Origin of the sequence: Pseudoduganella albidiflava, assembly GCF_004322755.1 — a bacterium.
GTDB lineage: Bacteria > Pseudomonadota > Gammaproteobacteria > Burkholderiales > Burkholderiaceae_D > Rugamonas > Rugamonas albidiflava.
This window is the reverse complement of the sequence record NZ_CP036401.1, coordinates 4,015,323-4,072,993: the sequence shown is the minus strand read 5'-3', so window position 1 is coordinate 4,072,993 and position 57,671 is coordinate 4,015,323. Positions and strand designations below refer to the sequence as shown.

The following is a 57,671-nucleotide window of genomic DNA, read 5'->3' as shown; positions in this document are numbered from 1 at the left end:
GCTGGCCCGCCGCGGCGGCCGGCTCTACCATGCCTGGTTCCAGTCCATGAGAGAGCCGGCATGTCCCACCACTCCAGCCACCGCCGTCACTTCGCCCTGTCGCTGCTCGCCGCGCCGTTCCTCGCATTGCCGGCGTGCGCGACCCTTGGCGACGCCAGGCGCTTCCCGATCACCGGCTTCGGCGCCGTCGCCGACGATCGCACCGTCAACACCGCCGCGATCCAGCAAGCCATCGACCACGCCGCGGGGCAGGGTGGCGGCACGGTAGTGGTGCCGGCCGGCGTGTTCGTCAGCGGCGCGCTGTTCCTGAAGCCGGGCGTGCACCTGCACCTGGAGCAGGGCGCCGTGCTGAAATGCTCGACGGACCTGAGCCATTTCCCGGCGCGGCGCACGCGCATCGAAGGGCACTTCGCGCCGAACTTCAATCCGGCCCTGATCAATGCCAGCGGCTGCGATGGCCTGAAGATCACCGGCAAGGGCACGCTCGATGGCGCCGGCCGGCCCATCTGGGACCTGTTCTGGAAACTGCGCAACGCGGCGCCCGACCCGCACAACTTTGCCAACATCAGCGTGCCGCGCGCCCGCCTGGCCCTGATCGAACGTTCGCGCAACGTGACCGTCGAAGGCGTCACGTTCAAGGATTCGCAATTCTGGAACCTGCACCTGTACCGCTGCCAGGACGTGACGGTGCGGGGCGCGCGCTTCGAGGTGCCGGACGACTACAAGCAGGCGCCCAGCACCGATGGCATCGACCTGGACAGCTGTCAGCGAGTAACGGTCGACGGCTGCTATTTCTCGGTGACGGACGACTGCATCGCCGCCAAGGGCTCGAAGGGCCCGCACGCGCTGCAGGACCAGGACAGCCCGCCCGTCGAGCATATCCGCGTGCGCAACTGCGAATTCCGCCGCGGCCATGGCGTGATGACGCTGGGCAGCGAAGCCACGCTGGTGCACGACGTGCTGGTCGAGAACTGCAAGGTGGGCCCCGGCGTGTCCAACGTGGCTGTGCTGAAGCTGCGCGCCGACACGCCGCAGCATTACGAAAACATCCACTTCCGCGGCCTGACGCTCGATTCCAGCCGCGGCCTGATCGTCGCGATCCGGCCATGGACGCAGTACTTCGACCTGAAAGGCGCCCCGCCGCCGAAGTCGGTGGTGCGCAACATCAGCCTGGTGGACATCAAGGGGCGCTTCGGCGCCTTCGGCAAGATCGCGCCGAACCCGGGCCAGACCGAAATCGCCGGCATCCTGCTGAAGGATATCGACGTGCAGCTGGACAAGGCCTCGCTCGGCGCGACGGGTACCGCCGCCCTGCAAGCGGACAAAGCCTCGCTCGACGCGACGGGCACCGCCGGCCTCCAGCTGGAGAACGTGCGGGTCAACGGCCAGCCGGTCATGCTGTAGCCGGCGCCGGCGGGCCGCGCCAGCGCGGTAAGGAACACTGTTGTATCGGCGTCGCACGGCGCCGAAAAATGCGTGGACAGAAGGGCACGTTTCGGCGACTTGCGCCTTGATAGGGGCTATTATTGCCGCACGGCTACATTCTCCCGGCATTTCCGCCACCCTTACCGACCCATCACATGAACCAACGTCCTACCTGGAGCCGTGCGCTCCTGCCCGTGCTTTGCCTCGCCGCGTGCGCAGGCGCCGCGCAGGCATCCGCCACCGATACCGACAGCGGCATCGAGACCGAGACCGGCACTGGAACCAGCGTGCAGGCGGCGCAATGGACCGCCACCGCCGGCGTCGTGTCGCAGTACGTCTCGCGCGGCATCCGCCAGACCTGGGGCAAGCCGGCCGTGCAGGGCGGCGTCGACTACGTGCGCGCGGATGGCTGGTCGGCCGGCACCTGGGCATCCACGGTGAGCGGCCGCTTCATGGAAGAAGGGCGCGTCGAGTGGGACCTGTATGGCGGCTACAGCGGCAGCGCGGGCGCCATCGGCTACAGCGTGATGGCCTATTTCTATGAATACCCGGGGGCCCGCATGAGCGCCACCGGCGACAAGTTCGACTATGCCGAGCTGGCGCTGGGCGTGACCTGGCGGGCCGCGTATGCCAAGTACTATCGCACCGTCAGCCCCATGTTCTTCGGGATTCCCGATTCCCGTGGCACCGTCTACCTCGACGTGGGCGCCAATCCGGCGCTGGGCGAAGGCTGGACGCTGAACCTGCACGCCGGCGATGGCCGCGTGGCCGGCGCCGGCAACGACATCTGGAACTGGAGCGACGCCAAGGTGGGTGTCACCAGGGACCTGGGCGGCGGCTGGAGCGCTTCCGTGGCGCTGACGCGCGCCTGGGGCCGGACCGATATCTACAAGACCTACACCACCGGCATGCCCGATGCGGCCGGCAACATCCGCCACGCGAACGTGGCCAAGGCAACCGCCATCGTCGGCGTGAGCCGCACCTTCTGACGGAGCGCAGCATGAAGCTATTTCGCAACTTGTCCCTGAATGCCCGCATCGGCATCGCCGCCAGCGGCCTGCTGGTGGCCAGCCTGGCGCTGGTCGCCGGCGTCACCGGTGTCCGCAACAGCAACAGCGCGGAAGCAGCCGCCATGCAGCTCGCGCATACCTCCGCCGCCGCCGCCGCGGCCACGCTGGCGGGACGCATCGAGACCAATTTCGCCGCCACGTCGACGCTGGCCGGAACGGTCGGCGCCACGCTCGGCGCCGGCCGCCACATGTCGCGCGACCAGGTGGACGACGCCGTCCAGGCCGTGCTGCGCAATGCGGAAGACCTGATGGGGTCTTCCGTGACGATGGAACCGAATGCCCTCGATGGCAGGGATGCCGAATTCGCCGGGCAAAAACCCCGTTTCGACGCCTCCGGCCGCTATATGCCGTACTACACGCGCAAGGCCGATGGCGGCATCCATGTCGAACCGATCACCTTCAGCAGTGCCCCCGGGGCGAACGACTGGTATGACGTGCCGATGAAGACCGGCAAGCGCATGCTCACCGAACCGGTGGCCTATCCGGTCAACGGCAAGGATGTGCTGATGGCGTCGCTGATGGCGCCGGTGCTGGTCGGCGGGCAGGTCAAGGGTGTCGTCAGCGGCGACCTGTTGCTGACGAAGCTCGGTGAAATTCTGGCCGGCATGCGGACGGTGGAACAGGGCAGGCTGGCGCTGGTGTCGAACCAGGGCCTGTACGCCAGCCATCCGGACATCGCGCGCAACGGCAAGAAGGCCGACGACATGCCGGCGGCGGCGCTGGCGGCGGTGCGCGCCGGCCAGCCGTACGAATATGAAGTGGACGGCACCGTCAACCTGGTGCAGCCGCTGCGCCTGGCCGGCGGCGTGGCGCCGTGGGCCGTGCGCCTGGCGTTCCCGAAAAGCGTGGCCACCGCGCCGGCGCGCGAGCTGATGATGTACACGGTGATCGCCTCCGCGCTGTGCGCCGCCATCGCGGCCGCCGTGATGCTGTTTACGCTGCGCCGCCTGACCCGCCCGCTGCGCGAACTGGCCCGCACCATGACGCAGCTGGCCGGCGGCAACGCCGACCTGACCAGGCGCCTGGCCGTGACGGGCAACGACGAGCTGGCGGTGATCGGCAACGGCTTTAACGCGTTCGTGGCGAAGATCGAAGCAGTGCTGGCGCGCGTGCGCGACAGTTCGGCCAGCGTGGCCACGGCCAGCGCCGAGATCAGCCTCGGCAACTCCGACCTGTCGGCACGCACCGAACAGCAGGCCAGCGCGCTGGAGGAAACCGCGGCCTCGATGGAAGAACTGACCAGCACCGTGCGGCAGAATTCGGACAATGCCGCGCAGGCGCGCGAGCTGGCCGCCAACGCGTCCGGCGTGGCCGTGCGCGGTGGCGCCGTGGTGGCCGAAGTGGTCGAGACGATGGCGGCGATCAATGCCTCGTCGCACAAGGTGGTCGACATCATCTCCGTCATCGACGGCATCGCGTTCCAGACCAATATCCTGGCCCTGAACGCGGCCGTCGAGGCGGCCCGCGCGGGCGAGCAGGGCCGCGGCTTCGCCGTGGTGGCCAGCGAGGTGCGCAACCTGGCCCAGCGCAGCGCCAGCGCGGCCAAGGAAATCAAGGCGCTGATCGGCGAATCGGTCGCCCAGGTGGAACGCGGCAGCGCGCTCGTGCAAGGCGCCGGCGCCACGATGGACGAGGTGGTGACGAGCGTGCGCGGCGTGGCCGGCATCATCGCCGAAATCGCGGCCGCCAGCGTGGAGCAGAGCGGCGGCATCGGCCAGGTCACGCAGGCGGTCGGCCAGATGGATGGCGTGACGCAGCAGAACGCCGCCCTGGTCGAGGAAGCCGCCGCCGCGGCCGAAAGCCTGCAGCAGCAGGCCGCCACGCTGGTCGCGCTGGTTGGGGAGTTCCGCATCGGCAACTGATTGTGGACGGGGGACCGCGCATGAAGGAAAATACCGCCGACATGCGCAACCAGGAGAAATCATCGTTCCACTATCGGAAATGCCACGCGGGCCCGCCTCGTACGACGGCGGCGCACACCATGCGGCCGGCGTGACCGGCAAGCCGGGTGCGATGTCCGTCAGATCCGCCTCGGCGAAGTAGGCCGGGATGCGCATGGCGGTCCTTCGCTCCAGTATTCTCCCGTGGCTGCTGGCCCTGGCGACGGCATCGGCGCCGGCATCCGCACCGGCCGGGCCGCGCCAGCCCGAATCACGGGTAGCCAATGAGGCAGCCAATGAGGCGGCCCGGCGCTCGTCCCAAGACGTGGCCGCGCCTGCGCCCGCACGCGCCACGCTCCAGAACACGAGCTGGACCCGCAAGGATGGCGCGCCCGCCAATGTGTTTTCCATGGCCCAGGATGGCAACGGCCTGCTGTGGTTTGCCGCTACCGACGGCCTGTACAGCTTCGACGGCGCACGTTTCCTCCGCCAGCGCGCGGTGTATGGCCATCCCCTGCATGCGCAGGCAACCACCGCGGTGACGGCGGTGGGCGAAACGATCTGGGTCGGCTACCAGTTCGGCGGCATCAGCCGCTTCGAGCATGGCGCGGTGCGGCACTACACGGGCAAGAACGGACCGCAGGGCGCGATCTACCATTTCATCCAGCTCCCCGACGGCAGCCTGTGGGCCACCGGCTCGCGCGGCCTGCACCGCTTCGACGGCGAAGACTGGCGACTCGTCACGCCGGCCGACGGCCTGTCGGAAGGCCTGGTCATGTTCCATACCGTGCTGCCCGACGGCAGCATGCTGGTCTACGCCCCCGATGGGATCTACAGGAGCGCGCGCAAGGCCGGCTCCGGCGGGTACACGTTCACCAGGGTGCTGGACGAACCCGGCGTGGATGGGGGCGACCTGTGGAAAGATGGCCAGGTGCTGATCAACAGCCGTGCGCACGGCCTGCGGCTGTTCGATCCCGCCAGCGGCAGGCTGGCGCCATTCCAGCTGCGCAATGGCGGCTTGCCGATGCATACGTATACCGTCGACCATCGCGGCCGACTGTGGGTCAACACGGGCGATGCACTCCAGCTGCTGGATGAAGCGCGCAGGCCGCTGCAGCAGTTCATGCCGGCCAACGGTTTCTCGGGCAAGACCATGACCACGGCGCTGACCGACCGTGAAGGCAACCTGTGGTTCGCCACCGAGAACGGCGTCGATCGCGTGCGCGAACCGCGGCTGGCGACGATCGCGCTGCCCACGGGGCTGACCGGTCCTCCCGGGGTCGTCGCGGGCGATGATGGCGCGGTATGGGTCATCAACTTCCATCATGAGAATGCGTTCAGGGTACCCACCTTCATCGTCGATGCCGATGGCACGCGCCGTGACACCGGCATCCACCGGGTCAGCGCGACACACAGCCAGGCCGACGGCACTCTCTGGTTCGCCGGCGACGGCGGGCTGTGGCGCGTGCGCAAGGGCGAAACGACGCGGGTCGCGCTGCCAGGCGAGCTGGCTGGCCGGACCGTCCAGGCCATTACCACTGGACCGGACGGCGACCTCTGGCTATCCGTGGTGGGCAAGGGCATCCATGCCTTGCGGCGCGGCGCGTGGAGCGCCGGCGGCGGCCACCCCGAATTGGCGATGCCGACCGCGATTTCACTGAGCGCCGACCGGGCCGGGCGAATCTGGCTCGGCTACCCGGATAACCGGATCGCCATGCTGGAGAACGGCGTGGTGCGGCAGTTCGACGGCAAGGACGGTCTCGCCGTCGGCAATACCCTGGCGATGGTGCAGGGGCGCGACCGGTTCTGGATCGGCGGCGACCGTGGCCTGGCCTGGTTCGATGGCAAGCGTTTCGCCGCCCTCGGCGAACGCGGACGGGGATCCTTCTATGGCGTCTCGGGCATCGTCGAGCGTGGCAATGGCGAACTGTGGCTGCACGACACCAGCGGCCTGGCGCGCCTGGATGCGCCGGCGCTTGCCGCCGCGGCCGGCCAGCGCCTGCCCGACGTCGCCGCCGAGCGCTTCGACCACCTCGATGGCCACCGGGGCATGCCCGCCCAGATCAGGCCCTTGCCTTCGCTGGTCCAGGCCACCGATGGCCGCCTGTGGTATGCGACGTCCAGCAGCGTGGGATATATCGATCCCGCCGCGATTCCCCGCAACCCGCGCCCGCCGACGGTACTGATCGGCGCCGTCCGCACGGACGAACGCGCCTATCCGGCCGGCGCGGCACTGGCACTGCCGGCGCGCGTGCCGCGGCTGGAGATCGACTTCACCGCCACGGCGCTGTCGATGCCCGAGCGGGTGCGTTTCCGCTATCGCCTGGTCGGCCAGGACGGCGCCTGGCGCGATGCCGGCGGCCTGCGCCAGGCGGTCTATACGAACCTCGCACCGGGCGCCTACACGTTCGAAGTGATTGCCGCCAACGAGGACGGCGTGTGGAGCCCGCGCCCGGCGAGCGTGGCCCTGTCCATCGAGGCCGCGTTTACGCAAACCCTGTGGTTCAAGCTGGCCTGCGCGCTCGCCGCGGTGGCGGCGATCTGGCTGCTGCACCGCTGGCGCCTGGCCCGGGTCGCCGCGCGGCTGCACAACGACCTGAAAGTGCGCATGCTCGAACGCGAGCGGATCGCCCGCACCCTGCACGACACCTTCCTGCAGAGCGTGCAGTCGCTGGTCCTGCGCATGCATGTGCTGATGCACAAGCTGCCGGACCAGAGTGCCGTGCGGGCGGAAGCGGAGGAGGTGCTGGCGCGCGCCGAGCGCGTGATGGACGAAGGCCGCGACCGGGTCCGGCAGTTGCGGGGACCTGCCGTGCGCGAGGGAAGCCTGGCACAGGCGTTGACGGAGGCGGGGCGCGAGTTCGCGGCATCGGGCGGCACCGGCTTCGTCGCGCAGGTCGATGGGCGCCCGCCGGAACTGGCACCCGAGGTCGAGGACGAGTTGTTCACCATCGGCCGCGAAGCGCTCGCCAACGCCTTTCGCCACGCCGCCGCCGCCAAGGTCGCCTTGCAGCTCGACTACCGCGGCGGCATGTTGCGCCTGGCCGTCATCGACGACGGTTGCGGCATCCCGCGCGACATCCTTGCGCGCGGCGCGCGGGCAGGGCACTGGGGCTTGCCCGGCATGCGCGAACGGGCCCACCTGGCCGGCGCCTCCCTGGAGATCGACAGCACGCCGCGCGGCACCACGGTCCGCGTCACCATGCCGCTGGCGGCCGGCACGCCGGCGCGCGACCTGCATACCGCCTGACAGGAGGGTCCGACCATGCATACCACTTGCCACTGGTCTTGAAGCGGTATCACTGCTAGCATGTCCCAACGATAACGAAGGGGACAGGCATGCAGCAGATGAGCATCGACAACCTCGGCGCGCCGGTGCGCCATTCGACACGGGAGGTGGTGGCCGGCATGCTGTTCGTGGGGCTGCTGTTCTTCATCCTCGGCTTCGTCACCTGGCTCAATGGCTCGCTCGTGCCGTTCCTGAAGATCGTCTGCGACCTGAACAACTTCCAGGCCTTGTGGGTGACCTTCGCCTTCTACATCGCCTACACGGTGATGGCGCTGCCGTCCGCCGCGGTGCTGCGCCGCACCGGCTACAAGCGGGGCATGACGCTGGGCCTGGGCATCATGGGCGTGGGCGCGCTGCTGTTCATCCCGGCCGCGCACAGCACGCGCTATGAACTGTTCCTGGCCGCGCTGTTCACGCTGGCCACCGGCATGACGCTGATGCAGACGGCCATCAATCCCTACATCGTCTGCCTCGGCCCGCGCGACAGCGCCGCCATGCGCATCAGCATCATGGGACTGTTCAACAAGGGCGCCGGCGTGGTGGTGCCGCTGATCTTCACGTCGCTGATGCTGGCCGACATCGACCGGTTTTCCCATACCGCCATGGCCACGCTGGAGCCGGCCGCGCGCGAGGCGATGCGCGCCGCGCTGGCGCAGCGGCTGGTGTTCCCGTATGCGTGCATGGCGGCGCTGCTGTTCGCGATCATGGTCTTTATTCATTTCTCCAGCCTGCGCGATATCGCCCCCGAGGAAGATGAACCGGCCGCGCCGGCGGAGGGGGCGGCGCGGCCCGGGCAGGTGGAGGCAAAGGGCGGCGTGCTGCAATTCCCCCAGCTGGTACTGGGCGCGCTGGCGCTGTTCGCCTACGTGGGCGTGGAAGTCATCGCCGGCGACACCATCGGCCTGTACGGCCATGAGCTGGGCGTCGCCAACTTCGGCGTGCTGACGTCGTACACGATGGTGTGCATGGTGCTCGGCTACCTGGTCGGCGTGGTGGCGATCCCGCGCTGGCTGTCGCAGCAGCGCGCGCTGCTGCTGTCGGCGGTGGCCGGCATCGTGTTCACGATCGGCGTGGTCACCGGCTCCACCCAGTCCGGCGGCATCGCCGAAGCGCTGCTCGGCTGGGCCGGCATCGCGCCGGTGCCGGATACCGTGATGTGCCTGGCACTGCTGGGCATGGCCAATGCGATGGTATGGCCGGCCATCTGGCCGCTGGCGCTGCAGGGCCTGGGGCGCCATACCGCCAGCGGCTCGGCGGTGCTGATCATGGCCATCTGCGGCGGCGCGGTGCTGCCGCTGCTGTATGGCTACCTGTCCGACCTGGCCACGCCGCGTGCCGGCTACTGGCTGCTGCTGCCGTGCTATCTGCTGATCCTGTGGTATGCCGCGAGCGGCCACAAGCTGCGCAGCTGGCGCTGAACCGAACAACAATGCACCGGGAGACACGCTTGGGTAATCGAACGAAGGCCTGGGGCAGCGCCCTGGCCGCGCCGCACTGGCTGGCGATGCTGGCAATGCTGGCATCCTCATCTGCAACCTCATCTGTAACCTCATCTGCAACCTCGTCGGCAACCGTGGCGGCAGCGCCCGCACAGGCCGCGTCCGCGGCGGCGCCGGACAGCGCGGCCAGTGCCGCCAGGCTGCAGGTGCGCTGGGAACTGCAGCGCAACGTGTTCACGGAACAGGCGCCACGCGGGCGCACGCAGGCGCGGCTGATCGTCACCAACAACGACAGCCGGCCGTTGCCGGCGCGCGGCTGGACGCTGTACTTCAACAGCATGGATGCGCTGGAGACCGGCGCCGTGGGCGGCGGCCTGGTGCTGGAACAGGTCGCCGGCGGCTACTTCCGCCTGCTGCCCGGCGACGGCTTTGCCGGCCTGGCGCCGGGCCAGTCGCTGGAAGTCGGCCTGCTGTACCCGTACCGCATCGTCAAGCTGGACAAGGCGCCGACCGGGCCGTACCTCGTGTACGACACCGCGCCCGATGTGGGCTTGCCCATTGCCGACTACGCGCTGTTGCCGGTCACGCGGCCGGAGCAGGTCAGTACGGGCAACGACAATACCACCGGAACCACCGGCCCTAAACCGCTGGTCACGCCGGCCGACACGTATCGCCGCAATGCCCGTGCCGACCTGCTGCCCGTGGCCGCCGTGCCGCCGGTGCTGCCGACGCCGTTGCACATGCAGCCCGGCACCGGCAAGCTGCGCCTGGCGGGCAAGCCGGCCGTGAGCGCGCCGGCCGCGCTGCGCGGCGAGGCGGCGCTGGCGCGCGATCTGTTCGGCGCGGGCGGCGCTCCCCTGAAACTCGCTTTAGGCAAGGTGGAAGGGCAGGCATCGCCCGAAGCCTACCGCCTGGTCATCGATGCCAGGGACGGCATCGCCATCACCGGCAACAGCCCGGCCGGCGTGTTCTACGGCCTGCAGACGCTGCGCGACCTGATGCCGCTGCCCGGCACCGCCGATCCGGCATTGCCCGAAGTGGCGATCACGGATGCGCCGCGCTTCGGCCACCGCGGCCTCATGCTGGACGTGGCGCGCAATTTCCACGGCAAGGCCACGGTGTTCAAGTGGCTCGACCTGATGGCGCGCTACAAGCTCAATACCCTGCATTTCCACTTGACGGACGACGAGGGCTGGCGCCTGGAAATCGCCGGCCTGCCGGAACTGACGGCGATCGGCGCGGTGCGCGGCCACAGCACGAAACCGGGCGTGCGGCTGCAGCCGGCCTACGGCTCCGGCCCCGATCCGCGCGATGCGGCCGGCAGCGGGCACTTCAGCCGCGCCGACTACCTCGACATCCTGCGCTATGCGAAAGCGCGGCACATCGACGTGATCCCGGAAATCGAGATGCCCGGCCATGCGCGTGCCGCCGTGCAGGCGATGGAAGCGCGCTACCACCGGCTGAAGGCGGCGGGCGGCAAGGATGCGGCGAAATACCTGCTGCACGACTTCGATGACCGCTCCGTCTACAAGTCGCCGCAGCTGTACAACGACCACGTCATCAATCCCGGGCTGGAATCGAGCTACACCTTCATCGCCCACGTGGTGGCGGAAGTCGTCAAGCTGCACCGCGCGGCCGGCGTGCCGCTGCGCACGATCCACATGGGCGGCGACGAACTGCCCGACGGGGCGTGGGAAAAGTCGCCCGCCAGCCTGGCGCTGATGCGCCGGGAAAAGCTGGAGACCAGCGCCGACCTGTGGGACTACTTCTACGACCGTGTCGACGGCATCCTGAAGCGGCACGGGCTGTTCGCCTCCGGCTGGGAGGAAATGGCCGCGCGCAAGACCACGCTGGCCGGGCGCCACAAGCTGATCCCGAATCCCCGGTTCACGCAACGGGGCTTTTCCGCCTATGTCTGGAACAACAAGGAGGGTGCCGAGGACCTGGCATACCGCCTGGCCAACGCCGGCTACGATATCGTGCTGGCGCCGGTGACGAAGATGTACATGGACATGGCGCATAACCAGAATCCCGAGGAGCCCGGCGTCAACTGGGGCGCCTATGTGGAACTGGACGACGTGCATGACTTCATCCCCTTCGATTACCTGAAGAACGCGCCGGACAAGGCGCGCATCGGCAAGGATGGCTTGACGGACTACGGCAGGCGGCGCGTGCGCGGCATGGAGGCTACGCTGTTCACGGAAACGGTGCGCGACCCGGCGCGCATCGATTACCTCGTAATGCCGCGCCTGCTGGCGGTGGCCGAGCGGGCCTGGGCGCCGGATCCGGCGTGGGCCACCGAGGCCGATCCGGCGCGGGCCGCGGCGTTGCACCGCGGCGCGTGGTCCGGCTTCGTCAATGCGCTGGGCCAGCGCGTGCTGCCGCGCCTCGACCTGGAACGGGCCGGCGTCGACTACCGCATCGCGCCGCCCGGCCTGCTGGTCGAGGATGGCCGGGTGCTTGCCAACCACGTGCTGCCCGGGCTGGCGCTGCGCTACACGAGCGACGGCAGTACGCCGACCGCCGCCAGCCGGCTTGTGACCGGGCCGATCGCCGAACGGGGCCTCATCAAGGTGGCCGCGTTCGACCGGAACGGCCGGCCGGGGCTGGTGGCCAGCGTGGAAAACCGCTGACCGCCAGCCGGACGATCCTCAGCGGGGTGGAGGCACCGTGATGCCGGCCTCGGTCTGCACCACCGTCTTCATCGTGCCGTCCGGGTTGTACTGCAGGTGTTCGACGGTGACGGCGCGCCGGCCGATGGCGCCGTTCATGTCGCCGATCGCCAGCGTGGCGTTGTGCAGGAACAGGTACCAGTTGTCCTTGAACTGCACGATGCCGGGATGGATCGTGAAGCTGTACTTGCCCGAGCCGGTGAGCAGGCCGCGGTGGGTCCACGGCCCCTCGATGCTGGGCGCCGTCGAGTAGGAAACATGCTCGTCGCGCTGCGTGGTGCGGTCCAGTGACGCATACGTCAGGTAGTACATCTTGCCACGCTTGTGCAGCCACGGGCCTTCCTCGAAATGGGGCGGCGTGATTTCGCGGATCGGGCCGTCGATCTCGGTCATGTTGGGCTTGAGCTTGGCGATATAGCACTGCCGGTTGCCCCAGGCCAGCCAGGTGGTGCCGTCGTCGTCGGTGAACACGGTGGGATCGATGTCTTCCCAGCTGTGCGTGCCCTTCGGCGTCATCGCGTTGGTGACGAGGGCCGAGCCGCGCGCATCGCGGAAGGGGCCGGTCGGCTTGTCCGACACCGCCACGGCGATGGCCTTGCCGGGATGCGTGCCATCGTGCTCGACGGCCGCATAGAAGTAGAACTTGCCGTTCTTTTCAATCGCCTGCGATGCCCAGGCATCCGCCTTGGCCCACTTGAAGTCCTTGACGTGCATGATGGGACCGTGATCGGTCCAGGTCTTCATGTCCTTCGTCGAATACACCAGCCATTCGCGCATGTTGAACATCTCGTCGCGCTGCGCCTCGTCGTGGCCCACGTACAGGTACAGCGTGTCGCCGACCACGAGCGGCGCGGGATCGGCCGTGAACTTGTCGCGGATGATCGGGTTCGACCCGGGCGCGGCGTTGGCTTGCGTGTTCTTCGCCTGGGCCGGCTTTGCTTGCGTCGTGTTCCCCTGCGCCGCCGCCGGCGCGGCCAATGCCGCCGCGCACACGGCAACGGCGGCCAGGCGCAGTGCCCGGCCGGATTCGCGTTTCGTGACTGCTTTCATGGTGTCTCCTTTTTGCTTTCTGGTTTTTACTTTGCTGCCTGCTTGACGACGTTCGCCTGCACGTACGGACCGACCACGACGCCGACGAAGCCCTTGGCCTTTTGAGTGGACAGGAACGTCACGTCCACCCCCGTCTTCAGCGTCTTCAGTTGCCCGCCCTTGTCTTTGCCATTCCTGTAGCGGTAGGCCGACTGGCCGCCGCGCATTTCCATGGCCAGTTCCACGCGCCCGTCCGGTGCCGGCGCCGTGCCGAGCAGCGTCTCCTTGCCGCCTTCGGATTTGTACAGCGCCACCACGCGCTTGCCATCCACCCGCGCCAGGCCCAGGAACATCCATGCGCCGTCGTTCTGCATCGCCAGCAGGCCGGCGCGGTCGCCATCGTGCTGCGGGGCGTAGTCGACGACCGTCGACACGGTGGCGTCATGGTGCTGCTGGCGCCGGCCGATGAAGCCCGGCACGCCGGCCAGGTCGCCCAGCGGCTGGCCCGCGTGCAGCACCAGCGCGCCACCTTTCAGATCGTACACGCTGGCGCGCGGCGTGCGCAGGCCCATCCAGCCCGGCGACAGCGGCCCGTCGAATTCGTCGACATAGGCGAAGTCGCCGTTCATCGGCACGGCGGGCGCGGGCTGCGCCGGCAGGTTTGGTTTCGCATGCGTGTAGGGAATCGGCTTGCCCTGTTCCAGGATCATCGGCCAGCCATCCTTCCACGTGACCGGCAGCAGGAACGTGTCGCGGCCGATGTTGTAGAAGTTGCCGGGGTAGGGGCGCGTGGCCAGGAACGCGGCCCACCATTCGCCGTTCTGCGTCTGCACGAACTTGGCGTGGCCGGCCGTCGTTACCGGATTCGGGCGCTGCGGGTCCAGGTCGCGCTGGGTCAGGATCGGGTTCACCGGTCCCGGCACGTACGGGCCCATCACGTCCTTCGAACGGAATACCACTTCGGAGTGGTTGTCGGCGGTGCCGCCCTCGGCGCAGATCAGGTAGTACCAGCCGTCTTTCCTGAAGATGTGCGGCGCCTCGATCCAGATCGGATTCTTTTTCGGGTCCACGCCGCCGTCGACCAGCACCTTCGGCTTGCCGATGCGCTGCAGCGAAGCGGGGTCCAGTTCGGTGATCCAGATGGCGCGGTGGCCGTCGTAGCGGGGCGTGCCTTCGGGGGCGTCGTTGTGGACCACGTACATCTTCTCGCCATCCCGGAAGATCGACGGGTCGATGCCGTTCAGCCCCTGCACGGTAACGGGTTTCGACCACGGTCCGGCCGGATTGGTGGCCGTGACGATGAAGTTGCCCACGCCGCCGGGGCAGCTGGCGCACGTGGTGATGATGTAGTAGCGGCCGTCGTGGTACGAGATGTCCGGGGCGAAGATGCCCTGCGAGCCGCGCACGCCGGTGAAGTCGATCTGGCCGGGGCGGTCCAGCGCATTGCCGACCTGCGTCCACGTGACCAGGTCCTTCGAATGCATCACCGGCAGGCCGGGGAAGTTCGTGAACGACGACGCCACCATGTAGTAGTCGTCGCCGGCGCGCACGATCGACGGGTCCGGGTAGTAGCCGGCCAGGACCGGATTGACGAATTCGCCCGGCTGCGGCCTGGCCCGTTCCTGTGTTTGCCCGGCGTAGCTGAAGCGCTCGAAACGCGCGCTGGCGGCGGGATTGTCCGCGCCGTGCGCCGAACCGGCCAGGAGAAGCGCTGCAAGGGATGCTGTTGGAAGTCTCATCGATGTAAAACCTGAAAAAAAACGCGGCCCCGTGATGGCAGGGCCGCCAACTCGCCGGAGCGAGACCATGAATCGTTACACTGAAACTGAAACTGAAACTGAAACTGAAACGTGAAACTAGAACGCCGTGCGCAGCGACATCGTGTAGCTGCGGCCCGGCTTGTACTCGTCGTAGATCGCGTTGCTGAACTGCGTGTAGGTCTGGCTGATCGCGTTGTTCAGGTTCCAGGCCGACAGCGTCACGTCGGTGTTGTAGGCGAAATTGAACATGCGCTTCAGGTTCATGCTCAGCGACAGGTCGACCTGCTTGCGTTCCGTCGTGTAGGCATAGGCGCCGCCCGGCACGGTGATACCCGTGCTGGTGTTGACCACGTGCGCGGCGGTGTGCTGGCGCGACACGCGGGCCGACAGGCCGTTGCGCTCGTAGTACAGCGTGAAGTTGTTGGTACGTGGCGGCACGCCGGCCACCGGCGGCGCATCCGCTGCCTCGTCCGTCTGCTTGGTGTAGGTGAAGTTGCCGGTAAAGCCGAAGCCTTTCACGGGCAGCATGTCCAGCGGCTGCTGCCACGTCAGTTCCACCCCACGCACCTTCAGCTTGGTGTCGATGTTGTAGGGTTCCGTGACCTCGACCAGGTGGTTTGCCCGGCCGCCGCTGGCGGTGACGGCCTGCTGCTGCGCATCCGTCAGGCCGATTTCGCCATACAGCGCATCGAGCTCGGCCAGCGTGTACTGCAGCACGCGCCGGCCGGGGCGGCTGGTGATGTCCTTGGCGAAGGCGCTGGCCGCCACGTAGGCCTCGCGGCTGAAGTAGTACTCGACGCCGGCATCGAGGTTGTTGGCGGCGAACGGTTTCAGGTTCGGGTTGGTGAGGTTGCCCTGGCGTGCGCCCTGGTCGCCGATCGACAGGCGGGTCTGGCGCAGATCGGCCGGGTTGGCGCGCGTCAGCGACTTCGAGCCGGACAGCCGGAAGATCGTGTTCGGCGTGATGTTGTAGGCCAGCGTGGCCGACGGCAGCGTGTTGCTGTAGCGCGTGGTTTCATACGCCCACGAGTCCAGGTTGGGATACAGGCCGCCGTTCTGCAGGCCGGCGTTGCGCGGGTCCGCCACGAACGACAGGTCGCCGATGGTCTGCCTGGTGCGCGCGTGCCGCAGGCCGGCGTTGTAGCGCAGCGTACGGCCGAAAACCTCGGCGCGGCCATTGATCTCGGCGAAGGCCGACGTCACCACCTCGCGGATATAGCCGCCGCTGCCGCTGTTGAAGCCCCGGTAGATATTGTCGCGGAAGAATTGGTAATCCGTGTCCTTGGCGAACTTGGGCCAGTCGACGGTGATGAAGCCGTGGTTGCTGGGGTGCGCGTACTGGGGCACGGCGGCATTCGGCACCACCGATCCCAGGTAAGCCAGCGGCGCGCCGCCCGCCGTGACGCCGGTACCGTAGCCGGGGTAGGCCGTGGCGGCATCGGCGATCGCCCCGGGCGTGCTGCGGCCATCGCAGCCGGGGGTGCGAAGCTGGGTGTTCGGCGCGAACAGGCGTGCGTTGACGTTGTTGCCGCAGGCGACGTTCATCCACGCGTCGGCCACGCTGTAGCCGCGGTAGCGGCGCTCGATGTCGTCCCATGCGCCGCCCACCTTCAGCGCGAAGTCGCTGTCGCCCCAGTTCACGTTCAGGCGCGAACCCTTGGTGGTGTTGGTGCGCTCGTACAGGTCCATGCGCAGCCCGGACAAGCCCTGGCCGGCCTGGTACCAGCCGAAGTTGGCGGCGTCGTTCACGTCCAGGTTGCCCGTGTAGGTCGGCGTCTGCCCCGCCGTCGTGTTGTCGTACGTGATGACGGAGTTGGCCGACGGGGTGGCCAGCAGCACGGTCGGCATGTCGCGCCAGAACGTGCTCTTGGTGTAGTTGACGTGGCCGTCGATCGTCCACTTGTCCGCCGGGCGCCATTCGAAGCCGGGGTTGAAGCTGCGGAACACGGTCTTCTCTTCCATCGGCCGGAATTCCAGCGACCAGAACGTGTTGGCGAAGGTGCCCTTGGTGATCACGCAGCCCACGGTGCAGTCGCTGCGGTCGAATTCCAGCCCGATCGGGATCGGCGTGTTGGCGCGGGTGCCCACGTTCATGCCTTCGGACAGCATGCTGTTTTCCTTTTGCGCGAACAGCGTGTCCAGGTAGATATCCCACTGGTCGTTCGGCTGCCACTGCACGCTGATGACTTCACCGGCGCGCTTGCGTTCGCCCTGGTAGACGATGTGGCGGCCCAGGCGGCCCATCAGGCCATTGTCGATCTGCTGGAGCGTGGCGCCGGGGTTCAGCGCCAGCAGCATGTTGCGGTCGATTTGCTTGCCCGGCACCAGCAGCGATTGCGCGTACGAGGGCAGGGAGGCCAGCGGCAGGCCGGACGGCACCGTGTCCGGGGTCGACTGCGAGCCGCCGCCGGTGCTGTTCGGCTTGTCCGCGGCGGTGGCCTGGAAGCCTTTCAATTGCAGGTTCCGCATGTCCACGGTCTGGAATGCGTCGGTCTTGTACTTGGTGTTCCCCCAGGCCACGCCGCCGAGGATGCCGAAGCGGCCGAAGGTGCTGTTTTTCCATGTGTTGCTGATCAGGGCCGAGCCGGTATTGCCCCATTTGCCGTCCTGGTCGCGGTAATTGCCCGACAGCGTGAAGGCCGAGCGCAATCCCGCCTTGTCGAACGGGCGCACGCTGCGCATGTTGACGGTGCCGGCGATGCCGCCTTCGATCACGCTGGCCTGCTGGCTCTTGTAGACGGTGGCGCTGCGGAACAGTTCCGAGGGCAGGAAATCCATGTCCACTTCGCGGTTGGCGCTGATGTTGCCGCCCCAGCTGCCGGCCGACGCCGACGCCATCGGCGCGCCATTGAGCAGCACGCGGGTGAATGCCGGGCCCATGCCGCGGATCGAGATGTTCATGCCTTCGCCGTCGATCGACGCACGGGTGACCTGCACGCCGGGGACGCGCGACAGCGCGTCGGCGATGTTCGGATCGGGGAACTTGCCCATGTCCTCGGAGAACACGGTATCGGACAGGCCGATGTTGTCGCGCTTTTCGGCGGCCGACAGGCCCAGGGAGCTGCGGTAGCCGCTGACGGTCACCGTCGGCACGATCGGGGCCGCCGGGCTGCCCGCCACGCTTTGCGCGGCTGCGCTGGCAGTGGTGCCGGCCGTGGTGGCGGCGGCGGTGGTGCTAGCGGTGGCGCTGGTGCTGGCGGTGCCTTCCGCAGCAAGCGGACCCGGCAACGTGCCAGCCTGCGACTGGGCATACACACTGCCGACGATGGTCGAGATAACGCTCAGCACGAGCGCGTCGCGGCCCAAGCGGCGCCGGGCGGCGCCTGCAACTTTTTTGTTCATCCATGTCTCCGTTATTGTCTGCCTCGAGGGCGCTGTCGGCCGGTGCTACCGTGCCGCATGTTTTTACTGGATTTTCTATTGCTGGATTAACAACATCTGTGTCCGATAGTGCTGGTGTTCTTGTTTTGTCCTTTCGTTTCAGGTAGGCGGGGTGATAGCGTTGATCAAAAATGATATGCGCAACCATCAATCATGCGGGTGAGCATTTCGCCGCCGCAGCAGGGTACTTTCAGCGCACTGAAATATTTGCTGGCCGTGGGAGCGAATCTAGACCTTGTTTTATCGCTAATCCAATAACTTATATCGCCGAATCGATATCGAAATCGATATCATCCAACCTGATTCGCTCGTATCGTGACGTAAGTCCCTGGATTGAAATGAATAGCGCAATCATCACTTTTGGTAGCGCTTCCAATTTCTTTTCGCGCGACGAGTGTGAGATGACGTGTTTTTGCAACATCGTGCATGCTGTAAGCTCATGCTTTTGCCCCAATATCATTGCAAGCCACCCATGCTGATCAACTGCGTCGCCTACCAGGAAGGCAAGAAACTGACCGATGTCCCCGTGGTGGACATCAGCGAGTACCTGAAAGAACCCGAGACCTTCGTGTGGGTCGCCCTGCGCGATCCGGACGTCGATGAAATCGCCGTCATGCAGGATGAGTTCAGCCTGCACGAACTGGCCATCGAAGACGCCGCGCGCGGCCACCAGCGGCCCAAGATGGAAGAGTACGGAGCGAGCATCTTCGTCGTGGTGCACATCGTGGAAATGGATGGCGACGAGTTGACGATCGGCCAGCTGGCCGTGTTCGCGGGGCCGAACTATGTGCTGTCGGTGCGGCGCGATTCGCACCAGGATTTCCTCGGCGTGCGCGCCCGGGCCGAGCGCGAACCGCACCAGCTGAACAAGGGCGCTGGCTTCGTGCTGTATGCGCTGGTCGATGCCGTGGTCGACCGCTACTTCCCCATCGTCGACATGCTCGAATCGGAACTCGAATCGATCGAGGACCACATCTTCAGCCAGAAGGACGAGCAGCGCGCCAACGTCGAGCGCCTGTATGCGCTCAAGCGCAAGGCACTGGTGCTGCGCCACGCCGTGATGCCGCTGATGGATGCGGTGGGCAGGCTGCATGGGGGGCGGGTGCCGGCCGTGGTGGCGGAAACGCAGGACTACTTCCGCGACGTGCACGACCACCTGTTCCGCATCGCCGGCCGGCTCGACGCGGTGCGCGACACCATCAACACGGCGATCCAGGTGACGCTGTCGATGGTGGCCATCGAAGAAAACGACATCAGCAAGAAGCTGGCGGCGTATGCGGCGATCTTCGCCGCGTTTACGGCCTTTGCCGGTGTGTGGGGCATGAATTTCGAGTACATGCCGGAGCTGAAATGGAAGTACGGCTACCCGTTCGCGCTGTGCACGATGGCCGTCGTGTGCGGCTACCTGTTCCGGCGCTTCAGGAAGGCCGGCTGGCTGTGATCGGACGGTAGCGTACCCATTTATCCAGAAAAAACCCTTTATGATGTAAGGAAATATTTACTATTTGTCATAAATCCGTCATACTTCGAACCCTCCAAGCAATGCTCCAGACGCAGCACTGATAACGCTAGCAGCACCGGTCATCGGAGCAGGTAGCCGTTCGGAAGATCCCCGCAGGCGCGACTCTCCACACCTCGTGTGGCCGCGCCGGGTCGCTCGCTGAGGAGGTCGAAGATGAGAACAATGGTATTGGAAGTGGTAGTAGCCGACGCGCCGGTGGACGAGGCGTGCCGGCGTGTCATGCAAAAACTGGTGGCGGCGGGCTGTGTGCAGGCCGACGTGCCATATTCCCTGGAACCCTTCCAGGTGGCGGAGCCGGACCTGCGCTACCTGTTGAACCACGGCGAAGTCTACGAGCCCGGCACCTCGCTGGTGATGCCGGTGCTGCGCTCGGTCTCGGTGGAAAAGAAGGGCGCCGACGTGGGCAAGGTCGCCTTTGTGCTGGCGGTCAATTTAAGCTGAACTAAGCTGAGCTGAGCTGGGCCTGCGTGAGCCGAATTGCGCTGAGCCGAATTGCACTCAACCGCAACGTGCTTTGTGCGGCCCCTTACTGGCATATCAATCCTTCGACGCAAACCCGAACCAGGCCGGTCCGTTCAGGCCGCCGCGCGGCCGATGTCGGTCACGTGCTGGTGGATAGCGTTCTTTTCCAGCATGTGCAGCGGCAGGCTCACGAAGATGCCCATGCGCGCGCGGATCTGGTGGAACGCCTGGTGGTAAGCGGCACGCCTGTGCTCTTCGGTACCCGTTGCCGCCGCGGGATCCTCGACATCCCAGTGCGCCGTGATCGGATGGCCCGGCCAGTACGGGCAAGCCTCGCCGGCGGCATCGTCGCAGACGGTGAAGATGAAATCCATCTCAGGCGCGCCCGGCTCGGCGAATTCGTCCCAGCTCTTGCTGCGCAGCTGGTCGAGCGGATAGCCGGTCGGCCGGATCTGCTCGAGTGCCAGCGGATCGACGCTGCCGGCCGGGTGGCTGCCCGCGGAAAAGCCGCGGAAGCGGCCGTTGCCCATCGTCGCGACGAGCGCTTCGGCCATGATGCTGCGCACCGCATTGCCGGTGCAGAGGAACAGAACGTTATAAACCTTTTCTTCCATCGGGATTCCTTCGGGATTGCGCTGCGCGGCAACGGGCGGTGCTCCGCCTCGTCATGCCGGCAACCGGATTGCCAAAGGTAACCCGCGATCTTGACCGCCTGATGACATGCGCCACGCCAGCCCGCAGTTTGGCGGGGCCACTCTGGCGGCGTCAGATGCGCAGGGCGGGGTAGCGACGGAAGATGCGCCGGTACCACGGCAGCTGCCAGAACAGGCAGCCGGCCGCGCGCAGCGCCTCGCGCTCGGGCATGCCGGCCGCGATCAGGCTGTCCGCGGCGCGCAGGTGGGCGACCAGCCGCAGCCCGTCGCGCAGCAGCCAGGCCGCCGCGGCCGATACCATGCCGAGCGCGATCCACGCCATGCCGCCCGCGGCGGCGAGTTCGAGTCCGATCCGGTCCATGCTGGGCTGCCTTGTCGGTGGGGAGCAACCATGCCAGCGTAGGCGACGAATATGACGGCCGGATGACATGGCGGCGGCGCCCCGGCATCCGGTGTGCTCTGCTGATAGCGTTCGCCACAGATGAATCAAGTCCGGCGTTCAGGAAAGCGGCGTTAAATCACTTCAATGCTGGCTGGGTCTGGAACGGCCTGTGGCACCTGGCGTGGGAGAGGGCAGATGTTGTCGATTCGTTGCTGCCGTGCCAGCGCTGCCACGTTCCTGTCGGCGACGACTGCCCAGCAACTTGTCCTGGTAGCAACGAGAGAGTACATTGGTCGTACCGACCGGCCGCTTTCGGCCAGAAGCAGCCGTTTGTGAGACAGTTTGTGAGAATCAAGAAAGAGAAGATGGCTCCGTATCAGTACGTTATTTCGTTAAGGATTTGGCATCCGCATATGGCACACGAAGAGCTTACTAAGCACGCTGGGCGCTCGCCCAAATACAGTTGGTCGGCAGGAACTCCTCGATACTCAAGGAAGGGAGTGCCGCTAGGTGGCAACCACAAGACTTCCTACTGGTCAACCGAACTCACACCGGTAACCATGCTTTCTGAACCCATCGAGGTAGAGGAAGCACTAGAGTTTCAAACCGAGCACTTTTCAAAGAAAGCTCAGTTCTTCAGTCGGGTTCGCGCGGAAGGGGGAAAGGCAGAATTCTTTGTCGGACTATTCAGTGATGAAAATATTGTTGTCGATATTCAGCCCTCGCTCATGGGAAGGCTCTCACACCTGAGTCTGGGTCTTTGCCTTGATTACTACCCTTGGAAAAGGGATGAGAGTCCGGAATCAACTTGATGTAGCTGGGAACGTCCGCAATGGGGCGTTAGCAGTCGTTGCCTCGACTAACTTTATTGATAGCGCCGCAGGCCCCTTTCCGATCGGGCATACCCCGACGAACTACCACGCCGTATTCGCCGCCGGCGGCGCCTTGCGTCTTACTTCACCATGCCGAGCTGCTTGAACATGTTGATGTCTTCCAGGTGCCAGTTGTCAGTGATCTTGCCGTCGACGACCTGGTAAAGGTCCATGGCCTGGAAATCGATCTTCTGGCCTTTGCCTTGCACCTTGCCCATTTTGCCCGTGAACGTGCCCGTGAAATGCAGGCGCACGACGACACGGTTGCCGGCGGCGACGACTTCCTCCAAGTCGGCGCGCAGGTCCGGCACGGCGGCGCGAAACGCCTGCGACGCCTTGATCGGACCTTGCGGGCCTTGCGGACGGCCCGCCGGCAGCGTGCGGTCTGTGAAATTCGGGGCCAGCGCGGCCTCGGCGAATTCTGGCTTGCCGGTGTTCCAGAACGCGGCATAGCGGCGGGCGGCCAGGATGTTAGCGGCGGTGGCCGGGGTCTCGCCGTTGATCACGCGGGGCGTCGGCAAGTCGGCGTCCGTGGCGGCGTGGGCGGCGGGCACTGCCAGGGAGCAAACGGCTATGGCGGCGAGCAGGGAAAAGCAATGCGGACGGAAGCGGAAAATAGTCATGGGTCGATCCTTCAGCTGTGGATGAAATGGCGGGCGCCATCCGCATGATAGCGCTATCAAACGACGTGATCAATGATCCGTGAGGAACGCCGCGTGCCGGTTGCGCGGCAGGCGGCTGGTGCCCGTGATCTTCCGCCAGACGACCATTCGGGGCATCGCCGTAGCACCGCGCACTTCGTTCGACCGAATGACCCGTTCCTCGACAAGCACGGCATCAAGCATGTCATCGACAAGGTCTATGCATTCGACGAAGCCGAGCAAGCCTACGAGCATCTGGCGCGTGGACCATTCGGCAAAGTGGTGATCAAGGTTGCCGATCAATCTCGACCGCTAGCCTGCCAGAAGCAGGCCCTGCGGAAGAAAAGGCTAACGATAAGGACGCTGTGATTGAACGTCTGCAATGGGGTGGAAGCAGACTTTCGCTTAGCGCACGTGTCCACCAGGCTGTCGCAAACCTCATGTTGCAAGCTGCCGATCGAGACCGGTACTCCGAGCAACTGTAGCAAACATCAGCTGCGCAAATAATCGGGCAAAGCGGCCCGCCTCATAGGGGAACGTGCGGCAAACCATATCGTCTGTCTACATCCGGCCCGTGCTTCACGCTTCACACCTCACACCTCACACCTCACACTTCCCACTGCATCTTGACGGTCAGCGAGCCATTGACGGCATTCCCCTCGCTGGCGCGGTCCCGAGAGTAGCCGACCGACAGCGAACGGCCATGCCGCCACAGGTGCCGGTACAGCAGCGAGCGGTGCGAGCCCCGATCGGCCGACGGCGCCAGGCCGGACACGCCATCATCGCGCCGCGACGACGAGGTGTTCTGCGCCAGCAGGCGCAGCGAATCGCTGGCGGTGAAGTGCAGCATGCCGAGCCAGCGCCAGCCGTTGTCGGCGAAGGCGGGGCGGCCCTGCGTGCCGTCGATCCATGCCCGGTTGAGGCGCACATCCGATTCGATCGCCCAGGCGCGCCCGGCCGGGGCCAGCGGGAATGGAAAGCGGAAGCCCGCATCGACGACGACGTTGCCGCCATGCCCCACCCGGTCGGCGTCCACGTCGAGCTGCCGGCCCAGCGTGACCTCGGCCTTCAGCACCGGCATCCACGGCAGCGGCGACGACGCGAAGCCGAAGTGCAGGGCGCGCGTATCGTGCAGCTGGCCGCCGCGGCGTGCGCGCTGCCGGTCGAAGCCCAGGTTGGCCCACAGGTCCGTCTGGCGGCCGGTGCGGAACCAGATGCCCGGCTGGATTTTGCGTTCGACGATCTCGTTGGCCGGCTGCTCCAGCGTGGCATCGGACAGCGTGCGGATCTCGTGCAGGCCGAGATGCGCCTCGAACTCGTACAGTTTCAGCGGCGCGGCGCCGAACGGCACCTCGTGCTCGCCGAGGCGGCGATTCAGATTGATGTCGGTCTTGACGACGCCGGCCTGCGGCACGAAACCGTTGTCGTTGACGAAGCCGGGCCCGATGGCTTCGACCTTTGCCTCGTTCCACCAGTTGTCGTTGATCTGCACCAGCCGGCCCTGCGCGTAGCTGCCGTGCCGCACCGGCACCCTGGCGGTGCGGGCGTGCGGCTCCTCGACAAAGCCGGCGCTGTTTTGCGAATGCATCAGCAGCCACGACGCCTGGTGGCCGTTGCCGCGCCACTGGCCATCGAAGCCGGCCACCTCGTTGCTGCCGCCATCGCCATAGCCGCGCTGCGACACGAAAGCGCCCAGCAGCATGCCGTCGCGATGCCAGCGCGCCCGCGCCATGCTGGCCAGCGTGCGCCGCGTCTGCGTATACTCGGCCGTTTCATACACGCGCCCGCGCATCACCACGCCGCCTTCCTCGTCGCGCAGGCTCATCGCCGTCGCATCCGCTTGCGCATTGCGCCACGTGGCGCGCAAGCCCCATTGCGGGCTGGCGATCGTGCGCGAGTAGAACGCCGACAGGGGCAGGCCCAGCACGTCGGCGCTCTCCAGGAAGAAGCCGCGCTTTTCCGGCAGCGACAGCGCGATGCGGCTGGCGCCGGTGGGCATCGGCTCGTCGATCTCCACCTGGGAGAAATCGGGATTGAGCGTGGCATTGAACACCCAGTCGGCGCGGGGCCGCGCGTTGATTTCCAGCCCCGCGCTGGCCTTGTTCGCATGCCGGCGGCCGGTGTCGTCGCGGTCGCGGTTGGCACGCACGGTCAGTTCCGGCTTCAGTTCAAGGAACGACCGGTCGCGCACGGCCTGCACGGTGCCGGCCATGCCGCCGATTTCCTGCAGCGCGTCGATGTAGCTGAGCGAGCCGGTCTTCAGCGGCGTGCTGGTGAGCCGCAGCCCGCCCGCGTGCGGCACGCTGCGCTCGACCATCAGGCGCCACGTCTTGCCGTCTTCGTACGGGAAGCGCAGGTTCGACATGGGCCAGCGGATCTCCATGCTGTAGCCGTCCGGCAGGCGGCGCACCGCCGCATCGATGGGGAAGTCGGGACCCAGGTCATCCTCGTCCTCGTCGGCGCGGTACATGCCGTCGCTGAGCACTCCGTCGATATTGACGCGCACGAACTGGGCGGCGCGGCCATGGCCGGTAGGATCGAGCCAGATGCCGATGAAGTCCTGGTCCTGCGCCACCTTGTCGCGCCGCGCCAGCGAGCTGCGCATGCCGGCCGGCGTGCCGTCCCATGCGCGGATGCCGAAGATCAGCGCATCGCCATCGATCAGCAGGCGCACGGTGGTGCGCAGCCCCGGCGGCAGCGGCTTGCCATTCTCCGGCAGGAACTGGTGGAAGGTGCCGAATTCAGGTGCGTCCTGCCACACGGTCTCCTGCAGGTCGCCATCCACGGTGACGAGCTGGTGGCGGTCGAGCAGCAGGGCGGGCAGCGATGCCAGCACCGCGCCATCCTCGGCATGGACGGCGAGCGGCAGGGCGAGGAAACAGGCGAACGATGTGGCTTTCTGGATGAAATTCATGAACTGGAATAAGTGCGTACCGTCGGGCTGACGCGGCGCGGCAGTCTAGCATTATCTTTTTCATCATTCCATGGGTAAATTGTCGCCAGGTGCCGGCGGGACGTTCGTGGCACGCGCCTCCGTCCTATACTCGACGCTTCTCGATCCATCCAGGAAGACGCCATGGCCCCAACTGCCTCGATCCGCATGCGCAAGGTCCTCGCCGCTGCGGATGGCGCGGCACCGCCGGAATTCCCGGATGGCGTGTGCGCCGTGCCGTTCGTTCCCGCGCTGCATGCGCGGCCCGCCCATGCGCTGCTGGCCGCCGCCCACCCGGACCGCGGCGAAAGCTTCGACGAGTGGTGGACGGGTTTGAGCCGCGACGCCGAGTTCGACGCCGATACGTTCTTCATCGCCATCGATGCGCATGGCGGCGTTGCCGGGGCCGCGATCTGCTGGAACGTGCCGTTCGTGAAGGACATCGTGGTGGCGCCCGCATGGCGGCGCCGCGGCCTCGGCGCGGCATTGATGCGGCATGCGTTCGCCTGGTTCGCGCGGCGCGGCCATCAGCATGTCGACCTGAAGGTCGACAGCGGCAATGTGGACGCACGGGGCTTGTATCACCGCCTCGGCATGCGCGAGCTGCCGGCGTGAACGTGGACGGCTCAGTCCAACGATAGGCGCACCCGCGGCGTCGGCGGTGAAACGCGCGATGCCTTCAGCGTGGCCACGAAGGCATGTCCAAAATCTGGAATGTCTTAAATTGATACAGTACAATCGATCCAGGACCATCGAAGAACCACGCGACATTCACCACCCGAGCGGAGACGCGCCAATGCCCATGAGCACCCCGATCCTGCAATTCGGTACCAGCCGCTTCCTGCAGGCGCATGTCGACCTGTTCGTCGACGAAGCGCTGGAACGGGGCGAGGCACTGGGCCGCATCGCGGTGGTGCAGACCACCGGCAATGCGCAGAGCCTGCGCCGCATCGCCGCGCTGGCGGCACCGGGCGGCTATCCCGTGCGCATCCGCGGCCGCGCTGCGGGGCAGGTGGTCGACGATGAGCGCCGCGTCACCGCCATCGCGGCGGGCTTCGATGCCGCCACCGACTGGGCCGCCATCCGCACGCTGGTGGAGAGCACGGTGCAGGTGATCGTGTCGAACACCGGCGACCGCGGCTACGAGCTGTCGGCCGGGGATGGTCCGCACCTGATCGAAAGCGGCACGCCGCCGCGCAGCTTCCCCGCCAAGCTGCTGGTGCTGCTGCACTGGCGCTGGCGCCACGGCGGCGCGCCCATCACGCTGTACCCGTGCGAGCTGGTGGCCCACAACGGCAGCGTGCTGCGCGAAGTGGTGGCCAGGCTGGCCCGCGCGTGGTGGCTGGACGAAGCGTTCACCGGATGGCTGTGCAGCCGCTGCATCTGGGTCGATTCGCTGGTGGACCGCATCGTCTCCGAGGCGCTCGAACCGGCCGGCGCGGTGGCCGAACCGTACGCGCTGTGGGCGATCGAGGCGCAGCCGGGCATGGTGCTGCCGTGCCGCCATCCGCGCGTCATCGTCACGGACCGGCTGGCAACCTATGAACGGCGCAAGCTGTACCTGCTCAATGCGGCGCACACCTTCATGGCCGAGCGGTGGCTGGCGGAAGACCGCGCGGCCGATGAAACGGTGGCGCAGGCGATGGGCGATCCAATGCTGCGGGGCGAGCTGGAAGCGCTGTGGGAAGGCGAGATCCTGCCCGTGTTCGACGGCCTGGGCGAAGGTGCCGAGGCGCGCGCCTACCTGGCGGACGTGCGCGAGCGCTTCATCAATCCTTTCCTGGCGCACCGCCTGGCCGACATCGCCCAGAACCACGCCGAGAAGAAGCGCCGCCGGCTGCTACCGCTGGTCACGCTGGCCAGCGAGCTGGAACTGGGCCTGCCGCAACCGCGCCTGTATGCCGCGCTGCACATGGAGGCGGCATGAGGATCGATGCGCACCAGCACTTCTGGCGCCTGGCCGCGCGTAACGGCGGATGGCCCCCGCCGGAGCTGGCCGCCATCCACCGCGATGTCGAGCCGGCCGACCTGCAGCCGCTGCTGCGCGCGCACGGCATCGACGCCACCGTGCTGGTGCAGTCGCTGCCCGACGAAGCCGATACCCGCTACATGCTCGGCCTGGCCGGCCGCTTCGATTTCATCGCCGCGGTGGTGGGGTGGACGGACCTGAAGGCGCCCGACGCGCCGCGCCGCATCGCCGCGCTGGCGGCGCACGGCCGGCTGCGCGGCTTGCGGCCGATGCTGCAGGACCTGGCCGACGAACGGTGGATCGACGACCCCGCGCTGGGCCCGGCCGTGGATGCCATGCAACGCCACGGCCTGGCCTTCGACGCGCTGGTCCTGCCGCGGCACTTGCCGGCGCTGCTGGCCTTCGCCCGGCGCTTTCCAGAGTTGCCGATCGTCGTCGACCACATCGGCAAGCCGGCCATTGCGGCCGGTGCCACGGCCGGGTGGCGCGACGATATCGCCGCGCTGGCCGCGCTGCCGCAGGTGCACTGCAAACTGTCGGGCATGGTGACCGAGGCAGGGCGCGACTGGACTGTCGAGCAGCTGCGCCCCTGGGCGTGCCACGTGCTGGAGGTATTCGGCGCCGGCCGCGTGCTGTGGGGCAGCGACTGGCCGGTGCTCGACCTGGCGGCCGACTACGGCCGCTGGCTGTCGGCCAGCGAGGCGCTGCTGGGGCACATCGACGAGAGCGGCCGGCGCGCGGTCTTCGGTGGCAATGCCGCGCGGTTCTACCGTATTGCCGGGCCAGGGAAGGTCTGCTGATCCTTGTTGCAACCGGATAGCGACAATGAAGCTACAATTCCGCTGAACTTCCAGGACGCTTCCCGTGCCATCCTCGGCCGCATTTGCAGCGATGCACTTGCAGTGACGAGAGGGAGGGAACGATGATCCAGTTCAAGGGCGCCCAGGCGCGGGATGGTGCGGCGGGCGGTGCGCGGGCGGGTGCGCATGCAGGTACGCGGGCAAATACTCAGACAAGGACGCACGCAAGTACGCGGCAGCCGGACCGCCGGCAAATCCTGGCGGGCGATATCGTCACGATGGAAGCGGGGCGGGCGGTGTTGCGGCAAGGCCGCGTATGCATCGACGGCGCCGCGATTGCCGCGATCCTCGCCGCGGGCGAACCACCGCCGGCCGGCTTCGGCAACGTCGAGGTGGTGTACACGGGCGGCACGATCTTCCCTGGCCTGATCGACCTGCACAACCACCTCACCTACAACATGCTGCCGCTGTGGCAGGTGCCGAAGCGGTACACCAACCGCAACCAGTGGCGCACGGAGGAAGCCAGCTACCAGTCCGACGTGGCGCGGCCGGCCAGCCTGCTGGCCCGGCATCCGGACGTCGACTACACGCGTGCGATCATCCGCTTTGCCGAGTGCCGCAGCCTGTTCGGCGGCGTGACCACCGCGCAGGGCATGTCGCTGTCGTCGACGAACGGCATGCGCAAGCTGTTCGAGGGGCTGGTGCGCAATGTCGAACAGCCGGGTGAACACGGCTGGCCCACGGCCGGCTGCCAGACGCTGGATTACCGTCCCGATGAAATCGCCAGCAAGCTGGTTCCCGCGCTGGCGACCGGCATGCCGTTCCTGTACCACCTGAGCGAAGGCACCGACCGCGTGGCGCGCCAGCGCTTCCGCGACCTGCGCCTGGCCGATGGCAGCTGGGCCGTCGGCAAGACGATGATCTGCATCCATTGCGTGGGCCTGAAGTCGCGCGACTTCAACGTGATGGCGCGCACCGCCGGCATGGTGTGGTCGCCCACCAGCAACCTGCTGCTGTATGGCAGGACCGCCGACGTGGCCGCGGCGAAGCGGCGCGGGGTGCCCATCGCGCTGGGCGCGGACTGGAGCCCCAGCGGCTGCAAGAACCTGCTCGGCGAGCTGAAAGTGGCGCGCGCCGTCAGCACCAAACGGGGCGGCCTGTTCACCCCGCGCGAGCTGGTCGGCATGGTGACGTCGGTGCCGGCAGCGATGCTGGGCTGGGGCGGCCATGTCGGCACGCTGGCCGCGGGCCTGCGCGCCGACCTGCTGGTCATCGAAGGCACGCATGCCGATCCGTACACGGCGCTGATCGACGCGGGGGAAACGGCGATCCGCGCCATCCTCATCGATGGCCGCATCCGTGTCGGCGAGGCCGGGGCGTTGACCGCCGGCGATCCGCTGACCAGCGAGACATTCACCATCGGCGGCAAGCAATACCACATCGACCTGGTGGAAGAGGGCGACGACGCGATGGGCGGCATGACGCTGGCCGCCGCGGTGGACAAGCTGGCCTACGGGCTGGCGCACTTGCCGGAACTGGCGCAGGAGTCGGTGCAATCGCCTCCAGCACCAGCACCGGCACCCCCACCGGCACCGGCACCGCATGCCGCGTTCATGGCACGCGACGCGGCCCCGGAAGCGCGGCCGGAGTGGCGGCTGGAGCTCGAAATGGAAGACGGCGGCCATGGCCATGGACATGGGCAGGGAAATGAGCAGGGAAGCGGGCATGGCCACGACGATGGAGATGGCCACGGGCACGACCTGGGACCCGGCTTCGGACCTGCCCGATCCGCCGGGCTTGCCGGGCCGTTTTCCTCGCTGGCTTCCGCACCGTTTGCCGCGCCGTTCGCGGAAACCGTGCCGCGTGCGGAGGCGCCGGTCCGCCCGATGGCGCTCGACCCGCTCACCGCGGTGGACGACGAACGCTTCATCGAACGGCTGCTGGGCAATCCCAACCTGCCGGGGTATGTGAGGAAAAGCCTGCGGCAGTAGGCTGCCGAGCCAGGTCGTCGACCATCTCCACCGGCACTGTTTCAAAATTCGGGGACAGTCCCCATTTTTTGGAAACATTTTGCGTTATTCCGGCGGCGCAGCGCGGCATCGGCGCATCACAGCCGACGGTGGTACGGGTCGCTGAGGTGGCCGCGCACGACGTCGCGGAAATGCGGCTCATCGAGGCCGAGCAGTTCCACGCAGGACCGCTCGCCAAGATGGCCGGACGATGCATGGTTATTCTTCAGGTCGGTGAGCTTTTCCCGGTAGGACAGCAGCAGCGACTTGCGGATATGGTTGCCGGCAAACGGCAGCGGATGCTGGGTGGTGTCGAGCACGTAGATGCCGACCTGGCTGGACAGCACGCAGGTGGGCATTCCCAATGGCAGCGCCGGCTTGAACAGCAGCACTGACTGGTGCCGGGCCGGTGCGGGCAAGCTGGTGGCAAGCCATTGCGCCATCCTGCCCAGCACCTTGTCGAGGTCGGGAGGGTAGCCGCCGTGCGCGTGCTGCCAGTGCCGCAGCAACGCCTGTTCGGAAACGAAATACGTGAATGGATAGCCGGACGAGGCATACAGCCGCAACTGGAACATGGCATAGCAGCGGCCAAGCACATGCGCCGACTGCGGGCTGAGGTTGCGTTCGTCACGCTCGAGCAGGTCGGGCAACAGCAGCGAGGGCGCGTAGCTCAGCACGAGCACCTGTGCCTGCTCGCGCTCAGCCGCGCTCATGCCGTGTTCCGCCATTTCCAGCCGCGAACGGCGATACAGGTCGCCGATGAATTTCGTCACGCACGCGCCGGATGGAAACCCGCCGCTGTCATCGGACAGGCGGCGCACCCGTTCCCATGGGTGGACGAACGGCAAGCCGAGGAAATACAGGGCCAGCCAGGCCGCCGTCAAGCCTTCCATGAGCATTTCGTTGCTGCGTGCCGCGAGGCAGTCGTCCGGATAGTCCAGCTTCGCCAGGCCGCGCTGCTGCCGTTCGTGATCGCAGCAGCGCCGTGTCTCGAGCAGCCAGGCGACCAGCTGGTCCGACGGCGCCTTGCTGTCTTCGCCCGTCAGTTCCATGGCAGTCAGGCGTGCCGTACAGGCAAGCATACGCTGCACCAGGGCGGCCGGGTTCGCCTTCAGCAGGGTCAGTTTCTTCCAGACGTCCGGCAGGAACTGGGTACAGGCTGGTCCCGGGTCGCGCTGGATGACGTCGAGGACGGCCGTGCTGACGAGGCACACGTCGTGCCAGAAGTCGGCCGTGTCCCGGTCCGCGTGGAGGCTGAAGAGGTTATCCACGATGGCGGCTCACAGCGATTCGTAGGCAAGATCGCACAGATGCGGGCCACTCTGGGAACGCGAGGCGAGCAGGGTGCCTGCGCGCGCCGCCACGCGACGGTGCACCAGTTCGGTAAACACCTCGACGCACAGTTTCCGGGCGATGTTCGAGTCCAGTACGGTCGGCCGGTGAGCGGCGTCGCCGGCTCCTTCGGCAAGACCGGGCTCGCGATGGGGGTTGACGCGAGCGTTGAGCAGGAAATCGGGCTTCGGCATCTCGATGAATTCCTGCAGCCCCAGTCCGTTCAGCAGGCGCTCCAGGGCAAGCGGATCGATCGACTGGTGTTCGACGAATCCGTCATCGAGACACAGCGCCGCGTGGCGCAGCGTGCTGAACACGTATTCCTCGGCGCTGCTGCCGCGGTGGGCGAAGTGGCGGACATTGCTTCTCGCCCAGCCGCTCAGCGTGCGGCGGGCTTTCGGATCGCGCATGCTGCGGGTAAGTTCGCGCACCGTCGAGTTGCCGTCCGAGCCACGCTCGATGACCTGGAAGACGTTCCGGTCGATCACGTGCATCCAGCTGGCCGCCTGGGCGATGCGCACGCGCAGATAGCGCGGCCGCGCGGTGGCGGGGGCGGGATCGCAGGTATCGTCAAGGCCTGGCGGGTCGGCAAGTCCGCCCGGAGACGAGGCACGGCGTTCGCGCACCATGTCGAACACCACGAGCTGCCAGGCGAGCCCGAGGAAATTGCGGAAAAACACGCCTTTCTGGTTGGCCGATGCCGCCTTGCCGTCGAACAGCGGCAATGGCATGTGGCCGACGAACTGCACCTTTGCCTGGCACGCCAGCAGCGAACTCAGCAGCGTGCCGGTCCCGCTCGAGGCGATGGCGCCATACTGGGCCCAGGGCTTCTGGCCGCGGCCGCATTGCCACCACTCCGGATCGATGTCGAAGTACCGGATCACCGCATCGACGCGCCGCGTAGCCCGGCTGTACATCTCATAGACTTCGGTACGCCACGAGGCCAGGCCGTCGGCATCCAGCACCCTGCCGACCAGCTCACTGAGATCGCTTGCCCGGTTGCGCAAGTCTTCGCCGGTCGCATCGAGCTTGTTTTCGGTCGCCACCAGCCCGCCGTAATGTTCCGCGGCGATGTAGATGGCGACCAGGGCCATGACGAAGACCGCCGGTTCGTAAACATCGCTCATCGCGAAAGTGAAGATCACCAAGGGGATGAGGGCGGGTACGCCCAGCACGTATTTCATGGACTCGGCAGGAATGCGCCAGCGGGCGGCGCTCGGCCCGGTATCGGGCGGTGCGGCATCGGACGCATCCCGGGACCGCGAAGCGTGCCGCTTGCATTCTTCCCGCCAGAAGCCATAGGCGCTCGCCGCGGAAAACGCGCTGAACCATAATACCGCCAGGCTGCCGACCAGCATCATCTTCAGCGTGACGGCATCGATGTCGTGCTTGCCATGAGTGCCGTGTTCCAGCAATGCCTCGATGCGCGCGAGCCGGGCATTGATATCGGCTGGCGGGGCGGGCGGCATGGCATGTGGATCGGGCGGGAAGAAGAAGGCCAGGGCCAGCAGCAGGGCCGTGACGAACGATGCCGCGTAGATGGTCAGCAAGCGCCAGAACTGCCGCCATTTTTCGTCGACCCGCGCGACTGGAACCGAAGACTCGTACATGATTCGACCCTTTCGCACTTGGGTACGGACGAGGGCGCGGACGAGCGCGCGGACGAAAGGCGCGCGAGGCGCACGCGCGTTCGATCAGGCGGCATCGAAAGGGCGCATACCAATCAGGCTACCATCCCGGCCGGACGGCGAGCGACTTTTTATCGCGGTGTTGCGGAAATTGAACTCGGCAACAGGAATCGTGGCCCGCGGCGCTGTTTCTCATCGTGGGTCAGGGCCGCCACGTTGGCGCCGGCGCGCAGCACAAGTGACCGTCCTCATGCGCGCGGCCGCGATCCAGTAGAATCGGGCCTCTCCAGCTAACGGCCAGCCACGTGACAGACCAGGACCAGCTTCTCGCCTTTACCCTCAACGGCGGTGCCACCGGCGCCCGCATCCGCGCGCGCGACTGGTCCGGCCATCCGCTGGGGCCCTTGCCGCACTGGCCTTCGGCGCTGCGCACTACGCTGGGTATCGTGCTCGGCTCGTCGTTCCCCACCTTCCTGGCGTGGGGCGACGCGAACTACCTGTTCCATAACGACGCCTACCTGCCGATGCTCGGCAAGCGGGCCGACAGCACGCTGGGCCTGCCCTACCAGGAAGTGTGGAGCGAGGTATGGTCCGACCTCGGCCCCTACGTGGCGCGGGTGATGGCCGGCGAATCGTTCTTCTTCGAGAACTACGCCACCACCCTGTACCGCAATGGCGTGCCGGAGCAGACCTGGTTCACCTTCTCGTTCAGCCCCGTGCGCGACGAGTCGGGCATCGTGCGCGGCCTGCTGTGCACCGTGATCGAGGTGACCGACAAGGTGCTGGCGCTGGCCCGGCACAAGGAGGCCGAAGAGCGGCTCGCGCTGTCGCTGGAAGCGTCGGGCAATATCGGCACCTGGTCGGTCGACCTGGACACGTCGCTCACCTACGTCGACGAACGCTTCGCGCGGCTGTTCCAGGTCGATGCCGCCGCGGCGCGTTCGGGCACCGACCTGGCGCGCTTTACCGGCATGATCCACCCCGACGATCGCCCGGCGGTGCTGGCCGCCATCGAGCACGCGATCGCCACCGGCACGCTGTACGACATCGAATACCGCATTCCGCAGCGATCCGGCGCCGATGTATGGGTCAATGCGCGCGGCAAGCTGTTCGGCCCGACCGGCCCGACTGGCGCGATGGCGACAGGCCGGCGCAGCTTCGCCGGTATCGCCGTCGACATCACCGAGCGCAAGGTCGCGGAGCAGCGGCGCATCGCCAGCGAACGGCTGGCGGCCGAGGCTTCCGAGCGCGCGGCGGAAAGCATGCGCCGGCTCGACGTGCTGCTCGACGCCGCGCCGGTCGGCATCGCCTACGTGGACATGGGCGGGCGGCTGCTGGTGGCCAACAGCTACAACCGCGTGATCTGGGGCGACCATCCGATGCCGGCCGACGTGGACGAGTACGGCGGCTGGCGCGGCTGGTGGCCGGAAGATTCGGCCCATGCGGGCCGCCGCGTGGCCGTGACGGAGTGGCCGGTTTCCCGCGTGCTCGATGGCGAAGAAGCCGCCGGCGGCGTCTTCGAGATCGAGGCATTCGGCGCACCCGGCTCGCGCAAGACCATCCTGGTGCGCGCCGCCGTCATCCGCAACGACGCCGGCGTGGCGGTAGGCGCCGTCGCGGCCAACATGGATATCTCGGCCCAGGTGGCGGCCGAGCGGGCGATGAAGGACAGCGAGACGCGCTTCCGGCTGATGGCCGACGACATACCGCAGATCGTCTGGGCCGCCGACGCCGACGGTGACAACGACTACGTGAACACGCGGTGGTTCGAATACACCGGCGAAGCGCTGCCGCGCCGGCCGGACTGGGACTGGCGCCCGCACATCCATCCGGACGACCTGCCGCTGCTCGAGGAAACCTGGCACACCAGCCTTGCGACCGGCCGGCGCTTCGAGATCGAGCACCGGCTGCGGCACCATTCCGGCCAGTTCCGCTGGGTGCTGAACCGCGCGGTGCCGTCGACCGACGCCATCGGACCGGACACCCGCTGGCTGGGCACGCTGACCGACATCCACGACAAGAAGACCGGCGAGGAGGAATTGCGCACGCAGTCGCGGCGCAAGGATGAGTTCCTGGCCATGCTGGCGCATGAGCTGCGCAATCCGCTGGCGCCGATCAGCACCGCCGCGCACCTGCTGTCGCTGGGGCGGCTCGATGCGGCGAGTGCGCAAAGGACGAGCGAAGTGATCGTGCGGCAGGTGCGGCACATGACCAGCCTGGTCGACGACCTGCTCGACGTGTCGCGCGTCACGCGCGGGCTGGTCGAACTGGACCTGGGAACGGTCGACCTGCCTTCCGTGCTGGCGAGCGCCATCGAACAGGTCAGGCCGCTGGTCGATGCGCGCGGCCATGCCCTGGCCGTGGACGCGGACAGCGCGCTGCCGCTGGTGAAGGGCGACCGCGTGCGCCTCGTGCAGATCGTCACCAACCTGTTGAACAATGCCGCCAAGTACACGCCGCCGGGCGGCAGCATCGGCGTGTCGGTAGCGGCGGCGGCGGGCAGCGTGACGATCGCCGTGTGCGACAACGGCGTCGGCATCGCCGCCCATGTGCTGCCCCACGTGTTCGAGCTGTTTACCCAGGCCGAGCGTACGCCGGACCGTTCGCAGGGCGGCCTGGGCATCGGCCTCGCGCTGGTGCAGAGCCTGGTGCAGCTGCACGGTGGCACGGTGGCCGCGTCCAGCGCCGGGCTGGGGCAGGGCAGCACCTTCACGGTGACGCTGCCGGCCATCGGCGCCGGTCATGCGCAGGCCGCATGAGCACTTTCCCGAGAGATATCTGATTTCGTGATAATTGGTATGGCCAATATAAATTGGCCTGACCGGAGCGCCGGATGGCATGATGCACCTGTCTCCTCCAATTTCCCAAGAATTGGAATTTTGCCGGCCTCAGCGCCGGCATTTTTTTTGCCCGCCGCACGCGCGGAGCCCGCACTGGTACCGGGTTCGCGCCTGTTCGGGTGGCGCGGCGCCGACAAGCAAGAGCGTCGGGGCAGCAGGACAGGATGGCAAAATGAGGAGGCAAGCGATGCGAACGCTTCGCATTTCCCGAACCAACGTTCAAATTAGTTCGACTTATATATTCCAGGCAGACGTTCTACACTTGCCCTGGCGAGACAGCTCGCACAGTGTTTCGACAGCGCCTGCCCCATGGCGCGCTTCCCTTCGCGGTGGTCCGGTTTCCCGGCCGCCGCTTTTTTTTGGGCGCTGCGGCTGCGTGGCATGTCGCCCGCAACCCAGAAACACTGAGCGAACCGCATTTTCGCCTGCTTTTGCGAACTGCGCCAGTCCCGCTCAGCAGTACGGGCCGTCGACACGCGGCAAAACCCGGTCCCGTTCAGCCGCCGGGCTGTTCCCAGCCGCCGCCCAGTGCCAGGAACAGCGCCACCTGGTCGGCGGCGACCTGCGCATCGGAGGCGGCCAGCGCGCTGTCGCCGGCGGCCAGCGTGCGGTCGGCGTCCAGCACGGCCAGGAAATCGATCTTGCCGGCCTCGTACAGCCGGTGCGACTGCCGCGCCGCCAGCGCGCTTTGCTCCTGCGCGGCGCGCAGCGCGGCATTGCGATCGAGCTCGCGGGCATAGACGGTCATCGCCGTTTCCGTTTCGCGCAGCGCGTTCAGCACCAGGCCGTCGAAGCGCGCCAGCGCGGCCGCCGTCGCGCTTTCCGCTTCGGCCACCCGGGCGTGGCCGGCACGTGTCGGCAGCGTCCATGACACCAGCGGGCCCAGGCTCCAGCGCAGGGCATTGCCGGCGCCGAGCCGGTCCAGCGCGCCGGAGCTGCCGGCCGACAGTCCCAGGCTCACGCTGGGATACAGCTCGCTGGTGGCAACGCCGATACGTGCCGTGGCGGCGGCCAGGCTGCGTTCGGCACCGCGCAGGTCCGGGCGGCGGCGCAGCAGGGCGGCCCCATCGCCCACCGGTACCGGCTGCGCCAGCCGTGGCACGGCGGTGCAGGCGATCTCGCTGTCCGCCATCTCGGCGGGCGCGCGGCCGGTCAGCGCGGCCAGCCGGAACCGCGCGGTACGGCCTTGCGCCAGCAGCGGCGGGATCGCCGCGCGCAATTGTTCGAGCTGGGCGCGGGCGCGGGCCTCGTCGAGCGCGGTGCCGCGCCCGGCACGGATGCGCCGCCCGGTCATTTCCACGAAACGCTGCTGCAGTTCGACCGACCGGCGCGCCACGTCGAGCTGGTGGCGCGCGCCGCAGGCATCGACATAGGCGCGGGCCGTGTCCGCCGCCACGGTGACGCGGGCCAGGTCGAGCGCCGCTTCGGCCGCCGCGCTGTCCGCGCCGGCCGCTTCGACGCCGCGCCGGATCTTGCCGAACAAATCGAGCTGGTAGGACACGCTGATGCCCGCGTCGTGGCTGTAGCCATCCGCCAGCGGCTGCGGCAGGCCCTTCGCCGCCGCCGAGGCGCGGCCATAGGCCGGCGCGCCGGTCGCACCGATGACCGGGTCGGCGGCACCTGCTGCTTCCTGCTGCACCGCGCGGGCACGCGCCAGGTTCGCGGCCGCCACGCGCAGGTCGGTATTGGCGGCGAACGCCTTGCCCACCAGCGCATCGAGCGAAGCATCCCGATACAGCCGCCACCAGTGGGGTGGCAGCGGTTCGCCGCGCAATGCCGGTTCATCGGCGCTGGCGAACGGCGCGGCGGCCGCGGGCCGCTGTATCGCCGCCTCTTCGGGGACACGGTAGTCGGGGCCGACGGTGCCGCAAGCGGCGAGCACGGCCAGCGACGCGTACAGGGGCAGGTGGATCAATCGGCGCATGGCGGCCTCCTCACGAATGCCTGGCGGGATTGCCGCCGGCGGCAGCCGGCCGCGCCGTGGCGGGCGCTGGAGCCGGGACGGCGGCATGGGCTGCGCGAACATCGACCGTCACGGTCTGCCCGGCCACCAGGCGGACGCCGGCCGGCAGCGCATCGAGCTTCACGCGCACGGGGATGCGCTGCGCCAGGCGCACCCAGTTGAAGGTGGGGTTCACGTTCGACAGCAGGTTGGCCGACGTGCTGCGCTCGCGGTCCGCGATGCCGCCGGCGAAACTCTCCACATGGCCGTGCAGGACCTGGCCGGCGCCCATCGGCGTCACCAGCACCGGGTCGCCGATGCCGATCGCGCCCAGCTTGGTTTCCTCGAAATAGCCTTCCACATAGTACGAATCGCGGTCGATCAGCGCCATCACGGCGTGGCCGGCCGTCACGTAGCCGCCCGCCCGCAAGTCCAGGTTCGTGACGGTGCCGTTCACGGTGGAGACCACGCGGGTGCGTTCCAGGTTCAGTTTCGCCACGTCGCGGCCGACGATGGCCTGGGCCAGGGCGGCGCGCAATTCGTCGACCCTGGCCGATGACTGCTCGCGCACTTCCTGCGCCACCAGGTCGCCCAGCCCGGCGTTGCGGCGCGCATCCCTGGCTGCCTGGTCGAGGGCCACGCGCTGGGCCTGCACCGCCGCCTCGGCCTGCCGTAGCGCCAGCGCGAAGCGCGCGCCGTCGATCTCGAACAGCACGTCGCCCGCCTTCACCTGCTGGTTGTCGCGCACCAGCACTTTCGTGACCTGGCCGGTGACGTCCGGCGCCACCTGCACCACGTCGGCCTTCACGCGGCCATCGCGCGTCCAGGGTTCCACCTCGTAGTGCTGCCACAGGCGCCAGCCGAGGGCGCCGGCGGCCGCCAGCGCGGCCAGTGTCACGAGAAAACGCGCCACGGCCAGCGCCGGGGCTTTGAAGGTCGAGTCAGTTGCCATGATCAGGTGTTTCAGTAGCCGAAGCGGGTTGTCAGAAGGGATAGGCCGCCCAGGAGGATGCCGAACAGCGCGCAGTCGAACAGCGCGGGATGCCACACCAGCCGGTAGAAGCCCAGCCGCAGCAGCAGCTTGCCGAGCACGCGGGTGCCGGCCAGCGCGGCCAGCGCCAGCAGGAGCAGGGTGGGCACGTACAGGCCGTGCAGGCTGATTTCAGCGCTCATCGGGAGACCTCGGGAGTGGGTTCGTAAGGTGCAGCGCGCGGGAACAGGTCGCGCCGCATGCTGGCCAGCGCCGCCGCCGCCGTGGCCCAGTCCTTGCCGCCGTCGTCACCGGCCGACCGGCAGACGGCGCGCAGCGTGCCATCGAGCTGCGCCAGCAAGCCCTGGCCGGAAGGCGACGCGGGACTGTTCGAGAGCTCCGCCGCGCGCACGCCGCTGAAATGAGCGGCCAGCCGCTCCAGCAGCGCGGCCAGCGGCACGCCGCGCGGTTCCAGCTGCGCCGCCAGGCCCCGCAACTGGGCGATGTGCAGGCCCGCGCGCAGCTCGCGCATGTTTTCCAGCGCGGCGGCACGCACTTCCGGCGCCGCTTTCGCCAGCGCCAGGCGCGGCATCAGCAGCGCCACCCGGTCGACCACGCGCGCCGACACTTCCAGCAGCGCCGGCGCGCGCGGCGCCTGGGCCATCTGCACCAGCTCCGCGCGGGCACGGGCCAGCATGCGGCGCGCCATCCACGGCGCATCCACGGTGCGGATCGCGCGGGTGACCACCGCGGCGGCGATGTAGCCGGCCAGCTGCGCCAGCAAGCCGTTGGCGAACGAAGCCATGTCGAGCTGGTTGGTATCCTGCAGCGCCAGGGTGCTGGCGATGCCGATCACGAATGTCAGCGCATTGCCGTAGGTGGCAGGGCGCGCCATGTACACGCCCAGCAGCAGGAACACGGGCGCCAGCGCCAGTACCAGCATTTCATAGCTGTGCACCGCCGGCAGCACGACGAGGATGTAGAACGCCGATACCGGCACCGACCACAGCGTGTACTTGACGAAGCCGGTGATGGCCGGGACCGGATCGTCCATCGTCGCGAAGAAGCAGCAGGCCACGCCGGCCAGCATCGGGGCGGCAGCGCCGGCCGGCCAGCCCGTCATGATCCAGAAGGCGCAGCAGGCCAGGATCGCGATCGCCGCCGCCAGCGCCGAGCGCAGCGCCATGCCGTGGTCGCGATGCAGCACCGAAGGTTTCAGGTGCGGCGGGCTGGCCGGCGGCGCGCCATGCATCACGGCGTCGATGCTGTCGCGCAGTTCCAGGCTCTCCTCGCAGGCCGTGACGAGCGCCGTTAGCCGCTGGGCGAGGTTCACCTGCAGGATCGTGCGCCACGCGGCATCGGGCCCGAGTCGCGGCGCCAGCGCATCGAGCCGCGCCCGCAAGGCCGCCGCGCGCGCCGGGTCGGCGCTCCGGCCTTCGGCGATCCACTCGGCCACGTCGTCCAGCATCGCCTGCCACGCCGGTTCCACCGGTCCGGTCGCGGCCAGCGCCTGCAGCCGGTCCTCGACGGCCAGCAGCAGCGGCACCATCACGGCCAGGCGGTCATGCAGCGCATGCACCATCGCGCCGGTCCAGCGCAGGTGCGAGGTATCGAACGGCAGGTGGGTGGACATCACGCGCATGTCGCTGATCTCGGCCGCCAGGGCCAGGCGCACATGGGTATCCCGGTCGCCGGCGGAGCCCGGAGAATTGGCGGGCAACGATCCGGCGGGAGAGCTGCTGGACCGAATTGCATCAGCGTAGAGCACGTCGAGCATCCAGCGCCGGGCATCGCCGATCGCGCGGTCCAGCCGGGCCAGCAGCGCGGGGCCGACACCCTGCGGGAATACCAGCGAGTGGACCAGCGTGGCGGACAGGATGCCGACGCCGATTTCCTCGACGCGGGCCAGCGCCGTATCGAACACGGTGGCGGGATCGGCCACCGAGGGAAAGCCGATCAGGCCGGCCGTGTAGCCGGCCAGCATGAAGATGTAGGAACGCGGCGTGCGGTCGAGCAGCGACACGTACAGGCACGCCGCCACCCAGCACGCCAGCGCCAGCGACAGCAGCTCCGGCGCATTGGCCAGGTTCGGCACCAGCGCCACCGTGGCCGCCGAGCCGACCAGCGTGCCGCACACGCGGAACAGCGCCTTCGAGCGCACGGCGCCGGCCAGCGGGCTGGCGACGATGTAGGCCGTCATCATGGCCCAGAACGGGCGGGGCAGGCCGGCCGCCATCGACACGTACAGCGCCAGCATCGACGCCGTGAAGCACTTGGCGGAGAACAGCAGCTCGCGCGGCTGTGCCAGTTTCAGCAGCATCGGCGCTCAGCCCTTCGCGCGCACCGCCAGGGCGGAATCGAGGTGCGCCAGCACGCGCACGCAGGCTTCGACGTCGGCTTGCGGCAATCCGTCGAACAGCTCGCGGCGGAACGGCAGCAGCAATTCCTCCAGCTGCGCGGCGCAGTGGCGGCCCTCGGCCGTGAGGTGCAGCGTTTTCGCGCGCCGGTCGGCCGGATCGTCCTGCCGCGTGACGAGGCCGGCCGCGACCAGCTGGTCGATGATGCGGACCAGCGACGGCGGTTCGACGCCGAGCGCCTCGGCCACCGTACCCGGCCGCACGCCATCGCCGAGGCGGGCGATCATCACCACCGGCCAGCCGCTGGCATGCGACAGCGCGAAGGTGCCGGCCACCCGGTCCGCGGCCGCCTTGTAGGCGCGCGCCGCATGGATCAGCGTATGGGTGAGGGACATCAGGGTCTTGTCGAGTTGCGTCATGGCGGCGGCGTTCGATCAGGCGGCGTTAGATTAGGATGCGAAAGTTTAGCATCCTAAGTATATCGGCGCAAGCCGGCCAGGCTGCTGTGCGCCACCGCGGCCGGCAGTGGCATGGTGGAAGCCTTCGCTAGCGGCTGCCTGCCCCGTCCAGCAGTGCGCCGACGCTGTGCACCACCCGCTCCAGCAACGCTTCGTCATACGGCAGCCAGGGGACGGCGCCGAGCCGCTTGGCGTCCCGCTTATTGGCCGGCTTCAAGGCCAGTTCGACCTGCGCGCCGTCGCGCCAGACCTTGCCGGTGCGCAGGCTGACCCTGGCATCGCCCACGTGCACATGAAAACCCTGCACCGACACCGTGCCCGCCGCGACCTGGGCGGACAGCACGCGTTCCAGCACCTGCCGCCGCATGCCATCGATGCCGGCCTGGTCGCGCAGCAGGAACAGGCGCCGGGTGCGCTCGTCCCAGGTCGACTGGCCGTCGTCCGTCTCGAGCGCGATGGTGGAGACGCTGACCAGCAGGTCGACGGCGCGGCAGGTTTCCGAATACACGCGGGGCGGTACGTCGCGGGCCGCCACCTGCTGCGCACCGCGCAGGAAAGCGATCGGTCCGCTGGGGACGATGCCGGCATAGCCCGGGTACAGCCGGCCGATGCCGAACACTGCCCGGATGTCGCCGAACTGGCGCACCATGCCCTCATATTCCAGGCGCCAGCCATCGCGCCCTGCCATGCCGATCAAGCGCCGGCCGTCCAGTTCATAGCCGCGAAAGACCTCGCCCGGATCGGCGTCCGGCGGCGGCACGTAGCATTCCCTGAACACCTGGCGCAACGGCTGGCGCAGTTCGCGCCGCAGCAAGTGCGTGCGCCACGCATCGCGCTCTTCGGCGGCTGCTTCCACCGGGTGCCACAGGACGACGCCGGCATCCCCGGCGATCCGCACGGCTTGGCCCAGCACATCGACCGGCTGGTCGTTCTGGTCGAGCATGAAGGATGCGGCAGCGCGCCAGACCAGTGTCCTGGCGAAGGCTGCCGCGGCGTCGGTGCCGAGCAGGCGTTCGCGCCACTCGCGATACGGCAGCTCGACCGGGCGGCTGAAACACGCTTCCAGCAGCGCGGCCAGCATGGCGCGCTGCTGCTTCGGTTCCAGCCCGGTCAGCCGCAGCGCGATTTCCGGCCTGGTCGCCAGCCGGCGTTCCGCCGGTTTCAGGTGGCGCGCCAGTTTTTTTTCCAGCCCGGCATGGCGCACCACTTTCAGGGCCGCGCGCAGGGCAGCCACGCCTTCGGGCGTCGGCACCGCCTCGGTCAGGTAACCCAATGCGATGGTCAAGGCCTGCGAGGGCGCGCTGCGCGCGGCCGTGGGCGCCACGCAGGCGAGCGGCAGCAGCCGGCCGATGACGGCGCGGTACCAGGGCTCGTCGCCCAGCGCGCCCACCCGCGCGGCGAGGGCCAGCACGTGGCCGTCGTCCGAATCGTAGTAATCGGCCTTGTAGGGGAGTTCGCCGGCGTGCATCCGTTCCAGCACCTGTGCCGCTTCTTCCAGCACCGCGCGCGCGAATGCCGCATAGTCCGGATCGCCGACCATGGGTTCCGACGGGTGGGCCCGGCCTTCCTCGTCGCCACCGCGATACCAGAACGGGCCGCCGCCTGCCAGTGTCATCAGGGCCGCCGGTGCCGCCCGGGCCAGCACGGCCAGTTCCCGGGCCGGCAGGCCATCGTTGTAATGCTCGCGCATGCTGTCCAGCAGGCGGGCGGCGAGACGGCGCGCTCCGGCAACGCGCGCCATCGCCAGGATGCCGTAGCGCAGGCGAGGCCAGTATTCGACAGGCGGCAGCATGTGCGCAAGCTGCGCCTCCAGCATGGCCGCTTCCTCGGCGGACGCGGGTGCAACGGCAAGGTAACCCGCCTGCATGACGAGCCAGTGGAAATCGGTGTCGCAGGTCGCTGGCGTGCTCCTGTCGCGCGGCGGGATGACGCGCAGGGTGGCGCACAGCAGGGCGGTGTCCAGGTGCGGCACCAGGCCAAGCTTGCGTGCCCGCTCCAGTATGTCCAGCGCCTGCTGGCGGCGGGCCGGATCGCCATCCCGCACCTGCACGGCCTGCTGCAGCAGGGGCCAAAGCCTGCCCAGTTCATCCGGCGTCAATCCTTCCAGGTCGAGCGGCGGGCCGGTGAAGCGTTCATGGTCGGGGGCGGGGCCGGCAAGGCGGGCGTGCAGTTCGGCGAACGTGGTCATCGGCGGATCCGGTCGGGTGGACCCGTGATTGTGGCGGAAGCGGGCCGCGCACATTCTCGCGGATTGTCACGGGGACCCTCTCTCGCTGACCGGTTGGCGGGAAAAACGCGCGTCGCGCGCATGCGCCCAAGGACTAGCGGCGGCTGGCCCCATCATGAGGCCAGCCGCCGCCATCGACCGAAACGGCCGGATTGCCAGCCTGGTCGTCAGCCCAGCGGATTGATGACGAATGCCGGCATCTGCGCCTTGTCGGACGCGCATTCGAGGAACTTGTCGGCCGTCCTCAGCGCCTCGTCGATCGTCACGTCCATGTCGAGGTAGCGGTAGGTGCCCAGGCGGCCGATGAAGGTCACGTTGGGTTCCTCGTTCGCCAGCCGCACGTACTTCTCCAGCTGCACCTTGTCGCGCGCCAGGCGGATCGGGTAGTACGGCGTATCCTTTTCCTCGCACTGCCGGCTGTACTCGAAGTAGCAGACGGTACCTTCGTGCTGTTCCCACGGCGAGAAATGCTTGTGCTCCGTGATGCGCGTGTAGCGCTGGGCATTGTCGCAATAATTGATCACCGCGTTGCCCTGGTAGTCGCCCTTGTCGCGGTGCACTTCGAAGTCCAGCGTGCGATAGGGCAGGCGGCCTTCGCGGTGGCCGAACCAGGCGTCGATCGGGCCGCTGTAGAACACGTGGTCGTAGTCGCCTTTCTGATCCGGGTTGAAGGCCGTGTTCAGGTGCACGGTGATGCCCGGCACGTCGAGGATCTTTTCAACGATGGCCGTGTAGCCATCCTTCGGCATGCCCTGGTACTTGTGGCTGAAATAGTTGTCGTCGTAGTTGAAGCGCACCGGCAGCCGCTTCAGGATGCTGGCCGGCAGCTCGGTCGGCTGCAGGCCCCACTGCTTGACGGTGTAGGTCTTGAAGAATGCTTCGTACAGTTCCCTACCCACGAAGCGCAGCGCCTGGTCTTCGAAGGTGACCGGGTTCTCGATGGTCTTGTCGCCCAGCGAGGCCAGGAATTCCTGCGCTTCGGCCGGCCGGAACGTCTTGTCGAAGAACTGGTTGATCGTCAGCAGGTTGATCGGCAGCGTGAACACGCGGTTGTTCGTGATCGCCTTCACGCGGTTCACGTAAGGCATGAACTGGGAAAACTCGTTGACGAATTTCCACACCCGTTCGTTATCGGTGTGGAAGATGTGCGGCCCATACACATGGACCAGCACATTGGTTTCTGCATCGCGCTCGGAATGGCAATTGCCCGCGATATGGGATCGTGATTCGAACACTTCGACTTGGTAGCCCGCTTTCGCGAGCTGGTGCGCGATTACCGCGCCGGAGAAGCCTGCCCCGACAATAGCTACGTTCTTTGTCATCACGCTCACTCGAATTATTTAATGAATTATTTAAGGAATCAACCAGGAAACTGAATCATGCAGGTCGCCCTGCGTGGTCGCTTGCGACTCCGGATGCCGCCCGACGTGGAAAGATTACCATGTAAAAAAAACAAGCGTTGCACGGTTAACTTGGCAAATTCATCAGTACCCGCCGGGTGCCATTGCCCGGCGTCCTGCCGGCAAATCCCGCCGGTGTGTCCTGTTTGTACGCGGCCTCGCATCCGGCGCCGTGGGCTGGCCGGGCTGTACACCGGGCTGGACGCGCAGGCCATCACCGCGGCGGGAGCCCCATGGCCGCCGGCATGCCGGTGGCCGGCTTCACCGGCGGAGAACGTCGACTGCATCATGCTGGCCGATGGCATGCGCCTGGCGGGCGACATGGCCGGCGCGGTGCCGCCCACGCCGCTGAAGGACATCGCGCCGCCCGCATGGCGCGCAATGTCGCCGTGATGCTCACGGCACGATGGTGATGAACAGGTAGACGGCGAAGATCACCACGTGCACCATGCCCTGCATGATGGTGGTGCGGCCATTGCCGAGCGACAGCGTGGCCACGATGATCGACAGCAGCAACAGCACGGTGGACTTGGTGTCGATGCCCAGCGACAGGGTCCAGCCGTTCATCAGCGACACGATCGCCACCGCCGGAATCGTCAGACCGATACTGGCGAGGGCCGAACCGAGCGCCAGGTTCAGGCTCGTTTGCAGCCGGTTCGCGCGCGCCGCCTGGAACGCGGCGATCCCCTCGGGCAGCAGCACCACCGCGGCGATAATGATGCCGACCAGCGCCTTCGGCGCGCCCAGCGCGAGCACGGCCGCTTCCAGCGGCGGCGACAGCGACTTGGCCAGCAGCACCACGCTGCCCAGGCAGGCCAGCAGCAGCGCGCCGCTCCACCAGGTGACCTTCAGCGGCGGTGGCGGCGCATGCACCGCTTCGTCGCCCGCCGCCAGTTCGGGAAGGAAGTAATCGCGGTGCCGCACGGTCTGCACCAGCACGAAGGTGCCGTACAACACCAGCGAAATGACGGCGATGAACACCAGCTGGCTGCTGCTGTAGACGGGGCCCGGCGTGGTGGTGGTGTAGTTCGGCAGCACCATCGTCAGCACGGCGATCGCCGACAGCGTGGCCAGCGCGGCGGATACCCCGGTCTGGGTGAAGCGCTGCTCGCCATGGCGCCGCGCGCCCGCCAGCAGGCAGATGCCGACCATGCCGTTCAGGATCAGCATCACCGCGGCATACACGGTGTCGCGCGCCAGCCCCGTGGTCGCTTCGCCGCCGGCGATCATCAGCGACACGATCAGCGCGACCTCGATCGAGGTCACCGCCACCGCCAGCACCAGCGTGCCGTACGGTTCGCCGATCCGGTGCGCCACCACTTCCGCGTGGAACACGGCGGCCAGCACGCCGGCGAACAGGCCGGCGGCCAGCAGCACGATATAGGTACCGCCCAGCATGTCGCCGAGGCCGGCGGCCTTGCCGGCCAGCAGGAGCCACGCGGCGACAGGCGCGGCGATCGTCCACGCGGGCAGGGAGTTGGATATTTTCATGGTGCTCTCTCGGTCGTTGACGTCGGTCACCGCCCCTGGCGATGCGGGGCCGGTCCGCGCGCAGTGTACACGCCCGGCCGCGGTGACCCGCACGCGCCATCGCCTTCACGCCGGCCGGTTCGCCGCCGCGCCTTGCGCCTACAGCGTGCGGAACGACACGCCGACCATGATGCGGCGGCCGGCATAGGCGTAGTCCAGCAGGTTCGGCACGCCATCGCCGAGCGGTGCGTAGTGTGCCTGGCTGTTCGACGTGGTGGCATTGCCGATATTGCGGCCTTCCAGGAAGAACTCCACGTCCGGGCGCCACTTCCAGCCGATCTTGGCATCGATGAAGCGCGTGGCATCCTTGAAGTTCGGCGAGCCGGGCGAATAGATCTTCGGCGTCGAGTTGTTCACGTTCACGCCCTGCGCCGGGTAGTTGATCAGTTCGCGCGGGGTCTGGCCGCACGGCGAGATGCAGGTGAACCAGGCCGCGGCACCCTGCAGCGCCACGCGGGCCGACAGCCGGCCATCGTCGTACCACAGCGCCACGTTGTACTGCGATTCCGATTCGCGCGCCGGCGGCAGCGGCGTGCCGGTCAGCAGGTCGACGATGGCTGCATTCACGTGCTTCGACTTCACCTTCGTGTAGTTGGCATCGAAGCCGGTGTTGGCCAGGAAGCCGGGCAGGAACGTGAACGCCGTCTTGGTGCTGAATTCCGCGCCCTTGCGGGTCGACACGGGGCCGTTCACGTAGGTCGAGTAGCTGAACGGCAGGTCGGACAGCTTCACGCCCGTCTGCGGGTCCACCAGGTCGGAGCCGGCGAACAGCTGGCCGCCGCTGACGCCTTCGGTGATGAACTGGCCCACCTTGCCCTTCTGCGTGAAGTAGGCCAGGCTGAACATCGTGTCGCGGTTCGGGTAGTACTCCAGCGACAGGTTCTGGTTGACGTTCTTGCGGGCCTTCAGCGCCGGATTGCCGATCGTGCCGTTGCAGCGCTGCGTGCCGTCCGCATCCAGGTCGGCCGCGCGCTCGTCGTAGATGCAGGTACTGGCCGGCAGCAACTGCTGGATCGGCGGCCGCGCCACCGTCTTCGCCACGCTGTAGCGCAGCACCAGTTCGTCCGGGCGCAGCCACGTGGCCAGGTTCAGGCTGGGCAGCACGTCCGTGGTCGAGGCGTCGACCGAGGTATTCTGCACGATCGACGATTGCACGTAGCCGGCCGAATTGCTCGGGTCTTCCGGATCGTACAGCGCCGTCTTCGAATACGAGGTGAAGGTCATCGTGCCGGTGCCGTTGACGCGGCTGCGCACGTAGCGCACGCCCACGTTGCCGTCCAGTTCCAGGCCGAACGGCAGCTCGCGATCGGTGAACGGCACATGGTCCAGGCCGAAGTCGGTCATCAGGTAGAACGCGTCGATACGTTCCTTGAGCTTGTTGACGGGCTGCTCGTACACCTTGCCGTCGGTCGCCGTGCACGTCTTCACGCAATCCCAGTTGCGGTTGGCGAAGTTGGTCAGCTCGACCGCCCTGGCGATGTCGATGCCCATCCAGTTCTGCGGCAGGATGGCCGGCCGGTCCTTCGCACCGTGGAAGAACGAGGTGCCGGTGGCCGGCTTGGTCAGCGTTTGCGCGATGATGTTCTGGAATTCCTGCGGCGTCAGCACCAGCGTGCCGTCGCGGCCCGAGCGCGGGTCGCCCGGTGGATTCATGCCGTACTGGCAGGCGTCGCCGCCCGGCGCCAGCGAGGCGGCGGTGTTCTGGCAGCCTTCGAAACGGTTGTCCACGCGCGCCTGCGGCAGGTAGATGCCCGGCACGTAGCCTGGGGTGCCGTAGGTGCCCTGTGCTGCCCGCACCGTCCGGTCGCCGGCGCCGCCTTCCCATGAGTTGCTGTAGCTGTCGCGCAGGTTGAAGCCGGCCTTGATGCGCTTGAAGAACGGGATGCTGTCCGGCGTCATGTACGTCACGTCCAGCTTGGCCGTGCGCTCGCCCGTTTCACGGATCTGCGGCAGCCACAGGATGCCTGTCGCCGTGGTGCGCAGCGGCTGCACGGTGGCCGGATAGTTCGGCCGGTAGATCGTGTTGGTGTTGCCCAGCTTGGCCTCGCCGACGGTGCGCGGGAACAGCGCCGCATAACCGGGCGGGTCGGCCTGGTTGACGCCGGCCGGGAAATCGAAGCCCCACAGGCCGCTGGGATCGAGCTGGAACGTGGTGGGCCCCGTGTTCAGCGTGTAGCTCATGCGCTGCTGCACGCGGCGGAAGTCCGAGCGGGCGTCAGCGAAGAAGAATTCGGCGGTCAGGCCGTTGTTGCGGTACGTGCCGCCGGTCTGCAGGTAGCGGCTGATGGTGCGGGCGAATTCCAGCGTCTGGTCCGGGATCGCCTGGCCATCGGAGACCGTGAAGCGCGTCAGGTGGTGGCTGGAGTCGACCAGCACCGAGGCGGGATCGATATTGGTGACGGCACCCTGGATCGGATAGTTGTTGGAACGCGTGGAATAGCCGCCCGGGTACTGGAAGAACCCGGAGCCGGGTACCGCGTTGCGGATATTGTTGGCGGCATCGTCGGCGAACACCACGCCCGTGTAGCCCGGCGTGATCAGCGGGTTGGGCAACTGGTTCGGATTCTTCACTAGGCCGAGCTGGTAGGTCATCTGCTCGATGCGCGTTTCGCGGCGGTTGAAGCTGCCCTTGGCGTACACGGTGAGCCGGTTGTTCACCTTGAAGTCGCCGCGCAGGTCCAGGTTGTCCTTGCGGTCGTGTTCCTTCTTGATGAAGTAGCGCACGTTCGATGGCGTGTAGTCGTTCCACTGGTTCAGGCAGGTGAGCAGCTCGTTGCCGCGCTGCGCGCGCGCCGGGCCCTGGCTGTTGGTGGGTATCAGCGCCAGCTGCGCGGGCGACAGGTCGGGGAACAGGTTGTGGCAATCCTGCTTTGTCTGCGCGCCGGCCGACTTGGTGACCAGCGACAGGGGCGATTCGGAGTTCAGGAAATTGCTGCCGCCCATCGGCGTGCGCAGGATCGGCGTGGTGGCCGTCATGTCGTCGCTGGCCACGGTGCTGGGCAGGAAGGCATAGGTCTTTTCCGGCGAGCCATCGAAGTCGAGCAGGCGGTAGTAACCCTGCTGGGCCGTCTGCGACACCTGCATCGAGTGGGCCTCGTTGTTCAGCGTGCTGTGCGAAGCGTTCAGCATCAGGCCGAGCCGGCCGTCCAGGTACTTGTTCGCCAGGATCAGGTTGGCGTCCGGCTTCCATTTCTTGTCGAGCGAATTCTGGCTGCCGCCCAGGCGCAGCGAGGCGAACGGCTTCTTGAAGTCCAGGCCGGTGCGCGTCTTGATGACGATGCCGCCGCCCAGCGCGCCTTCGGTCATGTCCGCCGTCGAGCCTTTCACCACGTCGACGCTCTTGATGAGGTCAGCGGACAGCTGGCGGAACTCGGTGCCGCGGCTGTTCGGCCCACCGGTGGCGCCGGCATCGGTACCGCCGGCCGATTGCACGCTCTGGCCATCGAGTTCCACGCGGGTCAGGTCGGCGCCGTTGCCGCGCACCGAGACCGTCACCCCCTCGCCGTAGTCGCCGCGATCCAGCACGATGCCCGCCATGCGCGAGATGGCTTCACCCACGTTCCGGTCGGGCAGCGAGCCCACGTCTTCGGCGACGATCGAATCCATCGCGGTGGCGGCGTTTTTCTTGCGCTCGATGCCGGACTGCTGCGAAGCGCGGGTAGCCACGACCTCGACCCGGTGTACCGGGCCGTTTTCGGCCGCCGCACTGGACCCAGCCGGCGATTGCTGGGCCAGCGCGGCCTGGCTGGCGGCCAGCGACAGGAGAGCCAGCGAGACGGCGTGGGTTGATCGCTTGACTTCGAACTTGGTCTTGCTGGGATGGCTGGCGGTACGATTCATGGTCTCCTCCGGTTGGTATTGGTACCCCGCACGGGCGTGCCGGGGCCGGCGGCCTGGCGGGCCGCTATTGTCTGGAATGGATACGGAACCGGCCCGGTGGTCCGGGTCGGGAACTGGCTGCCGCGCCGCCAAGCGCGGCGCGTCGCGCACTAAACTGGACGCACTACAGTGGACGCACTACAGGGGCCGCCACCCGTCGCTGCCGCCGAGGATGTTCGCCACCGTGTACTGGCGCGCCTCGGCCTCGCTCAGCTGCCGCGACCAGGCGACCCGCTTGCCCGGGTCGGCGCCTTCGCCGCGGCTGTTGTACTCCACGTAGCGCGCGGTTCTCTCGTTGTCCGGCTTGCCCCAGTTGTGCCAGCCCTTGGGCCGGATGTGGGCGCCCATCGTGGTATTGATGAAGGCCACGGCGCCATGGGGGCGCCATGGCCGGCCCAGGAAGGCCAGCGGGGTCGGGGCCTTGGCGTCGATCTTGCCGGCCGGGTCCACCCACGGCGCGGGATCGCTGGTCAGGGTGCTGTCGATGAACACGAAGCCGTGTTTCCGTTCCGCCGGCGTGCTGGCGGCCGTCACGTAGCCGCCGTTCTTGCTCTTGATCTCGCACCGGTCGAAGACCGCCGTGGCGCTGCCGTAGATGAAATCCACGCGGCCCTCGATGTAGGTGTCGCGGAAGTAGTGCCGGCCATTGTTCAGCATGACCGTGTCCTGCCAGCCCAGCAGGCGGCTGTTCGTGACCACGGCGCGGTCGCCATCGATGCGCAGCGCCAGCGCCTGGCCATGGTCGCCGGAGGTGTTCCGGAAGGTCAGCCTGTCGGCGCGGAAGTCGTCGGCCAGCACGACCAGGGCGGTCCCCTTGTGCCGCAGGTCGGTGCCAGGCGGCTGCTCCTCGTTCGTGTTGGCGTGCCAGGTGAGGATGGTGGTGGCCGCCGCCTCGCCTTGCAGGGTAACGTTTTTCTTTTCCTTGTGCAGGATCTTCTGGCCATCGTACACGCCCGGTTTCACCAGGATGACGGTGCGTTCCGGGCTGTTGTCCGGCACGGCCGCGAAGGCTTCCTGCACCGTGCGGACATCGCCGCTTCCGTCGGGTGCCACGACGATGGTGCGGTCCCTCGCCAGGGCGCCGGTGGCGGCGCACAGCATTGCCAGGATGGCGCAGGCGAGGGCGTGCGGGATGGGTCTGGTCATGTCTCCTCCGTGGAATTTTTCATTGTTGGTTTCAAGGAAGCGTAGCAATAAGTTCACATGAAAATGCGTATTCGGTAAAACGTTTTTTCTCAACTATCAGGACAGTGTCGTAAAAATGGTTACGCAAACAATCACGTCGATGAGCGCTGTAACCATCCACAAAAAAGCCGTTGACGGTATTGAATATATTTAATACATTGGATGGTGTCCGTGTTGATGGAGATGGCCGCGATGGTCCAGGATCCGGCGCCGGTGGCGCCCCCCCAGTTTTCCCAGCTGTTGCTGATGTCCCCCGAGGACAATTGCCTGATCGCCCGCGTGCAGCTGGCCGCCGGCGACGTGGTCGTCATCGATGGTGTCCGCGTGACCCTGCCGGAAGCTGTCCCGCTGGGCTACAAGGTGGCGCGCGTGGCGCTGGCCCCGGGCGCCAAGGTGCTGCGCTACGGCGCGCTGATCGGCACCGTCACGGCACCGGTCGCGCAGGGCGCGATCCTGCACACGCACAACCTCGCCAGCGACTACATTCCGACCTATACCCTGGCCGACGACAGCAAGTCCTTCATCGGGAGTACCCACTGATCATGAACGATCCCGTTTCGCCGCCGGCGCTGGCCGGCTACCTGCGCGACGATGGCCGCAAGGGCATCCGCAACGTCGTGGCCGTGATCTACACGGTCGAATGCGCGCACCACGTGGCGCGGCTGGTGGTGAATGCCTTCCACGGCCAGCCGGTGCACCTGATCGGCTTCCCCGGCTGCTATCCGAACGACTACGCCGACCGCATGATGAAGCGCCTGGCCACGCATCCGAACGTGGGTGCCGCGCTGATCGTGGCGCTGGGCTGCGAAAGCTTCAACCGCCGCGGCCTGGAGGAAACCGTGGCGGCCAGCGGCCGGCCGGTGCACACCATCACGATCCAGGAAAACCGCGGCACGCGCACCAGCGTGGCCGACGGTGTGGAATGGGTGCGCTGGGCGCTCGAAGCGCTGGCCGGGCAGCCGCGCGTGCCGATGCGGATGGATGAACTGGTGGTGGCAACGATCTGCGGCGGCTCCGACAGCACCAGCGGCATCACGGCCAATCCCGCCGTCGGTGCGGCGTTCGACCAGCTGGTGGGCGCCGGCGCCACCTGCATCTTCGAAGAGACGGGTGAACTGGTGGGCTGCGAATTCCACATGAAGCGGCGCGCCGCCACGCCCGAACTGGGCGACGCGATCGTGCGCTGCGTGGACAAGGCGGCGCGCTACTACACGGTGCTGGGCCATGGCAGCTTCGCGCCCGGCAACGCCGACGGCGGCCTGACGACGCAGGAAGAGAAGTCGCTGGGCGCCTACGCCAAAAGCGGCGCGTCGCCGATCGCCGGCATCCTGAAGCCGGGCGACCAGCCGGCAACGGGCGGCCTGTACCTGCTCGACGTGGTGCCGGACGGCGAAGTGCGCTTTGGTTTCCCGAATATCTCCGACAATGCCGAGATCGTGGAATTGCTGTCGTGCGGCGCGCATATCACCTTGTTCACCACCGGCCGCGGTTCGGTGGTCGGCTCGGCCATCGCCCCCGTCATCAAGGTGTGCGCCAATCCCGCCACCTATGAACGGCTGGCCGAGGACATGGACGTCAACGCCGGCCGCATCCTGGCTGGCCAGGCCTCGCTGCAGCAGGTGGGCGACGAGATCGTCGACCTGGTGGCGCGGGTGGCGAACGGCGAGGAGACGTGTTCCGAGGCACTGGGCCACCAGGAATTCATCCTCACCTATAAACAGTTCGAGCCTTCCGGGCCGGGCTGCTATCCGCTCAGGGCCGCCTGATGGATATTCATGCAACGCGTGGTCTCGGGCGCGCTTCGGGCAACGCCATCCCGGCGACTTGCATGGGCCTCGGCTGCGCCCAGCTGGGCGGCCTGTACGAGGCGATCGACGACGCCGCCGCACGCGCGATCGTCGATACCGCCTGGGAGCTGGGCATCCGCTATTTCGATACGGCCCCGTATTACGGTTTCACGCTGTCCGAGCACCGGCTGGGCGCGGCGTTGCGGGGGCGGCCCCGCGGCGACTACGTGATCAGCACCAAGGTCGGGCGGCTGATGGAACCCGACCGCTCGGTGCGGCCCGGCGACTGCGGCTGGGCCGCGCCGCTGCCGTTCCGGCCCCGTTTCGACTATACCTACGACGGCATCCTGCGTTCGCACGAACACAGCCTGCAGCGCCTGGGCCTGGACCGCGTGGATATCCTGTACGTGCACGACATCGGCCGGGTCACGCACGGCGCGCGGCATGGCTTCCACTGGGACCAGCTGACGAACGGCGGCGGTTTCCGCGCGCTGGTGAAGCTGCGCGACGAGGGCGCCATCCACGCGTTCGGCCTCGGCGTCAACGAATGGGAAGCCGTGGCCGATGCGATGGCGGTGTGCGACCTGGACTGCGCGCTGCTGGCGGGCCGCTACACGCTGCTCGAACAGGCGTCGCTGGCACCGCTGCTGGACCGCTGCGTGGAGCGGGGCGTGGGGATCGTGATCGGCGGACCGTTCAACTCCGGCATCCTGGCCGGCAACCGCAAATTCAATTACGAGGATGCGCCGGCCGCCATCCTGGCCCGCGTCGAGGCGATCGGCGCCGTCTGTCGCGAGGCCGGCGTGCCGATGCAGGCGGCCGCGCTGCAATTCCCGATGGCCCATCCGGCCGTGGTCTCCTGCATTCCCGGCGCGCAAAGCCCGGCGCAACTGCGCCAGAACGCCGCCTGGTTCGCGCAGGCGATTCCAGCCGGGCTGTGGGCCACGCTGGCCCGCGAAGGCTTGATCGACCCGCGCGCGCCCGTGCCGCTGCCTGCCTGAGCTTTCATATGAATTCTCCTGTTCAACGACCACCCGAGTAATCTGCAAAGGAAACCCATGAAATTGCTGCGCCACGGCCCGAAGGGCGACGAGAAACCCGGCCTGCTCGATCCGGAAGGCCGGATCCGCGACCTGTCTGGCCACATCGCCGACCTGACGTCGGCCCACCTGGGCAAGGAAACGCTGGCTCGCCTGAAAGCGCTCGACTGGCGCACGCTACCCGCCGTGGCGACAGCCGGTGCGCCGGCGCGCCTGGCGCCGATCGTCGCCGATACGGGCAAGCTCATTTGCGTGGGCCTGAACTATTCCGACCATGCGGCCGAATCGGGCATGGCGGTGCCCAGCGAACCAGTGCTGTTCATGAAGGCCACCAGCGCAATCGTCGGCGCCAACGACGCGGTGGTGCTGCCGCGCGATTCGGCCAAGAGCGACTGGGAAGTGGAGCTGGGCGTCGTCATCGGCACCCGCGCACGCTACGTGGAAGAAAGCGAGGCGCTCGACTACGTGGCCGGCTATTGCGTGGTGAATGACTTGTCCGAACGCGAATACCAGCTGGAGCGGGGCGGCCAGTGGGACAAGGGCAAGGGCTGCGATACCTTCGGCCCCGTCGGCCCTTGGCTGGTCACCGCCGACGAAGTGCCGGACCCGCAGAACCTCGACCTGTGGCTGGAAGTGAACGGCAAGCGCTACCAGCAGGGCAGCACCCGCACGATGGTGTTCACGGTGGCGCAACTGGTCAGCTACATCAGCCGCTTCATGACCCTCCACCCGGGCGACATCATCAGCACCGGCACGCCGCCCGGCGTGGGCCTGGGCCAGAAACCCGATCCCGTGTACCTGAAGCCCGGCGACATGATGCGCCTGGGGATCAGCGGCCTGGGCGAGCAGCAGCAGACCGTGCATGCGTGGAACGAGGAACTGATCGACGCGTGATCATGCTCCTCCTGGAGCCAAGGCAGTTATTCTGACCCGAACAGGGCCGCGCAATGTACGCGGCCCCCACTGGAGACGTTAGACATGACCGTACCGGCCGCCCGGCGTTCCTACAAGTTCGCCTTCATGATGCTGACCACGCTGTTCTTCCTGTGGGGCTTCGTGCATAACCTCGATCCGATCCTGATCCCGCACCTGCGCCGTTCGTTCAGCCTGACGGTGCTGCAGGCCGCGCTGGTCGATTCGGCCGTCTACATCGCCTATTTCGTGATGGCGCTGCCGGCCGGACTGCTGATCCGCCGGGCCGGCTACCGGTGCACGATCATCGCCGGACTGGTGCTGTTCGGCGTCGGCTCGCTGCTGTTCCTGCCGGCGGCCGACACGCATCGCTACGTGGTCTTCCTGGCGGCGCTGTTCATCATCGCCTGCGGCCTGACCTTGCTGGAAACGGCGGCCAATCCGTACGCCGCCCTGCTGGGCCGCCCCGAGCGGGCCACCCAGCGCCTGAACCTGGCGCAATCGTTCAACGGCCTGGCCGCGGCGGTCGCGCCGATCGTCGGTGCGCGGCTGATCCTGGTCGAGGGTGCGACCGACCAGCAGCTGCAGGCGATGACGGAAGGCGCCCGGCAGGCCGCGCTGGCGGCCGAAGCGGCCAGCGTCAAGGGGCCGTACCTGGTGCTGGGGCTGGTGATCTTCGCCATCGCCGTGGTGTTCTACTTCATCCGGCTGCCGGAACCGGAGCGCAAGGCAGCCGATTCGGACGAGGGCGTGGCCGGCGCCATCGGCCAGGCATGGCGGCACGGGCCGATCCGGCGTGCCGTCATCGCCCAGTTCTTCTACGTGGGCGCGCAGGTGTGCGTGTTCAGCTTCTTCATCCTGTTCGCCGCCAGCGCGGCCGGCCTGTCGCAGATCGCGGCGGCCGATTACCTGGGCTGGGGTTGCGGCGTGGCGTTCGTGGCCGGGCGCTTCGCCGGCACGTGCGCGATGAAATACGTGGCGCCGGCCCGGCTGCTGCTGGTGTATGCGCTGATCTGCTCGGGGCTGTGCGTGGTCACGATGTTCGCCAGCGGCATGGCCTGCGTGGCGGCGGTGATCGGCATCGTGTTCTTCATGTCGATCATGTTTCCCACCATCTTCGCGCTCGGCATCAAGGATGCGGGCGCCGGCACGGAAATGGGCAGCAGCCTGATCATCATGGCCATCGTCGGCGGCGCGCTGCTGCCGCTGGCATTCGGCTTCATCAGCGACGTCACGCACAGCATCCAGCTGGGCTATGCGGTGCCGCTGGTGTGCTTCCTCGTCGTCGCCTGGTTCGCCCGCACGGTGCTGGCCCACGAACGCAGCGCGGCGCCGGTTCCTCCCCTTACGAACGGAGCGTTGAAACGTGTTTGAACTGAACGACAAGAAAGCCGTCATCACGGGGGCCGGCAGCGGCATCGGCAAAGCCATCGCCAGGCTGTTCGCGGCGCGGGGCGCAACCGTCCACGTGCTCGATGTCGCCGAGGACGCGGCCCGCGAGGTGGTGCAGGAGATCCGCCGCGACGGCGGTTCCGCCACCGCGCACGCCTGCAACGTGGCGGCGCAGCCCGAGGTGCTGGCCACCTTCGCCGCCATCGGCCCGCTCGACATCCTCGTCAACAACGCCGGCATCGCCCATATCGGCAAGGCCGACACCACCGCCGAGGCGGACTTCGACCGGGTGATGGCCGTGAACGTGAAGGGCGTCTACAACTGCCTGCACGCGGCCATCCCTCGACTGCGCGAGAACGGCGGCGGCGTGATCCTCAACATGGCCTCGGTGGCCGCGTGGGTGGCGGTAGCCGACCGCTTCGCCTATTCGACCGGCAAGGGCGCCGTGATGGCGATGACGCTGTCGGTGGCGAAGGATTACCTGGCCGACCGCATCCGCTGCAACTCGATCTCGCCGGGGCGCGTGCACACGCCGTTCGTCGATGGCTTCCTGGCGAAGAACTACCCTGGCCGGGAAGCGGAGATGTTCGAGAAGCTGTCGAAGA

The 57,671-nt window shown here is 67.5% G+C and carries 40 protein-coding genes (1 of these 40 only partly in view); 21 read left to right on the top strand and 19 right to left on the bottom strand.

The features are described from left to right. Positions 1–60 precede the first annotated feature (60 nt). The 6 genes from EYF70_RS16745 to EYF70_RS16720 all read left to right on the top strand — a co-directional run bounded on the left by EYF70_RS16745 (position 61) and on the right by EYF70_RS16720 (position 11,736). Positions 61–1,404 (top strand): glycoside hydrolase family 28 protein, encoded by a 1,344-nt coding sequence (locus EYF70_RS16745; protein WP_165497700.1) that lies wholly within the window; start codon positions 61–63, stop codon positions 1,402–1,404. A 176-nt stretch (positions 1,405–1,580) separates the two neighbouring features. Next, on the top strand, positions 1,581–2,414 hold the full coding sequence (locus EYF70_RS16740) for a TorF family putative porin (RefSeq protein ID WP_131146418.1): 834 nt from the start codon (positions 1,581–1,583) through the stop codon (positions 2,412–2,414). 11 nt (positions 2,415–2,425) lie between these two features. Next, positions 2,426–4,357, top strand: a complete 1,932-nt coding sequence (locus EYF70_RS16735) for a methyl-accepting chemotaxis protein (RefSeq protein WP_131146417.1) — start codon at positions 2,426–2,428, stop codon at positions 4,355–4,357. A gap of 193 nt (positions 4,358–4,550) precedes the next feature. Further along, on the top strand, positions 4,551–7,625 hold the full coding sequence (locus tag EYF70_RS16730; protein WP_131146416.1) for a sensor histidine kinase: 3,075 nt from the start codon (positions 4,551–4,553) through the stop codon (positions 7,623–7,625). An 89-nt stretch (positions 7,626–7,714) separates the two neighbouring features. Further along, a complete protein-coding gene (locus EYF70_RS16725) occupies positions 7,715–9,082 on the top strand; it encodes a sugar MFS transporter (RefSeq protein ID WP_218943686.1) in 1,368 nt (455 codons plus the stop codon). A gap of 29 nt (positions 9,083–9,111) precedes the next feature. Next, a complete protein-coding gene (locus EYF70_RS16720; protein WP_229420418.1) occupies positions 9,112–11,736 on the top strand; it encodes a family 20 glycosylhydrolase in 2,625 nt (874 codons plus the stop codon). Positions 11,737–11,754: 18 nt separating this feature from the next. On the opposite strand, the gene EYF70_RS16715 is transcribed toward EYF70_RS16720, so the two are convergent. The 3 genes from EYF70_RS16715 to EYF70_RS16705 form a co-directional block, all read right to left on the bottom strand. Continuing rightward, positions 11,755–12,825 (bottom strand): glycoside hydrolase family 43 protein, encoded by a 1,071-nt coding sequence (locus tag EYF70_RS16715; protein WP_131146414.1) that lies wholly within the window; start codon positions 12,823–12,825, stop codon positions 11,755–11,757. Between the two features lie 26 nt (positions 12,826–12,851). Then, positions 12,852–14,543, bottom strand: coding sequence for a glycoside hydrolase family 43 protein (locus EYF70_RS16710; RefSeq protein ID WP_131146413.1), 1,692 nt, complete (start codon positions 14,541–14,543; stop codon positions 12,852–12,854). Between the two features lie 117 nt (positions 14,544–14,660). Continuing rightward, complete coding sequence (locus tag EYF70_RS16705; protein ID WP_165497699.1) at positions 14,661–17,906, bottom strand: TonB-dependent receptor; 3,246 nt, start codon at positions 17,904–17,906, stop codon at positions 14,661–14,663. Positions 17,907–18,417: 511 nt separating this feature from the next. On the opposite strand from EYF70_RS16705, the gene corA reads away from it, so the two are divergent. Both corA and EYF70_RS16695 read left to right on the top strand, forming a co-directional pair. Next, complete coding sequence (gene corA / locus EYF70_RS16700) at positions 18,418–19,386, top strand: magnesium/cobalt transporter CorA (protein ID WP_131146411.1); 969 nt, start codon at positions 18,418–18,420, stop codon at positions 19,384–19,386. A 234-nt stretch (positions 19,387–19,620) separates the two neighbouring features. Next, positions 19,621–19,908 (top strand): hypothetical protein, encoded by a 288-nt coding sequence (locus EYF70_RS16695; RefSeq protein ID WP_131146410.1) that lies wholly within the window; start codon positions 19,621–19,623, stop codon positions 19,906–19,908. A gap of 134 nt (positions 19,909–20,042) precedes the next feature. On the opposite strand, the gene EYF70_RS16690 is transcribed toward EYF70_RS16695, so the two are convergent. Further along, entirely contained in the window at positions 20,043–20,543 is a 501-nt protein-coding gene (locus tag EYF70_RS16690; protein ID WP_131146409.1) for an arsenate reductase ArsC, read from the bottom strand. A gap of 151 nt (positions 20,544–20,694) precedes the next feature. After that, positions 20,695–20,943 (bottom strand): hypothetical protein, encoded by a 249-nt coding sequence (locus EYF70_RS16685; protein WP_131146408.1) that lies wholly within the window; start codon positions 20,941–20,943, stop codon positions 20,695–20,697. A gap of 365 nt (positions 20,944–21,308) precedes the next feature. On the opposite strand from EYF70_RS16685, the gene EYF70_RS16680 reads away from it, so the two are divergent. Further along, a complete protein-coding gene (locus EYF70_RS16680) occupies positions 21,309–21,776 on the top strand; it encodes a DUF4279 domain-containing protein (RefSeq protein ID WP_131146407.1) in 468 nt (155 codons plus the stop codon). 140 nt (positions 21,777–21,916) lie between these two features. Here EYF70_RS16680 and EYF70_RS16675 read toward each other — a convergent pair whose 3' ends face one another. Continuing rightward, positions 21,917–22,459: an ester cyclase gene (locus EYF70_RS16675; RefSeq protein WP_131146406.1), complete on the bottom strand. Its 543-nt coding sequence runs from the start codon at positions 22,457–22,459 to the stop codon at positions 21,917–21,919. Positions 22,460–22,531: 72 nt separating this feature from the next. Here EYF70_RS16675 and EYF70_RS16670 point away from each other — a divergent pair, with 72 nt between their 5' ends. Continuing rightward, the gene (locus tag EYF70_RS16670; RefSeq protein WP_229420417.1) at positions 22,532–22,846 is read left to right on the top strand and encodes a hypothetical protein; all 315 of its coding nucleotides are present in this window, start codon (positions 22,532–22,534) and stop codon (positions 22,844–22,846) included. 238 nt (positions 22,847–23,084) lie between these two features. Here the strand turns inward: EYF70_RS16670 and EYF70_RS16665 are convergent, their stop codons facing one another. Further along, complete coding sequence (locus EYF70_RS16665) at positions 23,085–25,391, bottom strand: DOMON domain-containing protein (protein ID WP_174800412.1); 2,307 nt, start codon at positions 25,389–25,391, stop codon at positions 23,085–23,087. A 162-nt stretch (positions 25,392–25,553) separates the two neighbouring features. On the opposite strand from EYF70_RS16665, the gene EYF70_RS16660 reads away from it, so the two are divergent. From EYF70_RS16660 to EYF70_RS16645, 4 genes are all read left to right on the top strand, one after another. Beyond that, complete coding sequence (locus EYF70_RS16660; RefSeq protein WP_131146405.1) at positions 25,554–26,024, top strand: GNAT family N-acetyltransferase; 471 nt, start codon at positions 25,554–25,556, stop codon at positions 26,022–26,024. A 187-nt stretch (positions 26,025–26,211) separates the two neighbouring features. Next, positions 26,212–27,336 carry a mannitol dehydrogenase family protein gene (locus EYF70_RS16655; protein ID WP_131146404.1) on the top strand — a complete coding sequence of 375 codons (1,125 nt, stop codon included), beginning with the start codon at positions 26,212–26,214 and terminating at the stop codon, positions 27,334–27,336. Continuing rightward, complete coding sequence (locus EYF70_RS16650) at positions 27,333–28,178, top strand: amidohydrolase family protein (protein ID WP_131146403.1); 846 nt, start codon at positions 27,333–27,335, stop codon at positions 28,176–28,178. The genes EYF70_RS16655 and EYF70_RS16650 overlap by 4 nt, the downstream gene beginning before the upstream one ends. Before the next feature lie 122 nt (positions 28,179–28,300). Further along, entirely contained in the window at positions 28,301–30,169 is a 1,869-nt protein-coding gene (locus EYF70_RS16645; RefSeq protein ID WP_131146402.1) for an amidohydrolase family protein, read from the top strand. 116 nt (positions 30,170–30,285) lie between these two features. Here EYF70_RS16645 and EYF70_RS16640 read toward each other — a convergent pair whose 3' ends face one another. Next, positions 30,286–31,458 (bottom strand): hypothetical protein, encoded by a 1,173-nt coding sequence (locus EYF70_RS16640; protein ID WP_131146401.1) that lies wholly within the window; start codon positions 31,456–31,458, stop codon positions 30,286–30,288. Between the two features lie 9 nt (positions 31,459–31,467). Next, on the bottom strand, positions 31,468–33,129 hold the full coding sequence (locus EYF70_RS16635) for a hypothetical protein (RefSeq protein ID WP_131146400.1): 1,662 nt from the start codon (positions 33,127–33,129) through the stop codon (positions 31,468–31,470). A 323-nt stretch (positions 33,130–33,452) separates the two neighbouring features. Between EYF70_RS16635 and EYF70_RS16630 the strand changes: the two genes are divergently transcribed. Continuing rightward, positions 33,453–35,906, top strand: coding sequence for a PAS domain-containing sensor histidine kinase (locus tag EYF70_RS16630; protein WP_131146399.1), 2,454 nt, complete (start codon positions 33,453–33,455; stop codon positions 35,904–35,906). A gap of 577 nt (positions 35,907–36,483) precedes the next feature. Here EYF70_RS16630 and EYF70_RS16625 read toward each other — a convergent pair. The 10 genes from EYF70_RS16625 to EYF70_RS16580 all read right to left on the bottom strand — a co-directional run bounded on the left by EYF70_RS16625 (position 36,484) and on the right by EYF70_RS16580 (position 51,896). Next, positions 36,484–37,911, bottom strand: coding sequence for an efflux transporter outer membrane subunit (locus tag EYF70_RS16625; RefSeq protein ID WP_131146398.1), 1,428 nt, complete (start codon positions 37,909–37,911; stop codon positions 36,484–36,486). 10 nt (positions 37,912–37,921) lie between these two features. Next, entirely contained in the window at positions 37,922–38,881 is a 960-nt protein-coding gene (locus tag EYF70_RS16620) for an HlyD family secretion protein (protein WP_131146397.1), read from the bottom strand. A gap of 11 nt (positions 38,882–38,892) precedes the next feature. After that, a complete protein-coding gene (locus tag EYF70_RS16615) occupies positions 38,893–39,102 on the bottom strand; it encodes a DUF1656 domain-containing protein (RefSeq protein ID WP_131146396.1) in 210 nt (69 codons plus the stop codon). After that, positions 39,099–41,219, bottom strand: coding sequence for an FUSC family protein (locus tag EYF70_RS16610; protein ID WP_131146395.1), 2,121 nt, complete (start codon positions 41,217–41,219; stop codon positions 39,099–39,101). Before EYF70_RS16610 ends, EYF70_RS16615 begins: the two co-directional genes overlap by 4 nt. A gap of 6 nt (positions 41,220–41,225) precedes the next feature. Next, positions 41,226–41,675, bottom strand: a complete 450-nt coding sequence (locus EYF70_RS16605; protein ID WP_131146394.1) for a MarR family winged helix-turn-helix transcriptional regulator — start codon at positions 41,673–41,675, stop codon at positions 41,226–41,228. A 127-nt stretch (positions 41,676–41,802) separates the two neighbouring features. After that, positions 41,803–43,902, bottom strand: coding sequence for a DUF4132 domain-containing protein (locus EYF70_RS16600; protein WP_131146393.1), 2,100 nt, complete (start codon positions 43,900–43,902; stop codon positions 41,803–41,805). Positions 43,903–44,108: 206 nt separating this feature from the next. Beyond that, a complete protein-coding gene (gene glf, locus EYF70_RS16595) occupies positions 44,109–45,263 on the bottom strand; it encodes a UDP-galactopyranose mutase (RefSeq protein WP_131146392.1) in 1,155 nt (384 codons plus the stop codon). Positions 45,264–45,737: 474 nt separating this feature from the next. Further along, entirely contained in the window at positions 45,738–46,832 is a 1,095-nt protein-coding gene (locus tag EYF70_RS16590; protein WP_131146391.1) for a calcium:cation antiporter, read from the bottom strand. Between the two features lie 138 nt (positions 46,833–46,970). Beyond that, positions 46,971–50,711, bottom strand: a complete 3,741-nt coding sequence (locus EYF70_RS16585) for a TonB-dependent receptor (RefSeq protein ID WP_229420416.1) — start codon at positions 50,709–50,711, stop codon at positions 46,971–46,973. Positions 50,712–50,888: 177 nt separating this feature from the next. Beyond that, positions 50,889–51,896 (bottom strand): pectinesterase family protein, encoded by a 1,008-nt coding sequence (locus EYF70_RS16580; RefSeq protein ID WP_218943685.1) that lies wholly within the window; start codon positions 51,894–51,896, stop codon positions 50,889–50,891. A 231-nt stretch (positions 51,897–52,127) separates the two neighbouring features. Between EYF70_RS16580 and EYF70_RS16575 the strand changes: the two genes are divergently transcribed. The 6 genes from EYF70_RS16575 to EYF70_RS16550 all read left to right on the top strand — a co-directional run. Continuing rightward, positions 52,128–52,475: a UxaA family hydrolase gene (locus EYF70_RS16575; protein WP_131146390.1), complete on the top strand. Its 348-nt coding sequence runs from the start codon at positions 52,128–52,130 to the stop codon at positions 52,473–52,475. A 2-nt stretch (positions 52,476–52,477) separates the two neighbouring features. After that, positions 52,478–53,701 carry a UxaA family hydrolase gene (locus EYF70_RS16570; protein ID WP_131146389.1) on the top strand — a complete coding sequence of 408 codons (1,224 nt, stop codon included), beginning with the start codon at positions 52,478–52,480 and terminating at the stop codon, positions 53,699–53,701. Next, complete coding sequence (locus EYF70_RS16565) at positions 53,701–54,723, top strand: aldo/keto reductase (protein WP_131146388.1); 1,023 nt, start codon at positions 53,701–53,703, stop codon at positions 54,721–54,723. Before EYF70_RS16570 ends, EYF70_RS16565 begins: the two co-directional genes overlap by 1 nt. A gap of 57 nt (positions 54,724–54,780) precedes the next feature. Beyond that, positions 54,781–55,656, top strand: a complete 876-nt coding sequence (locus EYF70_RS16560; protein ID WP_131146387.1) for a fumarylacetoacetate hydrolase family protein — start codon at positions 54,781–54,783, stop codon at positions 55,654–55,656. An 84-nt stretch (positions 55,657–55,740) separates the two neighbouring features. Further along, complete coding sequence (fucP, locus tag EYF70_RS16555; RefSeq protein ID WP_229420415.1) at positions 55,741–57,048, top strand: L-fucose:H+ symporter permease; 1,308 nt, start codon at positions 55,741–55,743, stop codon at positions 57,046–57,048. After that, positions 57,041–57,671, top strand: the 5' portion of a protein-coding gene (locus EYF70_RS16550) for an SDR family NAD(P)-dependent oxidoreductase (RefSeq protein WP_131146386.1). It continues 134 nt past the right edge of the window; only the first 631 of its 765 coding nucleotides appear in the window; the start codon lies at positions 57,041–57,043; its stop codon lies beyond the right edge, outside the window. The genes fucP and EYF70_RS16550 overlap by 8 nt, the downstream gene beginning before the upstream one ends.

Coding starts and splice junctions, on each gene's coding strand:
- EYF70_RS16745 (WP_165497700.1), top strand. CDS start 61: ATGTCCCACCACTCCAGCCACCGCCGTCACTTCGCCCTGTCGCTGCTC.
- EYF70_RS16740 (WP_131146418.1), top strand. CDS start 1,581: ATGAACCAACGTCCTACCTGGAGCCGTGCGCTCCTGCCCGTGCTTTGC.
- EYF70_RS16735 (WP_131146417.1), top strand. CDS start 2,426: ATGAAGCTATTTCGCAACTTGTCCCTGAATGCCCGCATCGGCATCGCC.
- EYF70_RS16730 (WP_131146416.1), top strand. CDS start 4,551: ATGGCGGTCCTTCGCTCCAGTATTCTCCCGTGGCTGCTGGCCCTGGCG.
- EYF70_RS16725 (WP_218943686.1), top strand. CDS start 7,715: ATGCAGCAGATGAGCATCGACAACCTCGGCGCGCCGGTGCGCCATTCG.
- EYF70_RS16715 (WP_131146414.1), bottom strand. CDS start 12,825: ATGAAAGCAGTCACGAAACGCGAATCCGGCCGGGCACTGCGCCTGGCC.
- EYF70_RS16710 (WP_131146413.1), bottom strand. CDS start 14,543: ATGAGACTTCCAACAGCATCCCTTGCAGCGCTTCTCCTGGCCGGTTCG.
- EYF70_RS16705 (WP_165497699.1), bottom strand. CDS start 17,906: ATGAACAAAAAAGTTGCAGGCGCCGCCCGGCGCCGCTTGGGCCGCGAC.
- corA (WP_131146411.1), top strand. CDS start 18,418: ATGCTGATCAACTGCGTCGCCTACCAGGAAGGCAAGAAACTGACCGAT.
- EYF70_RS16695 (WP_131146410.1), top strand. CDS start 19,621: ATGAGAACAATGGTATTGGAAGTGGTAGTAGCCGACGCGCCGGTGGAC.
- EYF70_RS16690 (WP_131146409.1), bottom strand. CDS start 20,543: ATGGAAGAAAAGGTTTATAACGTTCTGTTCCTCTGCACCGGCAATGCG.
- EYF70_RS16685 (WP_131146408.1), bottom strand. CDS start 20,943: ATGGACCGGATCGGACTCGAACTCGCCGCCGCGGGCGGCATGGCGTGG.
- EYF70_RS16675 (WP_131146406.1), bottom strand. CDS start 22,459: ATGACTATTTTCCGCTTCCGTCCGCATTGCTTTTCCCTGCTCGCCGCC.
- EYF70_RS16670 (WP_229420417.1), top strand. CDS start 22,532: ATGATCCGTGAGGAACGCCGCGTGCCGGTTGCGCGGCAGGCGGCTGGT.
- EYF70_RS16665 (WP_174800412.1), bottom strand. CDS start 25,391: ATGAATTTCATCCAGAAAGCCACATCGTTCGCCTGTTTCCTCGCCCTG.
- EYF70_RS16660 (WP_131146405.1), top strand. CDS start 25,554: ATGGCCCCAACTGCCTCGATCCGCATGCGCAAGGTCCTCGCCGCTGCG.
- EYF70_RS16655 (WP_131146404.1), top strand. CDS start 26,212: ATGAGCACCCCGATCCTGCAATTCGGTACCAGCCGCTTCCTGCAGGCG.
- EYF70_RS16650 (WP_131146403.1), top strand. CDS start 27,333: ATGAGGATCGATGCGCACCAGCACTTCTGGCGCCTGGCCGCGCGTAAC.
- EYF70_RS16645 (WP_131146402.1), top strand. CDS start 28,301: ATGATCCAGTTCAAGGGCGCCCAGGCGCGGGATGGTGCGGCGGGCGGT.
- EYF70_RS16635 (WP_131146400.1), bottom strand. CDS start 33,129: ATGTACGAGTCTTCGGTTCCAGTCGCGCGGGTCGACGAAAAATGGCGG.
- EYF70_RS16625 (WP_131146398.1), bottom strand. CDS start 37,911: ATGCGCCGATTGATCCACCTGCCCCTGTACGCGTCGCTGGCCGTGCTC.
- EYF70_RS16620 (WP_131146397.1), bottom strand. CDS start 38,881: ATGGCAACTGACTCGACCTTCAAAGCCCCGGCGCTGGCCGTGGCGCGT.
- EYF70_RS16615 (WP_131146396.1), bottom strand. CDS start 39,102: ATGAGCGCTGAAATCAGCCTGCACGGCCTGTACGTGCCCACCCTGCTC.
- EYF70_RS16610 (WP_131146395.1), bottom strand. CDS start 41,219: ATGCTGCTGAAACTGGCACAGCCGCGCGAGCTGCTGTTCTCCGCCAAG.
- EYF70_RS16605 (WP_131146394.1), bottom strand. CDS start 41,675: ATGACGCAACTCGACAAGACCCTGATGTCCCTCACCCATACGCTGATC.
- EYF70_RS16600 (WP_131146393.1), bottom strand. CDS start 43,902: ATGACCACGTTCGCCGAACTGCACGCCCGCCTTGCCGGCCCCGCCCCC.
- glf (WP_131146392.1), bottom strand. CDS start 45,263: ATGACAAAGAACGTAGCTATTGTCGGGGCAGGCTTCTCCGGCGCGGTA.
- EYF70_RS16590 (WP_131146391.1), bottom strand. CDS start 46,832: ATGAAAATATCCAACTCCCTGCCCGCGTGGACGATCGCCGCGCCTGTC.
- EYF70_RS16585 (WP_229420416.1), bottom strand. CDS start 50,711: ATGAATCGTACCGCCAGCCATCCCAGCAAGACCAAGTTCGAAGTCAAG.
- EYF70_RS16580 (WP_218943685.1), bottom strand. CDS start 51,896: ATGACCAGACCCATCCCGCACGCCCTCGCCTGCGCCATCCTGGCAATG.
- EYF70_RS16575 (WP_131146390.1), top strand. CDS start 52,128: ATGGTCCAGGATCCGGCGCCGGTGGCGCCCCCCCAGTTTTCCCAGCTG.
- EYF70_RS16570 (WP_131146389.1), top strand. CDS start 52,478: ATGAACGATCCCGTTTCGCCGCCGGCGCTGGCCGGCTACCTGCGCGAC.
- EYF70_RS16565 (WP_131146388.1), top strand. CDS start 53,701: ATGGATATTCATGCAACGCGTGGTCTCGGGCGCGCTTCGGGCAACGCC.
- EYF70_RS16560 (WP_131146387.1), top strand. CDS start 54,781: ATGAAATTGCTGCGCCACGGCCCGAAGGGCGACGAGAAACCCGGCCTG.
- fucP (WP_229420415.1), top strand. CDS start 55,741: ATGACCGTACCGGCCGCCCGGCGTTCCTACAAGTTCGCCTTCATGATG.